The sequence below is a fragment of the Streptomyces sp. SolWspMP-5a-2 genome, assembly GCF_900091845.1.
GTDB lineage: Bacteria > Actinomycetota > Actinomycetes > Streptomycetales > Streptomycetaceae > Streptomyces > Streptomyces doudnae.
Genome location: NZ_FMCI01000150.1, coordinates 1 through 49,351 on the forward strand (window position 1 = coordinate 1; position 49,351 = coordinate 49,351).

General features: G+C 72.2%; 40 protein-coding genes and 2 tRNA genes. 34 read left to right on the forward strand and 8 right to left on the reverse strand.

Features of this window, described 5'->3' with window-relative positions; genetic code table 11:
- The 9 genes from GA0115242_RS40740 to GA0115242_RS15230 all read left to right on the forward strand — a co-directional run.
- Positions 1 to 338 (forward strand): hypothetical protein (locus GA0115242_RS40740; RefSeq protein WP_176729815.1); only part of this gene is annotated, 338 nt, incomplete at its 5' end.
- A 253-nt stretch (positions 339 to 591) separates the two neighbouring features.
- Positions 592 to 912 carry a 50S ribosomal protein L21 gene (gene rplU, locus GA0115242_RS15195; protein WP_093828637.1) on the forward strand — a complete coding sequence of 107 codons (321 nt, stop codon included), beginning with the start codon at positions 592 to 594 and terminating at the stop codon, positions 910 to 912.
- A gap of 14 nt (positions 913 to 926) precedes the next feature.
- Positions 927 to 1,181 carry a 50S ribosomal protein L27 gene (gene rpmA, locus GA0115242_RS15200; protein ID WP_010041940.1) on the forward strand — a complete coding sequence of 85 codons (255 nt, stop codon included), beginning with the start codon at positions 927 to 929 and terminating at the stop codon, positions 1,179 to 1,181.
- 119 nt (positions 1,182 to 1,300) lie between these two features.
- Complete coding sequence (gene obgE, locus GA0115242_RS15205) at positions 1,301 to 2,737, forward strand: GTPase ObgE (protein WP_093828639.1); 1,437 nt, start codon at positions 1,301 to 1,303, stop codon at positions 2,735 to 2,737.
- Positions 2,738 to 3,053: 316 nt separating this feature from the next.
- Positions 3,054 to 4,604 carry an alkaline phosphatase D family protein gene (locus GA0115242_RS15210; protein ID WP_093828641.1) on the forward strand — a complete coding sequence of 517 codons (1,551 nt, stop codon included), beginning with the start codon at positions 3,054 to 3,056 and terminating at the stop codon, positions 4,602 to 4,604.
- Positions 4,605 to 4,687: 83 nt separating this feature from the next.
- The gene (locus GA0115242_RS15215; RefSeq protein WP_093828643.1) at positions 4,688 to 5,878 is read left to right on the forward strand and encodes a hypothetical protein; all 1,191 of its coding nucleotides are present in this window, start codon (positions 4,688 to 4,690) and stop codon (positions 5,876 to 5,878) included.
- 181 nt (positions 5,879 to 6,059) lie between these two features.
- On the forward strand, positions 6,060 to 7,556 hold the full coding sequence (locus tag GA0115242_RS15220) for a bifunctional cytidylyltransferase/SDR family oxidoreductase (RefSeq protein ID WP_093828645.1): 1,497 nt from the start codon (positions 6,060 to 6,062) through the stop codon (positions 7,554 to 7,556).
- A gap of 161 nt (positions 7,557 to 7,717) precedes the next feature.
- Entirely contained in the window at positions 7,718 to 9,835 is a 2,118-nt protein-coding gene (locus GA0115242_RS15225) for a hypothetical protein (protein WP_256089440.1), read from the forward strand.
- A 256-nt stretch (positions 9,836 to 10,091) separates the two neighbouring features.
- On the forward strand, positions 10,092 to 11,312 hold the full coding sequence (locus tag GA0115242_RS15230) for a glycosyltransferase family 2 protein (RefSeq protein ID WP_093828649.1): 1,221 nt from the start codon (positions 10,092 to 10,094) through the stop codon (positions 11,310 to 11,312).
- Between the two features lie 44 nt (positions 11,313 to 11,356).
- Here the strand turns inward: GA0115242_RS15230 and GA0115242_RS15235 are convergent, their stop codons facing one another.
- On the reverse strand, positions 11,357 to 12,763 hold the full coding sequence (locus GA0115242_RS15235; RefSeq protein WP_093828651.1) for a polysaccharide pyruvyl transferase family protein: 1,407 nt from the start codon (positions 12,761 to 12,763) through the stop codon (positions 11,357 to 11,359).
- A gap of 210 nt (positions 12,764 to 12,973) precedes the next feature.
- Here GA0115242_RS15235 and proB point away from each other — a divergent pair, with 210 nt between their 5' ends.
- From proB to GA0115242_RS15260, 5 genes are all read left to right on the forward strand, one after another.
- Positions 12,974 to 14,098, forward strand: a complete 1,125-nt coding sequence (gene proB, locus GA0115242_RS15240) for a glutamate 5-kinase (protein WP_093828654.1) — start codon at positions 12,974 to 12,976, stop codon at positions 14,096 to 14,098.
- Positions 14,099 to 14,270: 172 nt separating this feature from the next.
- The gene (locus GA0115242_RS15245) at positions 14,271 to 14,726 is read left to right on the forward strand and encodes a hypothetical protein (RefSeq protein WP_093828656.1); all 456 of its coding nucleotides are present in this window, start codon (positions 14,271 to 14,273) and stop codon (positions 14,724 to 14,726) included.
- Positions 14,727 to 14,788: 62 nt separating this feature from the next.
- The gene (locus tag GA0115242_RS15250; protein ID WP_093828658.1) at positions 14,789 to 16,075 is read left to right on the forward strand and encodes a glutamate-5-semialdehyde dehydrogenase; all 1,287 of its coding nucleotides are present in this window, start codon (positions 14,789 to 14,791) and stop codon (positions 16,073 to 16,075) included.
- Between the two features lie 112 nt (positions 16,076 to 16,187).
- Positions 16,188 to 16,817, forward strand: a complete 630-nt coding sequence (locus GA0115242_RS15255; RefSeq protein WP_093828660.1) for an SCO2584 family spore wall biosynthesis protein — start codon at positions 16,188 to 16,190, stop codon at positions 16,815 to 16,817.
- Positions 16,818 to 16,895: 78 nt separating this feature from the next.
- Complete coding sequence (locus GA0115242_RS15260; RefSeq protein WP_093828662.1) at positions 16,896 to 17,963, forward strand: SCO2583 family membrane protein; 1,068 nt, start codon at positions 16,896 to 16,898, stop codon at positions 17,961 to 17,963.
- Between the two features lie 109 nt (positions 17,964 to 18,072).
- Here GA0115242_RS15260 and GA0115242_RS15265 read toward each other — a convergent pair whose 3' ends face one another.
- A complete protein-coding gene (locus tag GA0115242_RS15265; protein WP_093828706.1) occupies positions 18,073 to 19,194 on the reverse strand; it encodes a M48 family metallopeptidase in 1,122 nt (373 codons plus the stop codon).
- A 100-nt stretch (positions 19,195 to 19,294) separates the two neighbouring features.
- Between GA0115242_RS15265 and GA0115242_RS40745 the strand changes: the two genes are divergently transcribed.
- The 9 genes from GA0115242_RS40745 to GA0115242_RS15305 all read left to right on the forward strand — a co-directional run bounded on the left by GA0115242_RS40745 (position 19,295) and on the right by GA0115242_RS15305 (position 24,301).
- The gene (locus GA0115242_RS40745) at positions 19,295 to 19,447 is read left to right on the forward strand and encodes a hypothetical protein (protein ID WP_093828664.1); all 153 of its coding nucleotides are present in this window, start codon (positions 19,295 to 19,297) and stop codon (positions 19,445 to 19,447) included.
- 110 nt (positions 19,448 to 19,557) lie between these two features.
- On the forward strand, positions 19,558 to 19,722 hold the full coding sequence (locus tag GA0115242_RS40750; RefSeq protein WP_093828666.1) for a hypothetical protein: 165 nt from the start codon (positions 19,558 to 19,560) through the stop codon (positions 19,720 to 19,722).
- A 58-nt stretch (positions 19,723 to 19,780) separates the two neighbouring features.
- A complete protein-coding gene (gene nadD, locus GA0115242_RS15280) occupies positions 19,781 to 20,476 on the forward strand; it encodes a nicotinate-nucleotide adenylyltransferase (RefSeq protein WP_093828668.1) in 696 nt (231 codons plus the stop codon).
- Between the two features lie 16 nt (positions 20,477 to 20,492).
- Entirely contained in the window at positions 20,493 to 22,283 is a 1,791-nt protein-coding gene (locus tag GA0115242_RS15285; RefSeq protein ID WP_093828670.1) for an LCP family protein, read from the forward strand.
- A gap of 100 nt (positions 22,284 to 22,383) precedes the next feature.
- Entirely contained in the window at positions 22,384 to 22,830 is a 447-nt protein-coding gene (gene rsfS, locus GA0115242_RS15290; RefSeq protein WP_093828672.1) for a ribosome silencing factor, read from the forward strand.
- Positions 22,827 to 23,498 (forward strand): histidine phosphatase family protein, encoded by a 672-nt coding sequence (locus tag GA0115242_RS15295; protein ID WP_093828674.1) that lies wholly within the window; start codon positions 22,827 to 22,829, stop codon positions 23,496 to 23,498. Before rsfS ends, GA0115242_RS15295 begins: the two co-directional genes overlap by 4 nt.
- Before the next feature lie 94 nt (positions 23,499 to 23,592).
- Positions 23,593 to 23,665: transfer RNA gene (locus GA0115242_RS15300), tRNA-Ala, on the forward strand.
- 228 nt (positions 23,666 to 23,893) lie between these two features.
- The gene (locus GA0115242_RS40755) at positions 23,894 to 24,064 is read left to right on the forward strand and encodes a hypothetical protein (protein ID WP_176729816.1); all 171 of its coding nucleotides are present in this window, start codon (positions 23,894 to 23,896) and stop codon (positions 24,062 to 24,064) included.
- A gap of 3 nt (positions 24,065 to 24,067) precedes the next feature.
- On the forward strand, positions 24,068 to 24,301 hold the full coding sequence (locus GA0115242_RS15305; RefSeq protein WP_003976229.1) for a hypothetical protein: 234 nt from the start codon (positions 24,068 to 24,070) through the stop codon (positions 24,299 to 24,301).
- Here the strand turns inward: GA0115242_RS15305 and GA0115242_RS15310 are convergent.
- Positions 24,270 to 25,475, reverse strand: a complete 1,206-nt coding sequence (locus GA0115242_RS15310; protein WP_256089441.1) for a glycosyltransferase 87 family protein — start codon at positions 25,473 to 25,475, stop codon at positions 24,270 to 24,272. The two genes, GA0115242_RS15305 and GA0115242_RS15310, sit on opposite strands and share 32 nt — an antisense overlap.
- A gap of 113 nt (positions 25,476 to 25,588) precedes the next feature.
- Here GA0115242_RS15310 and GA0115242_RS15315 point away from each other — a divergent pair.
- Positions 25,589 to 25,661 (forward strand) — tRNA-Ala (locus GA0115242_RS15315).
- A 243-nt stretch (positions 25,662 to 25,904) separates the two neighbouring features.
- Here GA0115242_RS15315 and GA0115242_RS15320 read toward each other — a convergent pair.
- Positions 25,905 to 27,512, reverse strand: a complete 1,608-nt coding sequence (locus GA0115242_RS15320) for an NADH-quinone oxidoreductase subunit NuoF family protein (protein ID WP_093828678.1) — start codon at positions 27,510 to 27,512, stop codon at positions 25,905 to 25,907.
- A complete protein-coding gene (locus GA0115242_RS15325; RefSeq protein ID WP_176729817.1) occupies positions 27,509 to 28,795 on the reverse strand; it encodes a cytochrome b/b6 domain-containing protein in 1,287 nt (428 codons plus the stop codon). The genes GA0115242_RS15320 and GA0115242_RS15325 overlap by 4 nt, the downstream gene beginning before the upstream one ends.
- Before the next feature lie 402 nt (positions 28,796 to 29,197).
- On the opposite strand from GA0115242_RS15325, the gene leuS reads away from it, so the two are divergent.
- From leuS to holA, 8 genes are all read left to right on the forward strand, one after another.
- Positions 29,198 to 32,068 (forward strand): leucine--tRNA ligase, encoded by a 2,871-nt coding sequence (gene leuS, locus GA0115242_RS15330; RefSeq protein ID WP_093828682.1) that lies wholly within the window; start codon positions 29,198 to 29,200, stop codon positions 32,066 to 32,068.
- 370 nt (positions 32,069 to 32,438) lie between these two features.
- Positions 32,439 to 33,164 (forward strand): hypothetical protein, encoded by a 726-nt coding sequence (locus GA0115242_RS15340; protein WP_176729818.1) that lies wholly within the window; start codon positions 32,439 to 32,441, stop codon positions 33,162 to 33,164.
- Between the two features lie 72 nt (positions 33,165 to 33,236).
- Positions 33,237 to 34,082, forward strand: coding sequence for a DegV family protein (locus tag GA0115242_RS15345; RefSeq protein WP_093828686.1), 846 nt, complete (start codon positions 33,237 to 33,239; stop codon positions 34,080 to 34,082).
- A gap of 581 nt (positions 34,083 to 34,663) precedes the next feature.
- Positions 34,664 to 35,554 (forward strand): helix-hairpin-helix domain-containing protein, encoded by an 891-nt coding sequence (locus GA0115242_RS41590; RefSeq protein ID WP_370672285.1) that lies wholly within the window; start codon positions 34,664 to 34,666, stop codon positions 35,552 to 35,554.
- 521 nt (positions 35,555 to 36,075) lie between these two features.
- Entirely contained in the window at positions 36,076 to 38,595 is a 2,520-nt protein-coding gene (locus GA0115242_RS15355; protein ID WP_093828688.1) for a ComEC/Rec2 family competence protein, read from the forward strand.
- 195 nt (positions 38,596 to 38,790) lie between these two features.
- On the forward strand, positions 38,791 to 39,672 hold the full coding sequence (locus GA0115242_RS15360; protein WP_093828690.1) for a YceI family protein: 882 nt from the start codon (positions 38,791 to 38,793) through the stop codon (positions 39,670 to 39,672).
- Between the two features lie 70 nt (positions 39,673 to 39,742).
- Positions 39,743 to 39,988: a hypothetical protein gene (locus tag GA0115242_RS15365; RefSeq protein ID WP_093828692.1), complete on the forward strand. Its 246-nt coding sequence runs from the start codon at positions 39,743 to 39,745 to the stop codon at positions 39,986 to 39,988.
- 127 nt (positions 39,989 to 40,115) lie between these two features.
- Positions 40,116 to 41,105 (forward strand): DNA polymerase III subunit delta, encoded by a 990-nt coding sequence (gene holA / locus GA0115242_RS15370; protein WP_202555354.1) that lies wholly within the window; start codon positions 40,116 to 40,118, stop codon positions 41,103 to 41,105.
- 314 nt (positions 41,106 to 41,419) lie between these two features.
- Here holA and rpsT read toward each other — a convergent pair whose 3' ends face one another.
- The gene (rpsT, locus tag GA0115242_RS15375; RefSeq protein ID WP_093828696.1) at positions 41,420 to 41,686 is read right to left on the reverse strand and encodes a 30S ribosomal protein S20; all 267 of its coding nucleotides are present in this window, start codon (positions 41,684 to 41,686) and stop codon (positions 41,420 to 41,422) included.
- A gap of 223 nt (positions 41,687 to 41,909) precedes the next feature.
- On the opposite strand from rpsT, the gene lepA reads away from it, so the two are divergent.
- On the forward strand, positions 41,910 to 43,778 hold the full coding sequence (gene lepA / locus GA0115242_RS15385) for a translation elongation factor 4 (protein WP_093828700.1): 1,869 nt from the start codon (positions 41,910 to 41,912) through the stop codon (positions 43,776 to 43,778).
- Between the two features lie 597 nt (positions 43,779 to 44,375).
- A complete protein-coding gene (locus GA0115242_RS15390) occupies positions 44,376 to 46,250 on the forward strand; it encodes an AMP-dependent synthetase/ligase (protein ID WP_093828702.1) in 1,875 nt (624 codons plus the stop codon).
- Between the two features lie 6 nt (positions 46,251 to 46,256).
- On the opposite strand, the gene GA0115242_RS15395 is transcribed toward GA0115242_RS15390, so the two are convergent.
- Positions 46,257 to 46,829 carry a response regulator gene (locus GA0115242_RS15395; protein ID WP_093828704.1) on the reverse strand — a complete coding sequence of 191 codons (573 nt, stop codon included), beginning with the start codon at positions 46,827 to 46,829 and terminating at the stop codon, positions 46,257 to 46,259.
- 12 nt (positions 46,830 to 46,841) lie between these two features.
- Positions 46,842 to 49,351, reverse strand: a 2,510-nt coding sequence (locus tag GA0115242_RS15400; RefSeq protein ID WP_141721602.1) for an ATP-binding protein, incomplete at its 5' end; no start/stop codon positions are given.

Sequence of the window (49,351 nt, forward strand, 5' to 3'; positions counted from 1 at the left end):
CGGCCCGTCCGCGGCGCCGCGCCGTGCGCAAGGCCACCGCGCCGACCGCGTCCGAGGAGGCGGCCGTCGTGGTCGTCCCGTCGGCCGCGCCCGAGGCGGCGGAGACCGACGGCGCACCGGCCGAGGCTCCCGAGGCCGCGCCGGTGAAGAAGACGGCCGCGCGCAAGACGGCGGCCAAGAAGGCGCCCGCCAAGAAGGCCGCCCCGGCCAAGAAGGCGGCGGCGAAGAAGACGGTCGCGAAGAAGGCCACCACCAAGAAGGCGGCGGCCAAGAAGACGACCACGGCCAAGACGGCGGCGAAGAAGACCGCGGTCTCCAGCGCCGGCGACGACGCCTGATCCGAGCGGTCCGCGGCCGGTCACCCCACCATGGGGTGACCGGCCGCACAGCTCGGGGCACCGACCCGGTTTGACCCCTTCGGCCGAGTCCCCGTACCCTTGACCTTCGGCGTGTCCGCGGATATGGGCACGTCACATCCCCGTAAACCTTCTTCCTCCCGGGTGCCTCGGTGGCCGGGAGAGGTCGTCCGTGTTTCGTGCCGGTTCGGCTGGCCTGCGGGGGTGCCGTATCTCCGAGTGAAAGAGAGTCCGCGTGTACGCCATCGTGCGCAGCGGTGGTCGCCAGCACAAGGTTGCTGTCGGCGACATCGTCGAGGTTGACAAGATTTCCACCGCCAAGGTCGGCGACACGGTCGAGCTCTCGACCCTGCTCGTTGTGGACGGCGACGCCGTGACCAGCGACCCGTGGGTCCTGGACGGCATCAAGGTCACGGCTGAGATCGTGGACCACCACAAGGGCCAGAAGATCGACATTCTGCGCTACAAGAACAAGACCGGCTACCGCCGTCGTCAGGGCCACCGCCAGCAGTACACGGCGATCAAGGTCACGGCGATCCCCACGGCTGCGAAGTAAGGGACTGAGGAGACATGGCACACAAGAAGGGCGCATCGTCCACCCGGAACGGTCGCGACTCCAACGCCCAGCGGCTCGGTGTGAAGCGCTTCGGCGGTCAGGTCGTCAACGCGGGTGAGATCCTGGTCCGTCAGCGTGGCACGCACTTCCACCCGGGCGCCGGTGTGGGCCGTGGCGGCGACGACACGCTGTTCGCGCTGCAGGCCGGTTCGGTGCAGTTCGGCACCCACCGCGGCCGCAAGGTCGTGAACATCGTTCCGGTCGCCTGACCCGAGCGAGTCGATCGAACGCTTTCGCGAGGCGGACCTCACTTCCCGGGTGGGAAGGCGGGTCCGCCTTTCGCGTGTTGATCCGAGTAACACCCCTGATTTCCTGGAGGCACTGAACCATGACCACCTTCGTGGACCGCGTCGAACTCCATGTCGCCGCGGGTAACGGAGGCCACGGCTGTGCCTCCGTCCACCGAGAGAAGTTCAAGCCGCTCGGCGGGCCCGACGGCGGGAACGGCGGCCGGGGCGGCGATGTCGTCCTCACCGTCGACCAGTCGGTGACCACCCTGCTCGACTACCACCACTCGCCGCACCGCAAGGCGACCGCGGGCAAGCCGGGCGAGGGCGGCAACCGCTCGGGCAAGGACGGCCAGGACCTGGTCCTGCCGGTGCCCGACGGCACCGTCATCATGGACAAGGCGGGCAACGTGCTCGCCGACCTGGTCGGCCACGGCACCTCGTACGTCGCCGCGCAGGGCGGCCGGGGCGGCCTCGGCAACGCGGCGCTGGCCTCGGCCCGCCGCAAGGCGCCCGGCTTCGCGCTGCTCGGCGAGCCCGGGGACCTGCAGGACATCGTCCTGGAGCTGAAGACCGTCGCCGACGTGGCGCTGGTCGGCTACCCGAGCGCCGGGAAGTCGTCGCTGATCTCGGTGCTCAGCGCGGCCAAGCCGAAGATCGCCGACTACCCGTTCACCACCCTGGTGCCCAACCTCGGCGTGGTCACCGCGGGCGGCACCGTCTACACCATCGCGGACGTGCCCGGTCTGATCCCGGGCGCCAGCCAGGGCAAGGGCCTGGGCCTCGAGTTCCTGCGGCACGTGGAGCGGTGCAGCGTGCTGGTGCACGTGCTGGACACGGCGACGCTGGAGTCCGAGCGCGACCCGGTCTCCGACCTCGACATCATCGAGGAGGAGCTGAGCCAGTACGGCGGCCTGGGCGACCGGCCCCGGATCGTCGTCCTGAACAAGATCGACGTCACCGACGGCAAGGACCTCGCCGAGATGGTGCGGCCCGAGCTGGAGGAGCGCGGCTACCGGGTCTTCGAGGTGTCGGCGGTCGCCCATCTCGGGCTGCGGGAGCTGTCGTTCGCCCTCGCCGAGCTGGTCGGCAAGGCGCGCGCGGCCAAGCCGCGGGAGGAGGCGACCCGGATCGTCATCCGGCCCAAGGCGGTCGACGACGCCGGTTTCACCGTCTCCCGCGAGGAGGAGGGTCTCTTCCGGGTCCGCGGCGAGAAGCCCGAACGCTGGGTGCGGCAGACCGACTTCAGCAACGACGAGGCGGTCGGCTACCTCGCCGACCGGCTCAACCGCCTCGGTGTCGAGGACGCGTTGATGAAGGCCGGTGCCCGCTCGGGCGACGGCGTGGCCATCGGTCCCGAGGACAACGCCGTGGTCTTCGACTGGGAGCCGTCGATGATGTCGGGGGCCGAGATGCTCGGCCGCCGCGGTGAGGACCACCGCTTCGAGGCGCCGCGTCCGGCGGCCGTCAGGCGCCGCGACCGGCAGGCCGAACGGGACGAGTCCGAGGCGGAGTTCGACGGCTTCGAGCCGTTCTGACGCCACCCGCGCACGACGACGGCGCGTCATCCGGGCCCGGCAGGGCCGGGGTGGCGCGCCGTCGTCGTGCGCGGCCACCTGCCCGCGCGGGCGGCCGGCGGTGTCCCGCCGCCGGGGGCCGTGCCGGTGTCGCCGCCCGGGGGGACCGGCACGTTCCGGCAAGATCACGTATGTCGTGATGGTGCCCGGGGCGCGACGGGTCTTCTGTTGTCTTCCTATTTGTCATGCACGCGCAGGGTTGGGTTCAGTGCGCCGACCGCCCTGCTGCGTGAGCCTTCACATGTCCACGAGGCCAGCGAGGCAAGGGAGTTCACCGATGACCGGCACCAGCTCGCCCGACCGACGCCGCTTTCTGACCGCCGGGGCCGCCGTCCTCGGCGCCACCGCCGCCGCGCAGCTCTGGCTTCCGGCCGCCGCCCGCGCGGCCGGCACCCCGCTCCCGGAGAACGTGTTCTCCCTCGGCATCGCCTCCGGCGACCCGCTGCCCGACGGCATCGTCCTGTGGACCCGGCTCGCCCCCGACCCGCTGCACGGCGGCGGCATGCCCGACGAGACCGTCCCCGTCGAGTGGGAGATCGCCGAGGACGAGCGGTTCCGCAGAGTCGCCCGCCGGGGGGTCGCCCCGGCCCGCCCCGAGTCCGGGCACAGCGTCCACGCCGACGTCCGCGGTCTGCGCCCCGGCCGCCCCTACTGGTACCGCTTCCGGGCGGGCGGCCACCTCTCGCCCGTCGGCCGCACCCGCACCGCCCCGCACCGCGCCGCCACCGGAGGCTCCCTGCGGATCGCCCTCGCCTCCTGCCAGAACTGGCAGCACGGCTACTTCACCCCGTACGCCGACATGCTCGCCCAGGACCCCGACGTCGTGCTGTTCGTCGGCGACTACATCTACGAGTCGACGCCGTCCTCCGCCGGGCCGCGCCGCCACGAGGGCACCGGCGAGCCGGTCACCCTGGAGCAGTACCGCAACCGGTACGCGCAGTACCGCTCCGACCCCGACCTCGCCGCGATGCACGCCAACGCCCCCTGGGTGGTCACCTTCGACGACCACGAGGTCGACAACGACTGGGCGGGCGAGATCCCGCAGGACCCCGACAAGCAGTCCCACGACGCGTTCGTGGCCCGGCTGGCGGCCGCCTTCCAGGCGTACTACGAGCACATGCCGGTCCGCGCCACCGCCGTGCCCGACGGACCGCACATCCAGATGTACCGGCGCCTGGAGTTCGGCCGCCTCGCCCGCCTCAACGTGCTGGACACCCGGCAGTTCCGCACCGACCAGGCCACCGGCCAGGAGGGCGCCCAGGACCCCGCGATGACCATGCTCGGCGCCCGGCAGAAGCGGTGGCTGCTGGACGGGCTGCACCACTCGCCCGCCCGCTGGAACCTCGTCGCCTCCCAGATCATGATGGCCGAGACGGACCTGCTGCCCGGCGACGGCAAGCTCTGGTACTACGACGCCTGGGACGGCTACCAGGTCGAACGCAACGCCCTCCTGCGGGAGTTCGCGGACATCCGCAACCCCGTGGTGCTCAGCGGCGACCGGCACCTGACGATGATCAGCGACCTCAAGGAGGACTTCGCCGACCCGGACTCCGACGTCGTCGGCGCCGAGTTCGTCGGCACCTCGATCTCCAGCAACGGCGACCAGGACCAGGCCGCCTTCCACGCCCAGTGGGACCCGCTGAAGGCCGACAACCCGCACTGGAAGGTCATCGACGCCCACCGCGGCTACCACCTCTTCGACATCCGCCGCGAGGCCGTCGACGCGCAGGTGCGGGTGGTCGACACCGTGGTGCGCCCGCAGGCCGCCGCGAGCACCCTGACCCGGCTGCGGGTGGAGAACGGCACACCGGGCGTGCGCGAGGTCTGACCCGGTGCCGGGGCCTGGGACTCATACGGGTCCCAGGCCGTTCTCAGGGTCGTCTCAGGACGTCCCCTTACCGTCCCTTGACCATGGAGACGGACTGTACGAGAGACGACGCCCGGGTGAACGGGCCCGCCCCGCTGCCCGCGGGCACCCGGCTGCTGCACATCGGCCCGCACAAGACCGGCACCACCTCGGTCCAGGGCGCCCTGTTCGCCGCGAAGGAGCTGCTCCCCGCCCACGGGGTGGAGTTCCCGGCGCACACGCGGCACCCGATGGAGGCCGCGCTGGCCGCCTGCGCCCGGCCCGCCATGATGGGCGACGCGGTCCCCACCGACCGGCACTGGACCCGGCTGCAACGCCAGGTCGAGGCCGCGGGCGCGCGCACCTCGGTGGTCAGCAGCGAGTTCTTCGCCGACGCCGGGGACGACGCGACCGTCGCCCGGATCGTCGAGCGGCTCGGCGGTGAGCGCGTCCACGTGCTGGTCACGCTGCGGCCGCTGGCGAAGATCATGCCCTCGCAGTGGCAGCAGTACGTGCAGAACGGGCTGCGGATGGGCTACCCGGAGTGGCTCGACCACATGCTCCGCAAGGCCCCCTACGACCAGCCCAACCCCAGCTTCTGGCGACGGCACCGGCACGACCGGCTGATCGAGCGCTGGGCCCGCGCGGTCGGCCCCGGGCGGGTCACCGTCGTCGTGGTCGACGACCGGGACCGGGGCGGCCTGCTGCGCACCTTCGAGGCGCTCCTCGGACTCCCCGACGGCCTCCTGCGGCCTGTTCCGGACACCGCGAATCGCTCTCTCACCCTGGCCGAGACCGAAATGCTGCGGAATCTCAACAAGGAATTCCGCGGCAATGGACTGCCCGACGAACTGTATTCCGCACTCGTCCGCAACGGCGCCGTCATGCATATGAAGAACACGTGCAGCCCGGCTCCCGGGGACGCGCGCATCGGCACGCCCGGCTGGGCCCTGGAGGCCGCCGCCGAGGTCGGCGCCCGGACGGCCGAACGCGTCACCGGTCTGGGCGTGCGGGTGCTCGGAGATCTCTCACTGCTGTCCGCCGTGCCCGCCGGACCCCCCTGGGAGGCGCCGGCCGAGCCCCGGGTGGCCCCCGAGGTCGCCGCCCAGGCGCTCTACGGGGTCCTCGCGGCGGTCGCGGCCGTCCCGGTCGGGCACACCGCCGGGGCCAGGGCGCGCACGGTGCACCAGACGACGTCGAAGGAGCTGGTGAGGGTGCTCGGGCAGCGCTGCCTGCGGCGGTTGCGGCGGCGCTGACCCTGTGCGGTTACTCACAGCGAGGGCGACGGTGTTCCCCCGACCGTCTCCCCGGCCACCAGCAGGGCGAGGTGAATGCCAGATGGCGCGCACATATGCGTCGGACGGCGCTCACCTTGCACTGCGGTAACCGCAAGTGGGACCATTTCCCCGTTCCCTGTCGCCCCAAGGTAGGTCGTCTGTGTCCGAGCACATAGCCAAGCCCCGTACCACCGCAGTGATCCTGGCCGGCGGCACCGGCCAGCGGGTGGGTCTGTCGATCCCCAAGCAGCTGCTGAAGATCGCCGGCAAGGCAGTCATCGAGCACACGCTCACCACCTTCGAGCGTGCCGACTCGATCGACGACATCATCGTGCTGATGGCACCGGGGTATGTGCCGGACGTCGAGAAGATCGTCGCCAAGGCCGGGTTCACCAAGGTCAGGAAGGTCATCGAGGGCGGGTCCACCCGCAACGAGACCACCGAGCGCGCCATCGAGGCCCTGCGCGAGGGCCTGGCCGAGGGCGAGGACCGCAACGTCCTCTTCCACGACGCCGTGCGCCCCCTGCTCTCCCAGCGCGTCATCGACGACTGCGTGGCCGCCCTGGAGCGCTACGAGGCGGTGGACGTCGCCATCCCGTCCGCGGACACCATCATCGTGACCCGCACCCACGGCCAGGACGGCGAGTTCATCACCGAGATCCCGGACCGCTCCCGGCTGCGCCGCGGCCAGACCCCGCAGGCGTTCAAGCTCTCCACCATCCGCCGCGCCTACGACGTCGCCGCCGGTGACCCGAACTTCCAGGCCACGGACGACTGCTCGGTCGTGCTCAAGTACCTGCCGGACGTGCCGATCCACGTCGTCGCGGGCGACGAGTACAACATGAAGGTCACCCAGCCGGTCGACGTCTTCATCGCCGACAAGCTGTTCCAGCTCGCCTCCACCGCCGCCCCCGAGCAGGTCGACGAGGCCGCCTACCGCGAGCTGCTCGGCGGCAAGACGGTCGTGATCTTCGGCGGGTCCTACGGCATCGGCAAGGACATCGCCGAGCTGGCCGCGTCCTTCGGCGCCTCGGTGTACGCGCTGGGCCGCTCCACCACCGGCACCCACGTGGAGAACCCGGAGGAGGTCGACGACGCCCTGTCGAAGGCGTACGGCGAGACCGGGCGCATCGACTACGTCGTCAACACCGCCGGTGTGCTGCGCATCGGCAAGCTCGCCGAGACCGACAACGCGACGATCGAGGAGGCGCTGAAGGTCAACTACCTCGCGCCGGTCCAGATCGCCCGTTCGTCCTACAAGTACCTCGTCGAGACCAAGGGCCAGCTGCTGCTCTACACCTCCAGCAGCTACACCCGCGGCCGCGCCGAGTACAGCCTCTACTCCTCGACCAAGGCCGCCATGGTCAACCTGACCCAGGCGCTCTCCGACGAGTGGGCGGGCGAGGGCATCCGGGTCAACTGCATCAACCCCGAGCGCACCGCCACCCCCATGCGCACCAAGGCGTTCGGGCAGGAGCCCAGCGGCAGCCTCCTCTCCTCCGAGGCGGTCGCCCGCACCTCGCTCGACGTCCTGCTCTCCGAGCTCACCGGCCACGTCATCGACGTCCGTCAGCAGGACCCGACGGCGGGCGCCGCCAAGGCCAACGGCTTCGAGCAGGCGCTGGCCTCCGTGCTCGACCGTCAGGACGGCGTGTAATAATTGACCTAATTAGTCTTCATCGGTAATTCAGGCCTCTGAGATTGCTCGTACACCGGGCGTTCGCAGGGGCCTGAATCCGTACACCTGGCGAATTGACACACACCCCGCGCAATTCAGTACAGAACCGGCACACCTCCCCTCCCAGAGCAGGTTTCTCCGTGATATCCACCGCTATTCGCGTCGCCCGGGTGGGCAGCGCGGCCGAGCTGGCCGCGGCGGCGCTCATGATGCTGGGCTACCCGGCCCTCATGCTGGCCGCGCTCGTCCCGAGCGTGTACGCCTTCGCGGCCGCGGCCGCCGTGACATACCTGGCGGACCACTATCTGCACCGCAAGGGCAGCTACCTGGTCAACCGGCTCAGCAAGGTCAGGGCCGGTCTGTCGATCCGCTTCCTGATCCGGCAGCTCCTGCTGATCCTGCTGCTCGCCCGGCTGTCCCTCGCGGACAACCTGATCTACTACGGCGCCGTCGCCTGCTTCATCGCCTTCTACGGGCTCCAGGCCCCCCAGGGCGCCCTGGTCGCGCTGATCCGCAACCGCCGCCGGATGCCGGTCGCCACCCGCAACGTCGACCTGAAGTCCCGCATCCGCATCCCGGACGCCCCGCCGCGCGCCCTGCTGAACCGATCCGCCGAGAAGATGCTCCACCTCGACCTCGCCGCCGTCGCGGGCATCCTGGTCTCCGGGGTCGTCGACTCGTCCGTGCCCGGCTTCGTCGGCATCGCCGTCACGCTCGTCCTCGGCCTGCTCTACGTCCTCGCCCTGACCCGGTACCTGCGCGGCCGGAAGATACCGCCGAACGCCGAGACCGTCCTGGCCGCCGTCGACGACTGGCTGCGCGAGTACCGCCCCGAGACGGTCCTGTACTTCTCCGGCTCCAAGGACTCCGCCTACCAGGTCAACATGTGGCTGGAGACGATGGAGCAGCTCGGCTCCCGGCCGCTGGTCGTCCTGCGCGAGCGGGTCATCCTCGCCAACATGGCCCCGACCACCGTCCCGGTGATCTGCGTCCCCGGCGGCGTCCACCTGATGAACCTTGACCTGTCGACCGTGCGGGTCGCGCTCTACGCGGCCAACGTCGGCAAGAACATCCACCTGCTGCGCGTGCCCACCATGAAGCACGTCTTCATCGGCCACGGCGACAGCGACAAGCTCGCCAGCGTCAACCCGTTCAGCAAGGCCTACGACGAGGTGTGGACCGCGGGCCGGGCCGGACGCGACCGGTACGCCATAGCGGACGTCGGCGTCCGCGACGACGACATCGTGGAGGTCGGCCGCCCGCAGCTCGCGCCGATCCAGGGCCGCGCGGCCGCCCCCGGCGACCGCGTCCCGACCGTGCTGTACGCGCCCACCTGGGAGGGCTGGGACGGCAACCCGGGCAACACCTCGCTGGTGCTGGCCGGTGAGAACATCGTCAGGAAGCTGATCACGGCCGACCCGCCGGTCCGTGTGCTGTACAAGCCGCACCCCTTCACCGGCACCGTCAGCGCCGAGGCGGGCGCCGCCCACCGCCGGGTGACCGCCCTCGTCGAGAAGGCCGCCGCCGAGCGCGCCACCGGCACCCGGTTCACCGCCGACGCCGCCGGCCAGGCCCGCGCCAAGGCCGACCTGGCCCGGATCGAGAGCCGCCTCGCGGACCTGTCCGGCGCGGTCGGCGACAAGCGCGACGAGGCCGAGGCCAGCCGTGACGGCGTCGTCGACCTCGCCCGCCACGCGGAGGTCGCCCGGCTGCGCGCCGAGTGGAACGACGCCTACTGGCGCTCCTTCGGCAGCTTCGAGCACCGCGTCATCTCGGGCGCCGAACCGCGCCTGTACGACTGCTTCAACGTCGCCGACGCGATGGTCTCCGACATCTCCAGCGTCGTCTCCGACTTCATCGCCAGCGGCAAGCCGTACGCCGTCACCGACTCGGCGGAGCTGGGCGTCGAGGAGTTCAAGCGGCAGAACACCGCGGTGCGCGCCGCGGTGATCCTCTCCAACAGCGCCGCCGAGCTGGGGGAGTTCCTGGCCGCGGTGCGCGACCCGGCCGCCGACCCGCTGGCCGCGGGCCGCACGGAGCTGAAGCAGTACCTGCTCGGGCCCGACGAGCCCACCTCCATCGAGCAGTTCAACACCGCGGTGGCCGACCTCGCGCTGAAGGCCGAGTCCCGCAACCTGGGCCAGGAGTCGCGGGCCGCCGCGGCCGGGACGCCCGGCGCGGACGAGCTGTCGGACGCCCTGTCGCCCGCGCAGCCGGTGACGGCGACCGGCGAGACGGACGGCCCCGGCCCCCGCTGACCGCCCGCACCCGCGCACCGGAAGGGCGCGGTCCCCGAGGACAACTCCTCGGGGACCGCGCCCTTTTGGCGTTCCCTCACCCTCGTTCTTACCCGGGAGCCCTAACGTTCGCGCCTACCGGCGAAAGACCTCGGCCAATCCTGTGACCTGAGTCACGGTTTCCTGTTAACGAAGCAACCGGCTTCCATGCCCACCCGTCTACCAGGTTGCCGAATCTGACCATTCGGGGGAAATGTTCCATGAACAAGGGGGAAACGTGACCGTCACGCAGCCTGATGTGAGCGTCGTCATCGGGGCGTACGAGGCCATGCCCTACCTGGTGGAGTGCCTGGCGTCGGTGGAGGCGCAGACCCTCGACCCGGCGCGCGTCGAGGTCGTCGCCGTGGACGACGGCTCCACCGACGGCACGGGGGAGTGCCTGGAGCGGTTCGCGGCCCGCGCGCCGTTCCCGGTCACCGTGATCAGACAGCCCAACTCCGGTGGCCCCAGCGGCCCGCGCAACACCGGCCTGGCCAAGGCCACCGGGCGGTACGTCTTCTTCCTCGACGCCGACGACCGGCTCGGCCCCGAGGCGCTGGAGCGGATGGTCGCGATGGGCGACCGCAACGGCACCGACGTGGTTCTCGGCCGCATCGAGGGCATCAACCGCAACCCGCCCAAGTCGATGTGGCACCGGACCCTGGAGCGCACCGACGTCCACTCCTCCAACATCAAGTTCACGCTCAGCGCCCAGAAGCTCTTCCGGCACTCCTTCCTGACCCGCCACGGCATCCGCTTCGACGAGTCGCTGTGGACCGGCGAGGACGCCCTGTTCACCATGGAGGCGTACCTGCGGGCCGACGGCGTCTCGGTGCTCGCCGACTACACCTGCTACTACCTGGTGGGCCGCGAGGACGGCAAACACGTGACGAAGACGGGGAGTTACACCCTGCGCTTCGACTCCGCGCGGGCCCTGATGGAGCTGATCGCCGACCTCGTCCCGGCGGGGGAGCGGCGCGACGCCCTGATGATCCGGCCCTTCCTGATCACCCTGCTCCCGCAGTTCGGCCCCCGCTTCCTCAAGGACGGCGAGGAGGTCCGCGCCCGCAAGCTCGAACTGGCGAAGCCGCTGATGGAGCGGTACTGGAGCGCGGGCGTCGCCACCCGGCTCAAGGTCGAGGAGCGGCTGCGGCTGCACCTGGTGGCCGAGCAGCGCCCCGAACTCCTCGTGGACGTCCTGCGGTTCGGCAAGGAGAAGAAGCAGGCGGCGGCCCTCCTGGAGAAGCGCGGCACCCGCGTCTACCTGGTCTACCCGCACTTCAGGGACCGGGCTGCGGGCGTCCCCGACACCGTCTACCTGGCCGGGCCGCGCGAGGCCCGGGGCTTCCACGGCTACCGCGAGAACTCCCCCCGCTCCCTCGCCCGCCGGGTGCTGCGCAAGGTCCGCCGTATCCTCACCTCCCGGGCCACGCCCGGAGGGACGGCCGCGGCCCTGTGAGGGCGCGGCGGGGCGTCAGGCCCCGCCGCCGCCACGGGCACGTGTCACTGACGGCCGCTCTGGAACGCCCGGCGGATCGGGCGGCCGACCACCCGGCGGGCCCTGCGGTACACCGAGACCGGCGGACCCGCCGCGGCCGCCGGGCTCTTCCCGGCCCACGCCTTCGCGCCGCCGCGCTCCAGCTCCCGCTGCAACCGGGCGTTCTCCAGGGACAGTTCGGAGACCCGGCTCTGGAGCCAGCCGAACCGGGAGGAGAGCGAGGCGATGTCCGTCTCGTTCCAGGGGGCCACGCCCGCCGGGAAGCGGAGCGAGCGCAGCCGGGCCTCGAAGGCGGCGCCCGAGTCGCCGTGGCTGAAGGTGTTGGCCAGGCCGTTGCGGTCGAGGAACGCCGTGAACCGCGCGAAGCGCTCCGCGTGACCGCCCGTCAGACCGCCGAAGTCCGCCTCCTCGTAGAGCGCGGCCGGGTCGAGGTCGCCGGGCAGCTTGTCGATCCTGCGGTGCGGTATCTCGAAGTACCGGCACAGCTCCAGGGTGCGCGAGTCGCCGCACAGCACGGTGGCCGGGGTGCCCGCGAGCAGCGCGGCGATGTTGCCGTGGATGCGCGAGCCGTAGGAGAAGTCGAAGGCGCGCAGGTCGTCGATCCAGGTGACCGGGTCGATGTAGACGCGGACCTTGTCCTCGCGGTACATCGGGTGGTCGGGGTGGGTGGGCATCGCGGTCACGGCGGCGTTCGGGTGGGACAGGTCCCGCCAGTGCAACTGCCGCGCGTCGCTGAGGTTCTGGCCGATGAAGCGCAGCCGCGGGTAGCGGGCGTGGGCCCAGCGGACCACCTGGTCGAGGCCCTGCTTCTCCATCGCGCCGTGCGAGCCGTTGACCGCGATCCGGGAGTCCGCGGTCAGCGCGGGCCGCCCCTTGGCGACCGCGAGGTCCTTGCCGTGCATGAACAGCGAGGGGCAGCCGATGACGTCGACGTCCTGGAACCCGAGCCCCCGGAGGTAGCTCTCGGTGAACTCGCCCCGCACGCCGATGGACGCGCTGCGGTCGAGCACCGCGGAGACGAACTCGCGCACCGACGCCTCCATCGGCTTCAGCCGCGCCGGGTTGTAGTTCAGCCCGGCCTGCGCGCCGACGCCGACCACCACGACCGGGATGCGCAGTCGGGAGATCAGCCGGGTCAGCCGCCTCAGCTGCGGTTCGAAGGACGGCCGGAAGGCGTTCGCGAGCGGGACGACGAAGGCGTCGTACTCCTCGTTGATGCGTCCCGCCGCGGCCACGTCGGTGCGGATGCCGTTCGAGACGACCTCGGTGCCCGGGGTCTGGAGGATCTTGTGGGTGGCGTCGCTGAAGATCAGGTTGCCGGAGTTGGTGGCGATCACGTCCTGGTGGAGTGCCTCCTCCAACGGCACGACGTCGAACGGGCTCTTGCCGGAACGGAGAAGGATGCGCTGCACGCGGGGAACTGTAGATGGCACGGAGTTCAGAATAAATTTGTTTCGTCTTTAATTTCTATGAGCAACCAACGCAACCTTTCGGTCGTATCCGGACCGTAAGGTTTCCGTCACCCGGCGCGTGTCCGGGGAGTGGACCGACGCGCGCGACGCGGCCCCGTTCGCGTAGATTGCCGCACGGCCGTGGGACCGACGCGAGGGGCGGCAGGCAAGGTGGCAGGGGCAAGGCAGGCCGTGAACGAGGCCCGCAGGATCGTCGTCAAAGTGGGCTCCTCCTCACTGACCACCGCGGCCGGGGGACTGGACGCGGACCGGGTCGACGCGCTCGTCGACGTCCTCGCCACCGGACGCGGCGCCGACAAGGAGATCGTCCTGGTCTCCTCGGGCGCCATCGCCGCCGGACTCGCCCCGCTCGGGCTGCCCCGCCGACCCCGCGACCTGGCCCGCCAGCAGGCCGCCGCCTCCGTCGGCCAGGGCCTGCTCGTCGCCCGCTACACCGCCTCCTTCGCCCGCTACGGGGTACGGGTCGGCCAGGTCCTGCTGACCAGCGACGACATGAGCCGCCGCACCCACCACCGCAACGCCTCCCGCACCCTGGACAAGCTCCTGGCGATGGGCGCCCTGCCGATCGTCAACGAGAACGACACCGTCGCCACCGACGAGATCCGCTTCGGCGACAACGACCGCCTCGCCGCCCTCGTCGCCCACCTCGTCCACGCCGACCTGCTGGTCCTCCTCTCCGACGTGGACGGCGTCTACGACGGCGACCCCGCCCGGCCCGGCACCGCGCGGATCGCCGAGGTCCGCGGCCCCGGGGACCTCGAACACGTGGAGATCGGCAGCGCGGGCAGGGCGGGCGTCGGCACCGGCGGCATGGTCACCAAGGTCGAGGCGGCCAGGATCGCCGCCGCGGCCGGCATCCCGGTCGTGCTGACCAGCGCCGTCCACGCGGCCGACGCGCTCACCGGCCGCGACACCGGCACCTACTTCCACCCCGCGGACAAGCGCTCCGCCGACCGGCTGCTCTGGCTCCAGCACGCCTCCACCCCGCAGGGCTCCCTCACCCTGGACGACGGCGCCGTCCTCGCCGTCGTCGAGCGCCGCTCCTCGCTGCTGCCCGCCGGGATCGCCGGGGTCGAGGGCGACTTCGCCGCCGGGGACCCGGTGGAGCTGCGGGACACCGAGGGGCGCGCGGTCGCCCGCGGGCTGGTCAACTTCGACGCGAAGGAGATCCCCCGGCTGATCGGCCGCTCGACCCGGGAACTGGCGCGCGAACTGGGCCCCGCCTACGAGCGCGAGGTGGTCCACCGGGACGACCTCGCCGTCCTGCGCCCCTGACGGCCCGGGGGCCGGGCCGAAAACGGGGGGAACGCCCCGCAAAACGGGCCGCTGTGAGGTGGACGTTCCGCAAAACCACCCCACGAGCCCGTGCGGCCTGCTCAACTTTGTCTCAGGGACAGGAAAGGTCCGCCGTGCGGACCACCGCGAGAAGGAGGCCGTCGTGAGACGAGTGCGCCCAGGGGCGGTGTCCCGCAGCGGCGCCGAAGGCGCCTCCCGGGCGGCCGGCGAGGAGCGCGCCCTGACCAGCGTCGCGGCCGGTGACCGGTACGAGGAGCCGGAGGAACTGCCCCGGCTCTGGCACGTCACCCTCAGCGTCTCCGGCCGGGAGGCCCCGCTGAAGGAGGTCAGGCGCGGTCTCGAACAGCTCGCCCACGACCACCCCTTCCTGCTGACCAGCCGCTACGCCAACGACCACGCGGAGATCCGCTACTGGGAGGAGGCCCGCGACCTGCACGACGCCGCCGCGGTCGCGCTGCGCCTGTGGGGCGAGCACCGCCAGACGTCCCGGCTGCCGCCCTGGGAGATCGTCGGCCTCGAGGTCATCGACCGCGAGACCTACCACCAGCGGATCGCCGAGGGATACGGCCCGCCGCCCGCCAGTTCGGTCGGCGTCCACCCCTTCTGACACCCGTCTCGGGGTGTGGGACGTGCGGGGGACGCATCCGCCCGGAGCACTACCCTTCGGACATGACCACGCTCTCGCCGTACGACTCCATGACCCCGGTCACCCGGGCCGCCTACCGCGCCAGGGCCGCCGCCGCCGACCTCGCCCCGCTGCCCCGCGCGGCCAAGGACGACGCGCTGCTGGCCGTCGCGGACGCCCTGGAGGTCAGGACCGGCGAGATCGTCGAGGCCAACGCGCGGGACGTCGCCGCGGCGCGGGCCGCGGGGACCAGCGACTCCGTCGTCGACCGGCTCACCCTCACCCCGGAGCGGGTCAGGGCCATCGCCTCCGACGTCCGCGACGTCGTCGCCCTGCCCGACCCGGTCGGCGAGGTCGTCCGCGGCTCCACCCTCCCCAACGGCATCGACCTGCGCCAGGTCCGCGTCCCGCTCGGCGTCGTCGGCATCATCTACGAGGCCCGCCCCAACGTCACCGTGGACGCCGCCGCGCTCTGCCTGAAGTCGGGCAACGCGGTCCTGCTGCGCGGCTCCGCCTCCGCCTACGCCTCCAACACCGCCCTCGTCCGGGTGATCCGGGACGCCGTCGGCGGGGCCGGGCTGCCCGCCGACGCCGTCCAGCTCGTGCCGGGGGAGAGCCGCGAGAGCGTCCGCGAGCTGATGCGCGCCCGCGGCCTCGTCGACGTCCTCATCCCGCGCGGCGGCGCCGACCTCATCAGGACCGTGGTCGCCGAGTCCACCGTCCCCGTCATCGAGACCGGCACCGGCAACTGCCACGTCTACGTCGACGCGGACGCCGACCTCGACATGGCCGTCGAGATCCTCGTCAACTCCAAGGCCCACCGGGTCAGCGTCTGCAACGCCGCCGAGACCCTCCTGGTCCACCAGGACATCGCCGCCGCGTTCCTGCCGCGCGCGCTCGACGCGCTCGCCGACGCCGGGGTGACGGTGCACGCCGACGAGCGGGTCGCCGCCCTCGCCGAGGGCTCCAGGGCCACCGTCGTCGAGGCGACCCCGGAGGACTGGGAGACCGAGTACCTCTCGCACGACATCGCCGCCGCCGTCGTCGACTCCCTCGACAAGGCCGTCGAGCACATCCGGCTGTGGACCTCCGGGCACACCGAGGCGATCGTCACCACCTCGCAGCAGGCCGCCCGCCGCTTCACCCAGCTCGTCGACTCCACCACCGTCGCGGTCAACGCCTCCACCCGCTTCACCGACGGCGGCCAGTTCGGCTTCGGCGCGGAGATCGGCATCTCCACCCAGAAGCTGCACGCCCGCGGCCCGATGGGCCTGCCCGAGCTGACCAGCACCAAGTACATCGTCACCGGTGACGGGCACATCCGGCACTGACCGGGGCGGGACCCGCGTCCGGCACGCGCGCCGGCGGGCGCGGGGGCGGCGGGCGCGGCCCGGGTGAGAGTCGTCTCAGCCCGCGGTCGAATTTCCTTACCGCCTGCCCAAATTGACCCCCCAGGTCTACTCTGGAACCGTGCCGGAGGACGTGGGGGGCACGCCGTTCCCTGACGGCTGGGACCCCGACGACGACCACGACCGCGGGGTGTCGGACGAAGAGTTCGCCTCCGTGGTCTTCGACGAGGCCTTCGTCCGGGCGGCCGTCGTGCACGAGCCGACCGCCGTCGAACGCCTCCTCGCCGCCGCCCGTGCCCGCGCCGAGGCGTCCGAGGCCGAAGCCCGCCGCGCCGCCCGCGGCCGGGGCGAGCCCCACCAGGACGGCGCCCGCGGACCCGGCCCGGGACACTCCCGATTCCGCCATGATCACGACCCCGACGACCCGGACGACTTCGACGCCGACGACGACCACGACGAACTCGGAGGCCGCTACGGCGCCGCCGGGATCTTCGGCAAGAAGGTCCGCTGGCACCGCCCCGTCGCCTGGCTGCTCGCGCTCGTGATGGGGATCGGCATGGTCGCGCTGGCCTTCGCCGCCGTCTACCGGGGCGGCGCCCCCGGCAGCCAGGACCAGATCCCCGCGCCCGCCTCGACCGGCCTCGAACAGGGCGGCGCGCTGGTGCCGTCCGCCTCCGCCGACCACTCCGGGCCCGCCGTGGCGGTGATCCCGCGCGACCCCTGACGGTCCTGGTGAGAACCTGTCAGAAGTTGTCCGGTGGCCGCGCGTTTACCCGAGGGCCGCGAGACCTACTCTGAAGATATGGGCGGGCCCGCAAACCCCCCGGAGGGGACACCCGAGGGCATCCCCGGGGGAGAGGACGAATACCGATCCGTCGTCTTCGACGAGTCGTTCGTCCGCGCTGCCCGGCTCCAGGAGTTCTCCGCCCGGGAACGCGTCGGCGACCACGCGCCCGCCGTCCGCCGCCGCCCCCCGCTGCACCGCGGGCTCTCCCGGCAGGTCCTGGTCCTCGTCACGCTCGTCGCGGTGGCCTTCGGGACCGCGATCTACATGGGCATCCGCCACCCCTACCAGTCGTCCACCGCGTCCCTGCCCGTGGAGTCCCCGCGGCTGACGGTCATCCCGCTCGCCCCGACCGGCAAGGTCCCCGGCGCGGTCGACCCCGAGGACCTGTACGCGCACAGCCCGGCCGCCCGGTTCGCGATCGGCGCCGAGGGCGTCCCGCTGCCAGCCGTGCGGCGCACCGCGCACTTCTCGGACAGCCAGGTGGTGGCCGCCCTGACCACCGCCAAGGACTACATCGTGCGCTCCTCCCTCGACCCGGAGGTCATCGACGGCGAGAACGTGCGGCCGGTGCGGGTCCTGCTCGACTCCCGGCAGCTCGACCAGTTCGACGAGAGCTTCGACCACCCGGCCGCCGACGGACGGCACACCCCGACCGGCTGGCTGGTGCGCCTCGACGCCACCGAGGCCCAGCTCGCCGACCGCCGCGTGAGGGTCCGGGGCACCCTGCGGGCCGACGAGTCCGACGCGGCGACCCTGGAGGTCGTCGCCGACCACACCTTCGTCTACGCCCTGCGCCCGGCCGGGGCCGCCGCGGGGGCCGCCGCCTCGCTCCTCACCGTCCGGCGCGAGCTGCGTTTCCGGTTCGACCGCGACGACCTGCGGCTGCACCAGGCCCAGCTGGTGGCCTCCTCGGTGCAGGCCGGTCCGCTCTCCTGCGGGGCCGACAGCGCCAACCGGCTCCGCCCGCTGCTGGCGGGACAGACGGCCCGCGCGGGCGGCCCGGCCGGGACGGACCCGTACGCCGCGGGCAGTCCGACGGCGCTCTGCGGCACGCTGGCTGCCGACGCCCAGCCGAAGGTGTAGGGCCCGGCGGACGCCGCCCTGCCGAAGGTCCGGCGCGGGTCTCTCCGGGCCCGCCGGAGCGTGTCCCGGCGCCTCTCCCGCGCGGGCGGGCCCCCCGCACGGTGACGGGTCAGTCGCGCGGCGGGGTGTCCTTCGACGGGCCGTCCGACGGCGGGCCGTCCTCCGGTGAGCGGCCGTCCGCCGGGGCCGAGCCCGTGAAGCCGCCGAAGCCGCGGCGCACCCGGCCGCCGAGGTCTCCCGCGCCGCCCGCCAGGTCCGAGACGAGCTTCATCAGCGGGTCCTTGGAGTTCTTCACGTTGCTCGCGTAGCTCGCCGCCGACTCGCGGAAGGAGTCGGTGACCGAGGTGTTCCTGTCCTCGTCGCGGCGGGGGTAGTGGCCGTCCATGATCCGCTGGTGGTCGCGGCTCTCCGCCCACTTCTTCAGCTCGGCCGCGCGGACCGTGGTGAAGGGGTGCGACCTCGGCATCACGTTCAGGATCTTCAGGACGGAGTCGCGCAGGTCGCCGCCCGCCTCGTACTCCTCGGCCTGTCGGAGGAACGCGTCCACGTTCATCTCGTGCAGGTGGTTGCCGCCCGCGATCTTCATCAGGCCGCGCATCGACGCCTTGAGGTCCTGCCCGACCAGCAGCCCGGCCCGGTCCGCGGACAGCTCCGACTTGCGGAACCACTCGCGCAGCGCGGTCACGATGGCCATGATCGCCAGGTTGCCCAGCGGGATCCAGGCGACCCGGAGCGCCAGGCTGGTCAGGAACAGCAGGATCGTGCGGTACACGGAGTGGCCGGAGAGGGCGTGGCCCACCTCGTGCCCGACGACCGCCCGCATCTCCTCCTCGTCGAGCAGCTCGACCAGGCCGGTGGTGACGACGATGATCGGCTCGTCCAGGCCGATGCACATCGCGTTCGGGCGCGGGTCCTGGGTCACGTACATCGGCGGGACCTTCTCCAGGTCCAGGATGTAGCAGGCGTCCCGCAGCATGTCGTTCAGGTGGGCGAACTGCTGGTCGGAGACCCGGACCGAGTCCGACAGGAACAGCAGACGCAGACTGCGCTCGGGCAGCAGGCCGCTGAGGGCCTTGAAGACGGTGTCGAAGCCGGTGAGCTTGCGCAGCGCCACCAGCGCGCTGCGGTCGGCCGGGTGTTCGTACGCGCGCGAGGAGATCCCCGGGAACCGCCTGCGCTGCCTGCTCGGTACGTGCTCGTGCGCCTCGTGCTCGTGGCCGTCGTCGGACATGTGGTCCCCCATGTGCGTCTGTGTCCCAATGTGCCCCCGGAGCGGGGTCCAGCCTAGGTGGAGATACCGTGGACGGGCAGTACAGCGAAGGAGTCACGCCATGGCGCACAATTCCCGGGCCGTCTGGCTCGCCCAGGCCGCCCAGCACCAGGGGTCGGGCAACCTGTTGCGGATCATCCTGATCGTGATGGTCGTGGGGTGCGCGCTCACCGGGTGGTTCCTGCTGCGCGGGTACAAACGGAACGACGACTGAGCGCGCCGGAAGGTTCCCGATGGCGGAGTCGGCGTGATCGCCGGGGAGGCGCCCGCTTACCATGGGCCCCACGTCTTTATCCCGCCCACACCGGATAGGTCCTGCCGAAGATGAGCATCCACAGCGCCGCTGCCCAGCTGGTCACCCTCGCCGCCGAGGGCGAGGAGCACGGAGGCAACCACGAGAGCCTCAACCCCTTGGTCACCGGTGGCAGCGCCTTCATCATCCTGCTGCTCCTGCTCTGGGTCACCACCCTCTTCAACCGCGACCGCTGACCGTCCCCGGGCGGCTGGCAGGCGAGGCCCCCGCACCGGGCCGGTAGGGTCTGCACGCATGGGAGAGCAGGACATGCCTACCGGTCCGGCGAAGGACACGGCGAACGGCCAGGCCGACGGCGCGCGGCGACCGGCGAGCGGCCCCGCGGGCGGCCCCTCGAACCCGGGCAGGCGCCGCCTGGGTGTCATGGGCGGGACGTTCGACCCGATCCACCACGGCCACCTGGTGGCGGCCAGCGAGGTCGCCGCCCAGTTCGGCCTGGACGAGGTGGTGTTCGTGCCGACGGGCCAGCCCTGGCAGAAGAGCCACCGCCATGTCTCCCCGGCCGAGGACCGCTACCTGATGACGGTCATCGCGACCGCCGAGAACCCGCAGTTCTCGGTGAGCCGGATCGACATCGACCGCGGCGGAGCCACCTACACCGTCGACACCCTGCGCGATCTGCGCGCGCTCAACCCGGACGCCGACCTGTTCTTCATCACCGGCGCCGACGCCCTCGGACAGATCCTCAGCTGGCGGGACTCGGAGGAGCTGTTCTCCCTGGCGCACTTCATCGGCTGCACCCGGCCCGGCCACCAACTGACCGACCGCGGACTGCCGGAGGGCGGCGTCTCGCTGGTCGAGGTTCCCGCGCTGGCCATCTCCTCCACAGACTGCCGTGCGAGAGTCGCCAAGGGCGACCCCGTCTGGTACCTGGTGCCCGACGGAGTCGTGCGCTATATCGACAAGCGCGAGCTGTACCGCGGCGAGTGAGCCGAGAGGGGCACCGGTGAACGACCGATACGACGCGGGCTACGGGAACGACCAGTACGAGCTGGTGGGTTACGACGAGTACGGGCAGCCGGTCTACCGGCAGGCGCAGCCCCCGCAGCATCCCCAGCAGTACGACCCGTACGCACAGCAGCAACAACAGCAACAACAGCAGCAGCACCCTCAGCAGGGGTACCAGCAGCAGGGACAGCAACAGCAACAGGCCCAGCAGCAGGGGCAGCAGGGGTACGGGTACGACCCGTACGCCACCGGCGGGCAGCAAGGCTACGACCCTTACGGCACCGGCCGGCAGCCCGCCGCCACCGGCTACGACCCCTACGGGCAGCAGACGTCGTCCTACGACCCGTACGGGCGGTCCGCCACCGGGCCGCAGCCGCGCGTCACCGAGCAGACCGCGTACATCCCGCAGCAGTCGGGACCGTCCGTGCCCCCGCAACAGCCGTCCGCCGACGGGCGGGAGACGGACCGTCAGGAGACGACGGACCGTCAGGAGGGCGGCCAGGAGCCCGAGCAGTTCGCGTTCGTGGAGGAGCCCGACGGCGACTCCGAGGACGTCATCGACTGGCTGAACTTCACCGAGAACCGCACCGAGCGCCGCGAGGAGGCCAAGCGCCGGGCGCGCACCCGTGTCGTCGCGCTGGTGGTCGCCCTCGCCGTGGCCGCGGTCGGCGGCGTCGGCTACCTCTGGTACGCGGGGAAGCTCCCCGGGCTGTCGTCGTCGGACTCCGCCCGGTCCACCGCGACCTCCGCGTCGGCCCAGAACCGGGACGTGGTCGTCGTGCACCTGCACGACACGAAGTCGGACGCCACCTCCACCGCGCTCCTCGTCGACAACACCACCGCCAAGCAGGGCACCACCGTGCTGCTGCCCAACTCCCTCGCCCTGACCGACGACGACGGCGGCGGCAGCACCACCCTCGCCAAGTCCGTCGACGACGACGGCTCCTCCGGCACCCGCGAGGCCCTCGACACCGTCCTCGGCACCGACATCGAGGGCACCTGGCGGCTGGACACGCCCTACCTGCAGAACCTCGTCGACCTGGTCGGCAACATCGAGGTCGACACCAACGCCGACGTGCCCGACCCGGAGGCGAAGAAGAAGGGCACCGCCCCCCTCGTCCACCAGGGCAAGAACCAGACCCTCAGCGGCAAGGCGGCCGTCGCCTACGCCACCCACCGCGCCTCGGGCGAGGCCCAGAACGCCCAGCTCGAACGGTTCGGGCAGGTCGTGCAGGCCGTGCTCCGCAAGATCTCCTCGGACGCGCAGGCCGCGACGGTCACCGTGCAGACGCTCGCCCAGATCCTCGACCCGTCCCTGACCGACAAGGACCTCGGCGGCTTCCTCGCCAAACTCTCCGAGCTGGCCAAGGGCGGCGACTACAAGACCGCCATGCTGCCCGTCCAGAGTGACGGCACCCTCAGTACGGAGGCCAGCGCCAGCGTCGTCAAGGACGTCCTCGGCGGCACCGCCAAGAGCCCCGACCAGGGCTCGGCCGTGCGGGTCTCCGTGCAGAACGCCAGCGGCACCAAGGACGACACCGAGAAGGCCCGCGTCGTCCTCCTCAACGGCGGCTTCACCTTCCTGGACGGCGGCACCTCGGCCACCCCCCGGGCCGCCTCCCAGGTCGTCTACACGGACGCCGACGACAAGGAGAACGCCTCCGAGGTCGCCAAGACCCTGGGCCTGCCGACCGGCTCCGTGACCAAGGGGAAGACGGCGTCGAACGCGGACGTCACGGTCGTCCTCGGCCAGGACTACCGGCCCTCCTCGGGCACCCCGGCGTCCTAGCCTTCCCCGCCCACCCCGGGTGAACCTCCGTTCACGTGGGGTGGGCCCGGCGGTCCGTGAGACCCTTGGGGGTCATCGCCCGCCGACGGAAAGCCTTGTAGTGACCGCCACCGACCGCTCCATCGAGCTGATCAACACCGCCGCGCAGGCGGCCGCCGACAAGCTCGCGCACGACATCATCGCCTACGACGTCAGCGACGTGCTGTCGATCACGGACGCCTTCCTGCTGGCCTCCGCACCCAACGACCGCCAGGTCAAGTCCATCGTCGACGAGATCGAGGAGCGCCTCCAGAAGGAGCTCGGGGCCAAGCCGGTGCGCCGCGAGGGCGACCGCGAGGCCCGCTGGGTCCTGCTCGACTACGTCGACATCGTCGTCCACGTCCAGCACAGCGAGGAGCGGGTCTTCTACGCGCTGGAGCGCCTCTGGAAGGACTGCCCCGAGCTGGAGCTGCCCGCCGAGGCCAAGGCCACCCGCGGCAAGGCCGCCGAGCACGCCAGGCTCCGGGACGCCGAGGAGGCGGACCGGCCCGGTGGTGAGTGGTCATGAGTGCCACCGGTGAGGTGACCTCCGGCCGTCCCGGCCGGGGCCGCCGGCTCATCCTGTGGCGCCACGGGCAGACCTCCTGGAACGTCGAGCGCCGCTTCCAGGGCACCACGGACGTCGAGCTGACCGAAACCGGTGTCGCCCAGGCCCGCCGGGCGGCCAAGCTGCTCGCCTCCCTCGGTCCGGACACCATCGTCGCCTCCGACCTCCAGCGGGCCGCCCGCACGGCCGCCGAGCTGGCCGCGCTCACCGGCCTGCCGGTCACCCACGACGAGGGCCTGCGGGAGACCTACGCGGGCGTCTGGCAGGGGCTGACCCACGACGAGATCATCGAGCGCCACGGCGACGAGTACGCGGCGTGGAAGCGCGGCGAACCGGTCCGCCGGGGCGGCGGCGAGCTGGAGACCGAGGTCGCCGACCGGGCCGCCCCGGTCGTGCTCGCCCACGCCGACAAGCTCCCGGACGGCGGCACCCTCGTCGTCGTCAGCCACGGCGGCACGATCCGCACCACCATCGGGCGGCTGCTCGGTCTCGAGTCCCGGCACTGGGAGAGCCTGGGCGGCCTCTCCAACTGCTGCTGGTCGGTCCTCGGCGAGGGCGGCCGCGGCTGGCGGCTCCTGGAGCACAACGCCGGCACCCTGCCCGAACCGGTCCTCGGCGACGACGACTGAAGCGCCGGTGACCTGCCCCGCACCGGATTTCACTTTCCGGCAGGTCGCAGGCTAAAGTTCTTCTTGTTCGCCCCGCCGAGCGGGAAGAACACAAGGGGCTATAGCTCAGTTGGTAGAGCGCCTGCATGGCATGCAGGAGGTCAGGAGTTCAATTCTCCTTAGCTCCACAGGACACGATCACAAAGGATCCCGTTCCCCACGAGGGGGACGGGATTTTTGTTACCCGTCCGCCTGACCTTGAGTGCTTCGGGGTCCACAGGCGTATACCTCTCCGAGGGGACGCCCGGGGTCGTGCCGTGTCCGGACTGGTACTGAGGCGTCGCTGACCGTATTGGTCCGGCCGTGGCAGAATCAAACGGCCGGAAGGGGGCGCGGCCCGACGGGAGGGAGTAGCGATGCCTGCGAGCATCCTCGGGGAGGTCGGCTTCCTCGACGCGGCGTTGACATCAGGCACGGTGACCCGCCTGAGCTGCCCTTCCTGCGGTTCCGGCCATGTCGCCCAGATGCTCGGCGACAACGGCGGGATCTCCTACGTGTGCACGGCCTGCGGCCACAGCTGGAGCTGATCGATGGGTGCACACAGGCGAAAGTGCGACTGGTGCGGCAGCGGGACGCCGATCGTGCGGGACATGGAGCCGGTCAACCCCGACTACCAGTACTGGTGCGAGGAATGCGCGCGGGCGCTGATCATAAAAGGCGACCCGATCGAGACGTACCGCGAGCTGGAGGGCGAACCGATCTACGGCCGCCTCCTGGAGGAGCACTGCACCCTCAAGCGGTTCTACTCGTTCGTGACGGCGTGACGGGCCGCCCCGCGCGCCGGGCGAGCACCAGGAACAGGCACCCGGCCACCCCGTAGAGCGCGGACAGCGTCAACTCGACGCCGTTCTGCCGCAGTTCGGGGCGGCCCTGGCCGTGCGGCACCCACCACAGGGCGTACGAGCAGCAGACCAGCGCTGCGGCGCCCGCCGCCCGCCGCCGACCCCGCGTCCACAGCAGCAGCGCGACGGGCACGCACCAGACCCAGTGGTGCGACCAGGACACCGGGCTGACGAGCAGCGCCGTCACCGCGCACGCGGTCACCGCCCAGGCGCGCCGCCCCGCCAACTCCGCCCGCACGGCGACCGCGAGGCCGCAGACGGCCGTCAGAGCGGCCAGCGCGATCCATCCGGCCCCCGGGTCGGGATCGTGCAGCAGACGCGCGAGAACGCCGCGCAGGGCCTGGTTCGCGGTGTCCTCGGTGTGCCCGACCCGGCCGGTCTGGAACACCGCGCGGGTCCAGAACCGGCGCGAGTCGCCGGGCAGGAGGACCGCCGCGAGCGCCGTCGCCCCCGCGAACACGGCGACCGCACCGCGCGCGTGCCGCAGATACCGGGCGCCCGCTCCCCGGCCGCCTCCGGAGCGGGCGGTGATCCCGGCGGCGAGCAGGAACACCGCGAACAGCGCGGGCGTCAGCTTCACGGCCGCCGCCAGACCGATGCCGACGCCCGCCCAGCGGTCCGCCCCGCGCCGCGTCAGGTCCCACAGCACCAGCGCCGCGAGCGCCAGGTTGACCTGCCCGTAGCGCAGCGTCGTCCACACCGGCTCGCACCAGACGGCCGCCGCGGAGACCCACCAGACGCTCTGCGGGCGCTCCTCCCCGACGAGCCGCAGCGAAAGCCGTACGAACAGCACCAGCAGCGCGAGGTTCCCCGCGGTGCCCAGCAGTCGCAGTCCCGCCGTGTCCAGCAGCGTCAGCGGGGTGAACAGCAGGGCGGCGAACGGCGGGTAGGTGGTGGGCAGCCGCGCGTGGGTGGTGCGCAGCGCGTAGAGGTCGCCGCCCGCGCGCACGGTGGCGCCCTCGGCCCGGTAGACCAGCAGGTCGATCATCGACACGTGCGCGGCCCGCTGGGCGGCCCAGAACGCGGCGAAGGACAGCAGGCAGACGCCCACAGCGGTCGGCATCCGCCGGGTTCCGGGGAACGCGATCACGGTCACGAAAGGCGACATTAGCCCGCGTACCCGCACGGAACGGAAACGATTTGGTGGTGGGCCCCGCCGACCGTGTAATGTTGGCGTCGCCGCCGGGGAGACCGGGCGGACCACAGCACGGGGCTATAGCTCAGTTGGTAGAGCGCCTGCATGGCATGCAGGAGGTCAGGAGTTCAATTCTCCTTAGCTCCACAGTAATCGAGAGCGGATCATCCACCCGGATGGTCCGCTCTCGCGCGTTCCCCGTCCGTTGCCGCGCGCCGGGAGGGGCGTTGTCCGGGCGACGGGCGCCACGCGTGCGTGCGGGGCCGGGACGACGTCTTTCTCCGGGTGGGGGTGCGACGAGGCCCCCTCTGTTTTCGCCCGTCCACGCGTGCGTGGGGGCCACCCTGATCAGGGTGGCCCCCACGCACGCGTGGACGGGTTCGCGGGCGGCTAGCGCCCCAGGGCGCGTCGGCCGCGGCCCTGGGAGACCACCGGCAGGTTCTTGGCCGGTGCCTGCGAGCGGGTGTCCTCCTCCAGGCGCAGCGCGAGCGCCGGGCAGCGGCGCACCGCGCGCAGCGCCTTCGCCTCCGCGTACTGCGGGACCTTCGCCTGCGCGACGGTGGGGAAGCCGTCCGCACCGAGCTGGAACACCTCCGGGAGGATGTCGGCGCAGAGCCCGTGGCCCCGGCACAGCGTCCAGTCGACGTAGATCTTCTGGCGGCTCGATCCGTCGTCGGCGCCGCCGCCACCACCGGTGAGCGCCGGGGCCCTGCCGCCCTCGAACAGCGGCAGGACGCCCTCCACGGGCCGTCCGCAGCCGTTGCCGAGGACGTGCGCGGCGAGGTCGTCGGTGAACGCCTTGATGGTCGACTCCAGGAACATCGCGGAGCCGTCGGGGTGCGAGCAGGCACCGCGCCGCTTCACGTTCTTGGCGACCTGCTTGAGCGCCTCCAGGGCGGCGGGGCCGCCCCCGTTGAGGATGTCCTCCATGCCGCGCGCGGCGGCCGGCAGACCGAGGTAGCAGGGGCCGCACTGCCCCGCGCTCTCCTCCGCCAGCCACTGGGCGACCCGCAGCGACTCGCCCAGCGGGCAGGTCTCCTGGGTGATCGGCAGGATGGCGCCCGCGCCGAGCGCGCCGCCCACCGCGTCCAGCGAATTGCGGGAGACGATCGCCTCGTTGACGGTCGCCGCGTCGATCCACTTGCCGTGGTAGCCGCCGGTCAGCACGCCCTGCGGCACCGGCGGGGCGCCGGCGAGCTGGAGCACGTAGCGCAGCGGCACCCCGGTGGGCACCTCGATCACCATCGGGCGGGCGACCGCACCGGAGACCGTGAGCATGACGGTGCCCGGCTCGTCGTACAGACCCGTGTTGCCGTACCGCTCCGGGCCGATCCGGGCGGCGATCGCGAGCTGCGCGTACGTCTCGGCGTTGGAGAGCAGCGTGGGCGCGCCGCCGACGCCGTTCTGCGAGGCGCTGACCTTGCGGCCGGGCGGCACCGCTGGGCCGCCGTCGATCGAGCGGATCAGCGACGCGGCGGCACCGGTGACCATGCGGACCGGGTTGCGCTGCACGGACGCCTTCAGGGCCGAGCGGCGGCTGTTGCTGAGGCCGCGTTCGGCGAGCGCCGCCTCCATGGAGCGCTGGGTGGACTCCCGGGTGACGCCGATCACCAACTGGCGGGCGCCCATGGCCTCGGCGCACAGCAGCGCGCCGTCCAGGATGAGGTGCGGCGCCCGGTTGATCAGCACCGTGTCCTTGCGGCAGGCCGGTTCGTCCTCGCTGCCGTTGACGACGACGACCGGGCGCACCCCGCGTTTGATGGCGGCCTCGGCGACCGAGCGCAGCTTCTTGTGGAAGGGGAAGCCCGCGCCGCCGCGGCCCTTCAGGTTGATGTTCTCCGAGAGCTGCGCGAGCTGTTCGCCGCCCAGGGGTTCGAGCGGCCCGTGCACCTTCAGGTGCATGGGCAGGTCGAGTCGTTCGACAAGGTCGAAGCCCGACGTCAGCTGGGGAAGGCCGACCACGCGGACTTCGGGGACGTCGGGCAGGGCCTCGTTCACCTATAGCCTCCGGAAGGCGTGTTCCAAGGTTCGCCCGAACCCGGCGTGTCGTAGGACGTGCCGGGACCTTGTGGGGTGGCGGGACCGTTGTTGTACGTGTCCTGAGGGTTGTACGTGCCGTAGCCCGGGTTCGTCTCACCCGTGTCGCGCACATCACGTGCCGGCTGTCCGCCGGTGCCCCCGCTGCCGTAGGCCGGGATGGTGAACCCGGTGTCCTGGAGCGGGTCGTACGCGGACGGCGGGGCCTCGCCGAGCGGCGGCGGCGAGGGGACGGGCCAACTTCCGGAGGTGCTGCCTCCGTTGTCGGCGCGGGGCATCGCCTGGGTGGGCTGCGCGTCCATGCGGCTGCTCTGGCCGGTGCCGTACGGAGGCTGCCCCTGCGGGGGCGTGGCGGCCCGGTAGGCGGCCGCGAAGCCGTCGGCGGACTCCGGGGTCATGGTGCGGGCCGGGGCGTCGTAGAACGGCGACTGGAAGGATCCCGTGGACTCGGCGGGCTTGGGCTTGCGCTCGCGCGGCTTGTCGTAGCCGGGCAGTCCGGAGGAGGACTCGGCCATGCGGGCGCGGCTGGCCTCCAGTTCGTCGCGGCCGGGGCGGTCGTCGGTGCCCAGCAGGCCCATGATCCGGTCGGCGACCTTCCGCTTGACCGGGCGGGGCGAGGCGCGCAGCGCGAGGGCGGCCATCACGCCGAGCAGGGAGAGGCTGTAGAGGATCGTGAAGATCGGCTTGGCCGCGCGACCCGCGTAGAGCCCGTGCACCAGGGCGAGGCCCCAGGCCGGGTAGGCCAGCATGTGCATGGCGCGCCAGCGGGCGGCGACCGGCGCGGGGGAGGCGAAGTTGCTGCGCAGGGCGCCGGTGACGCCGACGAAGACCATCAGCAGGCCCGCGAGGGAGCCCATGCCGATCAGGCCCGCGCTCCCGGTGACGCCGAGCGAGAAGGGGACGAGCGCGGCGATCAGCACCGTGTGGTCGAGGGCGATCTTGGTGGTGATGTGCAGGAGCAGGAACGCGATCGAGGCGACCGCGGTCGTGCGGTGCACCGCCTGCCCCACGATGCGCTGGCGGGTGTTGAGGAAGATCCGGTCCTGGGCCATCAGGCCCCAGATCACCGAACAGCTGAGCGAGACGAGGGACAGGACGCCCGCGCCGAAGTTGAGGAAGTCGCGGAACCGGTCACCTCCGACCAGCACCACCACGGGTATGAGGACCAGGACGACAGCGCTCGCCACCCCGTAGGCCGACCGGCCGGGCTTGGGGAGCGTGCTGTTACTACGACGAGGATTCATGGGGGCAACTCCGAGCAGTTCGGGAAGGCGGTCCCGCTGCCGCACTCTAAGTGGCGCCATACCGACGGGTACGAGGTTTCAGTTATTGCGTTGTTATCAAAGGACAATGCGACTGGCGCCGTGTCCCTTAGTGACTGTTACGCGAAGTAATCCTTGACCGGAGGTTCGGTTCCTGCTGTGCGACGGTGGTGTCTCCCGTGCATACGCAAGCGCGTGGCCACTTGCTCAAGGGCTGCGGTACCCTAACGCCATGCGTGCCGTACGCCTTCTGCTTAGCGGGCCGCGCTGATCAGTCCCCACAGCCGGGTGGACCGGCAGGTCGGTATCGGCGCGGCGTCCCCTCCTGTGCGAGGGGCTTTTTCATTTCCGCGGGCAGAGACGATCGATGGAGCTTAGAGGATCATGAGCGAGACGAACCCCGCCACCACCGCCGAGGTGGCGGCGCCGCACCGCTACACGGCGGCCATGGCCGCCGACATCGAGGCGCGCTGGCAGGACCACTGGGACGCCGAGGGCACGTACTCCGCTCCGAACCCCACCGGCGACCTGGCCGGGGACCCGCGGATCGTCGGCCGCCCCAAGAAGTTCATCATGGACATGTTCCCGTACCCGTCGGGCGCGGGCCTGCACGTCGGCCACCCCCTCGGGTACATCGCCACCGACGTCCACGCCCGCTTCCAGCGGATGAACGGCCACAACGTCCTGCACACTCTCGGCTTCGACGCCTTCGGCCTGCCCGCCGAGCAGTACGCGGTGCAGACCGGCACGCACCCGCGCGTGTCCACCGAGGCCAACATCGAGAACATGAAGGTCCAGCTCCGCCGCCTGGGCCTGGGCCACGACCGGCGCAGGTCGTTCGCCACGATCGACCCCGAGTACTACAAGTGGACCCAGTGGATCTTCCTCCAGATCTTCAACTCCTGGTACGACACGGAGGCCGGCCGGGCCCGCCCGATCGACGAGCTGGTCGCCCGCTTCGCGTCCGGTGAGCGCCCGGTCCCCGGCCACACGCGCGCGTGGGGTGAACTGACCGCCACCGAGCGCGCCGACGTCCTCGGCGGGTTCCGCCTGGCCTACGCCTCCGACGCGCCCGTCAACTGGTGTCCCGGCCTCGGCACCGTCCTGGCCAACGAGGAGGTCACCGCCGACGGCCGCTCCGAGCGCGGCAACTTCCCCGTCTTCAAGGCCAAGCTGCGCCAGTGGAACATGCGCATCACCGCCTACGCCGACCGCCTCCTGGACGACCTGGACGCGCTGGACTGGCCCGAGGCCATCAAGCTCCAGCAGCGCAACTGGATCGGCCGCTCCGAGGGCGCCCGCGTCGACTTCGCCGTCGGCGACGAGCGCATCACCGTCTTCACCACCCGGCCCGACACCCTCTTCGGCGCGACGTACATGGTGCTGGCGCCCGAGCACGAGCTGGTCGAGAAGATCACCCCGGCCGCCTGGCCCGAGGGCACCCACGACGTGTGGACCGGCGGCCACGCCACCCCCGTCGACGCCGTCTCCGCCTACCGCGCGCAGGCCGCCTCCAAGTCCGACGTCGAGCGGCAGGCCGAGGCCAAGGACAAGACCGGCGTCTTCACCGGCGCGTTCGCCGTCAACCCGGCCAACGGCGAGCGGGTCCCCGTCTTCATCGCCGACTACGTCCTCATGGGCTACGGCACCGGCGCGATCATGGCCGTCCCCGCGGGCGACCAGCGCGACTTCGAGTTCGCGCGCGCCTTCGAACTGCCGATCACCTGCATCGTCGAGCCCACCGACGGCCGCGGCACCGACACCGCCGACTGGGAGAGCGCCTTCGCCTCCTACGAGGCGAAGATCATCAACTCCGCCAACGACGAGATCTCCCTCGACGGCCTGCCCGTCGCCGAGGCCAAGGCCCGCGTCACCGACTGGCTGACCGCCCGCGGCATCGGCGAGGGCACCGTCAACTTCCGGCTGCGCGACTGGCTGTTCAGCCGCCAGCGCTACTGGGGCGAGCCCTTCCCGATCGTCTACGACGAGGACGGCGTCGCCCACCCGCTCCCCGAGTCGATGCTCCCGCTGGAGCTGCCCGAGGTCGAGGACTACTCGCCGCGCACCTTCGACGCGGACGACGCCGACACCCGGCCCGAGACCCCGCTGTCCCGCAACGAGGACTGGGTGAACGTCACCCTGGACCTCGGCGACGGCCCCAGGAAGTACCGCCGCGAGACCAACACCATGCCCAACTGGGCCGGTTCCTGCTGGTACGAGCTGCGCTACCTGGACCCGCACAACGACCGGCGGCTGGTCGACCCCGAGATCGAGCGCTACTGGATGGGCCCCCGCGAGGGTCAGCCGCACGGCGGCGTCGACCTGTACGTCGGCGGCGCCGAGCACGCCGTGCTGCACCTCCTGTACGCCCGCTTCTGGTCCAAGGTCCTGCACGACCTCGGCCACATCTCGTCGGTCGAGCCGTTCCACAAGCTGTTCAACCAGGGCATGATCCAGGCCTACGTCTACCGGGACAGCCGCGGCATCGCGGTCCCGGCCGCCGAGGTGGAGGAGCGCGACGGCGCCTACTACCACCAGGGCGAGAAGGTCAGCCGGCTGCTCGGCAAGATGGGCAAGTCCCTGAAGAACGCCGTCACCCCGGACGAGATCTGCGCCGAGTACGGCGCCGACACCCTGCGCCTCTACGAGATGGCGATGGGCCCCCTGGACGTCTCCCGGCCGTGGGACACGCGCGCGGTGGTGGGCCAGTTCCGGCTGCTCCAGCGGCTGTGGCGCAACATCGTGGACGAGGACAGCGGCGCCCTCACCGTCGTCGACACCGAGCCCGACGAGGCCACGCTGCGGGCCCTGCACAAGGCGATCGACGGCGTCCGCCAGGACCTGGACGGCCTGCGCTTCAACACCGCCATCGCCAAGATCACCGAGCTGAACAACCACCTCACCAAGGCGGGCGGGCCGCTGCCGCGCACGGTCGCCGAGCCGCTGGTGCTGCTGATCGCCGCGCTGGCCCCGCACATCGCCGAGGAGCTGTGGCGGCGGCTCGGCCACGAGGACTCGGTCGTCCACCAGGACTTCCCGGTCGCCGACCCGCGCTACGTCGTCGACGAGTCCGTGACGTGCGTCGTCCAGATCAAGGGCAAGGTCAAGGCCCGCCTTGAGGTGTCCCCGTCGATCTCCGACGAGGAGCTGGAGAAGGCCGCGCTCTCCGACGAGAAGGTCGTCGCCGCGCTGGACGGCGCGGGCATCCGCAAGGTGATCGTGCGCGCGCCGAAGCTGGTCAATATCGTCACGTGAGCGGTGGGTCCGGTGGGGCCGGTGGGTCCGGTGGGGCTGATTGGCTCGGTGGGCCCGGTGGGGCTGATGGGGCCTGTCGGTTCGGTGCGGCTGTCGTGATCGCTGTGACCGGTGGGCGGGGCCCGTCCCTCAGGTGTCGTCGACGGCGGCCACGGGGGCTCGCCGGGTAGCCGCCGGGGCTCGCCGCGCGGCCGCCGGACGGGGTCGGCGGCGGGGCGGGGTCACCGCCGGTTCCCGGTGGTGCCGGAGCGTGTCGGGGTAGTCCCCTACGGGCAGGTTCGGGGTTCCGTCGGAACTCAGGGCCTGCCCGTTGCGTTTACCGTTGGAGGAGCGGCGCGGGACGTGTCGCGACGTCCGGAGGAGGACCGCAGTGGAAGCAGTGATCGCGGTGCTCGGGCTGCTGTTCGTGGCCTTCGTGGTGCTCGGCGCGTTCGCCGCGGTGCGCGCCGTCGGCGCGGCCAAGCGCGGCGTGGACCGCACCATCGACCAGGCCCGCCGCACCGTCGAGGACCACACCCTGCGCGCCAAGTCCTTCGCCCAGCCCGGCGCCGCGGGCGAACTGGCCCAACTCCGGCTCAGACTGCGGACGTCCATGCGGGCCACCCAGGACGCGCTGCACGCGGGCGTGGCGCAGGACGAGTCCCTCCGCGAGTCCCTCGGCCTCTTCCAGCGCCTCAGCGCACACGGCCACGAGCTGGACGGCGAACTCCGCGCCCTGGAGTCCGAGCCCGATCGCGCCAGGGTCGGCGAGCGGCTGCCCGGCCTGCGCGAGCGCACCCAGCGCGTGATCGCCTCCGCCGACTCGCTGCGCTGGGCCGCCCGCGACCGCGCCGTCCGCTTCGCCGCCGACGACCTCGACACCCTGAGCGAGCAGATCGACATGGAGGCGGGCGCCCTGCGGCACTGGACGACCGCCGAGGGCCCCGGCGCCCCGCGGACCGCATCCACCGCGCCCCGCCCCGACGACCCCGACCGGCGGCACACCCGGGACGACTCCCGCCCCGCCGAGGAGCGGACCAGGCCCGCCATCACCCCGCCCGGCCGCCGCCCTTCCTACCCCTGGCAGAAGAAGCCCCGTCCCGAGAGCACCACTTGATCCGGTCAAGCCCTGGCCGGCTGCCTGGGGCCGGGCTGCCGCCCGAACGCTACGGCAGGTAACCTCCAGCTCATGTCCGCCCATGTCGCGATCGTCACCGATTCAACGGCCTACCTGCCGCCGCGGACGATGGAGCACCACGGCATCACCGCGGTGCCGCTGACGGTGGTCCTCGGCGACCAGGCGCTGGACGAGGGCACCGAGATCTCCACCCGCTCGCTGGCCCAGGCGCTCCAGAAGCGCCGCCCGGTCACCACCTCGCGCCCCAGCCCCAGCCTCTTCGCGGACACCTACCGCGAGGCCGCCGAGGCGGGCGCCACCGGGATCGTCTCCCTGCACCTCTCCGCCGAACTCTCCGGCACCTACGACGCGGCCGTCCTCGCGGCCCGGGAGGCACCGGTCCCGGTGCGGGTCGTGGACACCGGGATGGTCGCCATGGCCCTCGGCTTCTGCGCGCTCACCGCCGCGGAGACGGCGGAGGCGGGCGGCACGGTGGACGACGCGGTCGCGGCGGCCGAGAAACGGGCGGCGCGGACGACCGCGTACTTCTACGTCGACACCCTCGACTTCCTGCGCCGGGGCGGCCGGATCGGCGCCGCGCAGGCCCTGTTCGGCTCGGCGCTCGCGGTGAAGCCGCTGCTCCAGCTGGAGGGGGGCCGCATCGAGCCGCTGGAGAAGGTCAGGACGGCGTCCAGAGCCATCGCGCGCCTGGAGGAACTCGTCGCGGACCGGGCCGGGGAGGCGCCGGTCGACATCGCCGTCCACCATCTCGCCGCCCCCGACCGGGCGTCGGCCCTGGCGGACCGCCTGCGCGAACGGCTGCCCGGCCTGGTCGACCTGCACGTGAGCGAGGTGGGCGCGGTGATCGGCGCGCACACCGGGCCGGGGCTGCTGGGGGCCGTCGTCTCGGGACGGTAGGGCGAATCACCCGTGTGAGTGGCCGAGTTGTCCACAGGCGGGGTGTTCTCCACCGGAATCGAGCAAGATCATCGCGAGACGGCGAGGTGCGCGACCCTCGGCGCATGGCACTGCGATCGAGCACACGCACAGGCACGGCCACCAGCGGTCCGGGACGAGGTCCCGCCTCCGACGGACGGCTCCGGCACCGGCGCCCACCCGGCCGACGCCCACCGGGCCGGCTCCGGGACCGGCAGGGGCGCGCGCCGCGGTACGGCGGTGGGGAGCGGAAGGCGGCGGGGGAGGATCTGCGGCGGCGCGCGGAGGTGCTGTTCGGGCACCGCACGGCACCGGGTGGAGGGGGAGGAGGACGGTCCGGTGATCGCTCCTCGGCGGGCTCCAGCTTCGACTCGACGGTTTCCGCCTCCGCTCCGGCGGTCTCGGTGGGGATTCCGGTCGCGGTGGGGATTCCGGTCGCGGTCGTGCCGGTGACGGCAGCGCCGAGCGGGGCGGTCGGTGCGGTCGGGTCGGGCGGGGTCGTCGGAGCGGCGGCGCCGGGTGCGGCGGGTGCGGTGGCCGCGCGGGCGGGGGTGGTCGCGCCGGTGGTGAAGAACCCGGTGGCGCACGATCGTCCGGCGGGTGAGGCCGCGGGTGGCTCGGGTGGGGCCGCGGGTGGCTTAGGTCGGACCGCGGGTGGCTCAGGTGGGAATGCGGCGGGCGGGATCGCCCCGTACCCGGCGAGCGCGTCGGGCGTGGTGCGGCGTGACGTGGGGGTCGGCGGGCGGTTCCGGGCCGCGGTGCGGGAGCGGATGCCGCTCTGGGTGCAGGCCAGGTGCGGGCTCGAAAGGCGGAGCGTGATCGCCCTCGGGGCGCTGCTCCTGGTGGCCGTGGTCCTCGCCGCCCAGCACTTCTGGACCGGGCGGCCCCAGCCGGTGCGGGCGCCCGAGGTGGTGCGGGCGGCGGCGGGACCGGAGAAGGGCGGGGGCGGCTCGTCCCCCGGTGCGGGCGGGCCCCCGGGAGCCGTGCCCACCCCCGGTGGCGAGATCGTCGTGGACGTCGGCGGCAAGGTCGTGGAACCCGGGGTGCGGCGGCTCCCCGCCGGTTCGCGGGTCGCCGACGCGCTGCGCGCGGCCGGTGGGGTGCGGCCCGGCACGAGCACGGACGGGCTCAACCGGGCCCGGTTCCTGGTGGACGGCGAGCAGGTGGTCGTGGGTGCCGCGGCGGCAGCTCCCGGTGCGGTTGCGGGGTCCGGTGTCGTCCCGGAGGCGGTCGGCGGGACCGATACGGGTACCGGTCCCGGGACGATCGTCTCGCTGAACACCGCCACCGCCGACCAACTCGACACCCTGCCCGGGGTGGGGCCCGTGCTGGCCCAGCACATCGTCGACTACCGCACCCGGCACGGCGGATTCCGGTCGGTGGACGAACTGCGTCAGGTCAACGGCATCGGCGACCGCCGCTTCGCCGACCTCAAGAACCTCGTGCGGCCATGAGCGACGGGGTGGGGCCCGCGCCGGAACAGGCGTCCGTGCACACGGTCTCCGGGCACCGGCTGGGCGCGGCGCACCCCAGGCAGGAGGGTGCGACGGATCTGCGCCTGGTGCCCCCGGCGCTGGCCGCCTGGGCGACGACGGCGCTGCTGCTCGACGCGTCGCCGGGCCGGGTCGCCGGGGTGGCGGGGGTGAGCGTTCTCGCGGCGGGCGTGGTGGCGCTGGTGGGGTGGGGGCGGAGGGGTGTGGGTGGGGTTGGTGGGGCCAGTGGTGCTAGCAGTGTTGGTGGGGCCTGTGGTGTCGACGGGGGTGATGTGGCGAGCGCCGGTGAGCTGGCGGCTGGTGCTGGTGCTGGTGCTGGTGCTGGTGCTGGTGCTGGTGCTGGTGGTGCTGGTGGTGCTGGTGAATTGGCTGGTGCGGGTGGCGCCAGAGGCGTTGGGGCGGTCGAGGGCAGCGGGGCTTGGCGGGCTGATGAGGTGGGCGGGATCTCGGCGGCCTCCCCTTCCGGCCGGGGTCGGCGGCGGATGTCGTTCCTCGCTCTGCTGCTCTGCGTGGCCGGTGCCGCCGTGTCCGCGGGGCTGCACGGGGCGGAGGTGCGGGCTGGGCCGGTGCCCGACGCGGCGCGGGAGTTCGCGACGGTGACCGCGGAGGTCGAGGTGACGTCCGATCCCCGGGTCAGTCGGCCGCGCGTCAGCGGGGACCACATGGCGCCCGCCTCCATCCTGGTCAAGGGCGACGTGCGGAGGCTGACCGCGGCGGACGGTACGGCCGTGCTGACGCGCGCGCCGGTGCTGTTGATCGTGGACGCCGCGCGCGGTGCGGGAGTCCTCTCCGGGGAGGGGAGACCGTCAGCGGGGAGCGGCTCAACCTGGCCGGGCGCGGCGCTGGCGCCGACAGCGGGCCAGGCCCCGTCGGACTCCGAGGGCTCACCCACACCAGTCCGCGCCCCATCCGGTGCGCAGGGCTCACCGACACAAGGCCGAGTCCCATCCAGCGCGCAGGGCTCGCCGACACCAGGGCAAGCCCCACCGGATGCGCAGGGCTCGTCGACACCGGGCCGGCCTCCGCCGGACTTCCCGCGCTCGGCGACCTCGGGACGGGGGCCGTCCGGATCTCCGTGGCTCGCTCTGCTGCCCTCCACGCGGTTGCGGGTCACCGGGCGGCTGGTGCCCTCGATGGCCGGGGGCGACCGGATCGCCGGGGTGATCCGGGTGCGGGGGCAGGACGTCCCGGAGGTGGTGGCGGGGCCGTCGGCGGTGCAGCGGTTCGCCGGGCGGCTGCGGGCCGGGCTGCGGGAGGCGACCGACGGGCTGCCCGGGGACGCGCGGGCGCTGCTGCCCGGACTGGTGGTCGGGGACACCGCGCGGGTCGCCCCGGATCTGGAGGAGGCGTTCAGGGAGACCGACCTCGCGCACACGCTGGCCGTGTCGGGCAGCAACCTCACGATCATCCTGGCCCTGCTGGTCGGGCCGCCGGGGCTGGCCAGGCTCGCGGAGCGCAGAGGGCTCGCGCCCCGGCTCGGCCTCTCGCTGCGGGCCACCGCGCTGGGCGGGGGAGTGCTCACCCTCGCGTTCGTCGTCGTGTGCCGTCCCGACCCGAGCGTGCTGCGGGCGGCGGCCTGCGGGGCGGTGGCCCTGCTCGCGCTGGCGACCGGGCGGCGCAGATCGCTTCTTCCGGCGCTGGCCGCGGCGGTGCTCGTTCTGGTGCTGTACGACCCCTGGCTGTCGCGGAGTTACGGGTTCCTGCTCTCGGTGCTGGCCACCGGCGCGCTGCTCACGCTGGCGCCACGCTGGAGCGGGGCGCTGCGTCGGCGCCGGGTGCCGGGGCGGCTCGCGGAGGCGCTGGCGGCGGCCGGTGCGGCGCAGGCGCTGTGCGCTCCGGTGGTCGCGGTGCTGTCGGCGCGGGTGAGTCTGGTGGCGGTGCCGTGCAACCTGCTCGCGGAGTTCGTGGTGGCCCCGGCGACGGTGCTGGGGTTCGCGGCGCTGGCGACCGCGCCGTTGCTGATGCCGGTGGCCAAGGCACTGGCGTGGTGCGCGAGTTGGCCTGCCGGGTGGCTCGCGGGGATCGCCCGCGCGGGGGCCGCGCTGCCCGGCGCCGGGGTGGACTGGCCGGGGAGCTGGACGGGCGCGCTGCTGCTGGCGGTCGTCATCGTGGCGCTCTGGGCGGTGGGCCGGCGACTGGTCCGGCATCCGTGGTGGTGCGGGGTCTGCGCGGTGCTGCTCGTGCTGGTGGTGACCCGGCCGACGCCGCTGACGCGGGTGATCACCGGGTGGCCGCCGCCGGGTTGGCGGTACGCGATGTGCGACGTGGGGCAGGGCGACGCGACGGTGCTCGCGGCGGGGCCGGGCAGCGGGGTGGTGGTGGACGCGGGGCCCGACCCGGCGGCGGTCGACCGGTGTCTGCGGGCGCTGGGTGTCACCGAGGTCCCGCTGGTGGTGCTGACCCACTTCCACGCCGACCATGTGGCCGGGCTGCCGGGCGTGCTGCGGGGGCGTGCGGTCGGCGCGATCGAGACGACGGCGCTGCAACAGCCGGTGGAGCAGGCGGAGTTCGTGCGGCGGGAGGCGGCTGCGCGGCATGTCCCGCTGCTCCGGGCGGTGGCCGGTGAGGAGCGGCGGGCCGGTCCCTCGTCCTGGCGGGTGCTGTGGCCGCCGGGCGGGGCGGAGCCGGTCGCGGAGAGCCCCAACGACGCGAGCGTCACCCTGCTGGTGCGGGTCGCCGGGGTGCGGCTGCTGCTCCTCGGCGACCTCGAACCCCGCTCCCAGCAGGCCCTGTCGAGTTCCCCGGAGGGGGCGATGCTGGAGGGGGTCGATGTCCTCAAAGTCGCCCACCACGGCTCCGCCCACCAGGACCCCGAGCTGATCAGGCGGGCGGCGCCGAGGCTGGCCCTGGTGTCGGTCGGCGCGGGCAACTCGTACGGGCACCCCGCCCCGGGGACGCTCGCGGCGCTGCGGGCGACCGGCGCGCGGGTCCTGCGGACGGACCGGGACGGGCCGCTGGCGATCACCGTACGGGGAGGTGAGGTGGCGGTGGCGCGCGGGTGAGACCCGGCTCGGAGGCCCACGGGTTCCGGGAAGGAGCGGGGTGCCCGGTGGGTGCGTGGGCTGTGTTCCCGCTGTGCGAAAGCGGCACATGGGATGCATTCCAGCGATGTGGACCCGTGTTGCCTCGAAAGCCGCATCAGTGATCGAATGTATCTTCGGTAACGGACGAGGTCGAGGCGTACAGGGGTGGCGAGGATGTTCGGCCGCAGGCTGGGGAACCGGACGAGCAGGGCACAACGGACGAGTCCGCTGGCGGCGCTGCGGACGCCACCGCACGCGGGGGTGCTGAGCTGCCGGGTGCTCGATCCGGTCAACGAGCCGGTGCCGCATGCCGAGTTCGCGGTCAGCGACGCCATGGGCCGCAGGGTGGTGAGCGGGGAGACCGACCCGTACGGGGCGTTCATGACGGCGGTACCGGCGGGGGAGTACCGGCTGGCGGTCTCCGCGGAGGGGTACGCGCCCTACCGCGCCGACGCCACGGTCGCGGAGAACACGCTGGCCTCCCTCGGGGACGTCACGCTGCAGGTGGCCAGGCCGCCCGCGCTGCCCGAGCCGGGGGAGTGGCAGGTGGAGCCGACGCACTCCTCGATCGCGTTCACCGCGAGGCACATCGGGCTGGCGCGGATCCACGGGCGGTTCAACTCGTTCGCGGGGGCGGTGCGGATCGGCGACCGGATGGAGTCGTCGGCGATGCACGTGGTGATCGACGCGGGGTCCATCGACACCAACGTGCGGATGCGGGACGACCATCTGCGGTCGGCCGACTTCCTGGACGTCGAGCGCTTCCCCACGCTGGAGTTCTACAGCGAGCGGTTCACGCACCGGGGCGGCAACCGGTGGGCGGTCACCGGGGCGCTCTCGCTGCACGGGGTGACCCGCACGGTCACCCTCGACACCGAGTACCTCGGGCTCGGCAACGGCATGGAGGGCGAGGTGCGGGCCGCCTGCCGGGCCACTACCGAACTGCACCGCGACGACTTCACGGTGAGCTGGCAGACGATGCTGGCGCGCGGGATCGCCGTGGTCGGACCGAGCATCAGCATCGAGCTGGACGTGCAGATCGTCCGGCAGGCGTGACGGCCGAGGCAGGAACGCGAAGCCCCGGCGGTGGCCGCGGGGCGGTGCGCGGGTGGCGGAGAATGGCGCGGTGAGCGATGTGAGACACGTGCTGGTGCTGCCCGACCGCGACGCGGCGGAGGAGGCGGCCGAGGCGTTGCGCGAACGGTTCGGCACCCGGGAGGAACCGCAGCTCGTGCGGGACGCCCTCGCCGGTGAGGACGACGCCGAGGACGCCCAGTGGCTGCTCGTCCTGCGGGACGAGGACGGGCGGCTCGACCCCGGTGAGCTGGACGAGTTCGCCGGGAAGTGGGAGGGCTGGCGCGAGGAGCCGTAGCCGGGGACGCTGGCCTGCCCAGGGGCGGTGATCTCCCGGATCGGCGGCAGCCGTCGAGCGCGGGGCACTCATCGGCCCCGTCCGCCGTCGGGCCGCGTTGTCAGTGGCGCGTGGCATGCTTGTCGCGATGGCCAGGAAGACTGCGAATGACGACCCTCTCGCCCCCGTGACGCTCGCCGTGGGCCAGGAGGACCTCCTGCTCGACCGCGCCGTGCAGGAGGTGGTGGCCGCCGCACGGGCCGCCGACGCCGACACGGACGTGCGCGACCTCACTCCGGACCAGTTGCAGCCCGGCACGCTCGCCGAGCTGACCAGCCCGTCGCTGTTCTCCGAGCGCAAGGTCGTGGTCGTGCGCAACGCGCAGGATCTGTCGGCCGACACGGTCAAGGACGTGAAGGCGTACCTCGGCTCGCCCGCCGAGGAGATCACCCTCGTGCTGCTGCACGCGGGCGGCGCCAAGGGCAAGGGGCTGCTCGACGCCGCCCGCAAGGCCGGGGCGCGCGAGGTGGCCTGCCCGAAGATGACCAAGCCGGCCGACCGGCTGGCCTTCGTGCGGCAGGAGTTCAGGGCGACGGGCAGGTCGGCGACGCCCGAGGCGTGCCAGGCCCTCGTCGACGCGATCGGGAGCGATCTGCGGGAGCTGGCGTCGGCGGTGTCCCAGTTGGTCGCCGACGTCGAGGGGACGATCGACGAGGCCGTCGTCGGGCGGTACTACACCGGGCGGGCGGAGGCGTCGAGCTTCACCGTCGCGGACCGTGCCGTCGAGGGGCGTGCCGCGGAGGCCCTGGAGGCGCTGCGGTGGGCCCTGTCGACCGGGGTGGCGCCGGTCCTGATCACCAGCGCGCTGGCCCAGGGCGTGCGGGCGATCGGGAAGCTGTCGTCGGCCCGGGGCGGCCGTCCCGCCGACCTCGCGCGCGAGCTGGGCATGCCGCCGTGGAAGATCGACCGGGTCCGTCAGCAGATGCGGGGCTGGACACCGGACGGCGTCTCGGTCGCGCTCCGCGCGGTGGCCGCGGCGGACGCGGGCGTCAAGGGCGGCGGCGACGACCCGGAGTACGCCCTGGAGAAGGCGGTGGTCACCATCGCCCGAGCGGCCAGAAGCCGAGGCCAGGGATAGCCCGCGCGAACGGGAGCGGGAAGGTGAGCACGAACGGGAGCGGGAGTGCGAATCGGGGCGGGAGCGGGAGCGCGCACGGGGGGCGCGAGCGGGAGCAGGGGCGCGCGTGAGGTGATCCCCACGCCGGTACCCGCTGCTGCCCCCCCGACGCCAAGAACCCCGGTGCCGCCCTGGGGAAGGGAGGCGCCGGGGTTCCGGTTCGAGAAGGTGAGCCCGTACCCGCGTGGCGAACGCAGGCCGCGTACAGGCTCGGGGTGCCGGGACGGGAGCGGAGAGAGAGGGCCCGCTCGGTTCCGTCCGGCTCACATCAGGTGTCAGCCCTTGAGGGACGCGACCTTCGAAGCGAGCGCCGACTTCTTGTTGGCGGCCTGGTTCTTGTGGATGACGCCCTTCGAGACGGCCTTGTCGAGCGCACGCGCGGCGACGCGCTGCAGCTCGGTGGCCTTCTCGACGTCACCCGCGGCAGCGGCCTCACGGGCCTTGCGGACCGCGGTCTTGAACGAGGACTTCACGGCCTTGTTGCGCAGCCGGGCCTTCTCGTTGGTCTTGATCCGCTTGATCTGGGACTTGATGTTCGCCACGAATGAGCCTTTTCAGGTTCTGGCACGGGCCCGCGAAGGTCCCGCAGCCGATGATTTCACTGGGTGTGTGTCTCGCGCTGAGAGGGCATGAGACACAGCCGCCCACACTACCAGCGGCCCACCGAACGGCCCAAACCGGTCCCCGGTCGCCGCCCGTGGGACCATGGAGGCTACGTATCGATCCGACCCGAGGCACAAGGCGCCTCAAGAGACAGGACCCTGCGTGCCCGCGACCCCTAACAACGTGCCGGAGCCGAGCCGTACCGACCCGGCTCTGATCCGCAATTTCTGCATCATCGCGCACATCGACCACGGCAAGTCCACGCTCGCCGACCGGATGCTCCAGCTGACGGGCGTGGTCGAGCAGCGGCAGATGCGCGCTCAGTACCTGGACCGCATGGACATCGAGCGTGAGCGTGGCATCACGATCAAGTCCCAGGCGGTGCGTCTGCCGTGGGCTCCCACGGACGAGCCCGGCAAGACGCACATCCTGAACATGATCGACACCCCCGGGCACGTCGACTTCACCTACGAGGTCTCGCGGTCGCTCGCCGCCTGCGAGGGCACCGTCCTCCTCGTCGACGCCGCCCAGGGCATCGAGGCCCAGACTCTCGCCAACCTGTACCTGGCGATGGAGAACGACCTCACGATCATCCCCGTCCTGAACAAGATCGACCTGCCGGCCGCGCAGCCGGAGAAGTTCGCCGAGGAGCTGGCGAACCTGGTCGGCTGCGACCCGGACGACGTGCTGCGGGTCTCCGCGAAGACCGGCGTCGGCGTCGACGCGCTCCTGGACCGCGCGGTCCGGGACATCCCGCCGCCGGTCGGTGTCGCGGACGCGCCCGCCCGCGCGATGATCTTCGACTCGGTGTACGACTCGTACCGGGGCGTGGTCACCTACGTGCGCGTCATCGACGGCCAGCTCAACAAGCGTGAGCGGATCCGGATGATGTCCACCGGCGCCACCCACGAGCTGCTGGAGATCGGCACCAACTCGCCGGAGATGCTCGCGGCCGACGGGCTCGGGGTCGGCGAGGTCGGTTACCTGATCACCGGCGTGAAAGACGTCCGCCAGTCGAAGGTCGGTGACACCGTCACCAGCCAGAACAAGGGCGCCACCGAGGCGCTCGGCGGCTACAAGGACCCGAAGCCGATGGTCTTCTCGGGCCTGTACCCGCTGGACGGTTCCGACTACCCGGAGCTGCGCGAGGCGCTGGACAAGCTCCAGCTCAACGACGCCGCCCTGGTGTACGAGCCGGAGACGTCCGCCGCGCTCGGCTTCGGCTTCCGCGTCGGCTTCCTCGGCCTGCTCCACCTCGACGTGATCCGGGAGCGGCTGGAGCGCGAGTTCGGCCTCGACCTCATCGCCACCGCGCCCAACGTGGTCTACCGGGTGCTCATGGAGGACGGCAGCGAGCACACCGTCACCAACCCGAGCGAGTTCCCCGAGGGCAAGATCAACGACGTGTACGAGCCCGTCGTACGCGCCACGATCCTCGCCCCGTCCGAGTTCATCGGCTCGATCATGGAGCTGTGCCAGACCCGGCGCGGCACCCTGCTCGGCATGGACTACCTCTCCGAGGACCGGGTCGAGATCCGCTACACGCTGCCGCTCGCGGAGATCGTCTTCGACTTCTTCGACCAGCTGAAGTCCAAGACCCGCGGCTACGCCTCGCTCGACTACGAGCCCACGGGCGAGCAGACGTCCAGCCTGGTCAAGGTGGACATCCTGCTGCACGGCGACAAGGTGGACGCCTTCTCCGCGATCACCCACAAGGACCAGGCGTACGCCTACGGGGTCCGGCTGGTCGCCAAGCTGCGCGAGCTGATCCCGCGGCAGGCCTTCGAGGTGCCCATCCAGGCGGCCATCGGCTCCCGGGTGATCGCCCGCGAGACCATCCGCGCCATCCGCAAGGACGTCCTCGCCAAGTGCTACGGCGGTGACATCTCCCGGAAGCGGAAGCTGCTGGAGAAGCAGAAGGAGGGCAAGAAGCGGATGAAGATGGTGGGCTCCGTGGAGGTCCCGCAGGAGGCCTTCATCGCCGTCCTGAGCAGCGACGACAGCGGTGGCTCAGGCAAGGGCAAGAAGTAGCCGCCGGTCGTCGGCGGGCGCCCCGCGGTCTCCGCGGGGTGCCCGCCGGGCGGTGGCCGGCCGGACGGTCGTACAGGGGCCCGCAGCGCGGAAGCGCGGCGGGCCCCCGCGCGTCCCGGGCCTGCCCCCGTCCGGCCACCCCGGTGCCCAGCCCTCCCGCCCCCGGCCCGCTCACGTTCAGCCCCCTGCGCCTCCCACCCCTTCACGGCCAGCCACCCGCCCCGCGCCCCGGCCCGCTCACGTTCAGCCCCCTGCGCCTCCCACTCCCCTCGCGGCCAGCCACCCGCCCCCGTCCCCGCCGCTCCGGCTCACGCCGCTCCGGCTCACGCCGCTCCGGCTCACGCCGCTCCGGCTCACGCCGCTCCGGCTCACGCCGCTCCGGCTCCCGCCGCTCCGGCTCCCGCCGGTCCGGTGCCGCGGTCTCCGCTTCCCCCGGTGTCCGTTTCCCGTGGAAAGTGACAGGCCGCCGCCTCTTACGTACCGGGCGGTCGGGCTTTACGCTGATCTCTGCTCCATAGTTACTCGCGAGTTAAACAGCGCGCGAGTGGAAAACAGCCGCACTGAGCCAGCCGCACCGACGCGGGCCCGGAGGACGTCGTGAGCGACACACTGACCCTGATCGAGAACCGACCGGCGAGCGTCGCGGCCCTCTTCCTGGACCGGGTCGCCGCCACCCCGGACGCCGAGGCCTACCGCTACCCGGTGGCCCCCGCCTCGGGGGAGGGGCCGGACGACTGGAAGTCGCTCAGCTGGGCCGAGGCGGCCGACCGGGTCCACGCCATCGCCGCCGGTCTGATCGCGCTCGGTGTCGAGCCCGAGCAGCGGGTCGCGCTCGCCTCCGCCACCCGGATCGAGTGGATCCTCGCCGACCTCGGCATCATGTGCGCGGGCGCCGCCACCACCACCGTCTACCCGCAGACCAACGAGGAGGAGTCGGCCTTCATCCTCGCCGACTCCGACAGCCGGGTGCTGATCGCGGAGGACGCCGTCCAGCTCGCGAAGGCCCAGGCCAGGCGGGGTGAGCTGCCCGACCTCACGCACATCGTGGTGATCGACGCGGACGGCGTCGAGGCGGGCGACGACGTGCTCACGCTGGCCGAGCTGGAGCGGCGCGGCGCCGCCCACCTGGAGAAGCACCCGGAGCTGATCAAGGAGCGGGTCGGCGCGATCACCCGGGACCAGCTCGCCACCCTCATCTACACCTCCGGCACCACCGGCCGCCCCAAGGGGGTGCGGCTGCCGCACGACAACTGGGCGTACATGGCGCGCGCCATCGCCGCGACCGGCCTGGTCGGGCCGGACGACGTGCAGTACCTGTGGCTGCCGCTGGCGCACGTCTTCGGCAAGGTGCTCACCTCCGGCCAGGTCGGGGTCGGGCACGTCACCGCCGTCGACGGCCGGGTCGACAAGATCATCGAGAATCTGCCGGTGGTGCGGCCCACCTACATGGCGGCCGTGCCGCGCATCTTCGAGAAGGTCTACAACGGGGTCGCCGCCAAGGCCCGCGCGGGCGGCGCCGCCAAGTACAAGATCTTCCAGTGGGCCGCCGAGGTCGCCCGCGAGTACGCCAAGGCCGCCCAGGACAACTTCCGGCGCACCGGTACCGCCTCCGTGCCGTTCGCGCTCGGCGCCAAGCACAAGGCCGCCGACGCGCTCGTCTACGCCAAGATCCGCGAGGCGTTCGGCGGCAACCTGCGCGCCTGCGTCTCCGGATCGGCCGCCCTCGCCCCCGACATCGGCTACTTCTTCGCGGGCGCCGGCATCCACGTCCTGGAGGGGTACGGCCTCACCGAGTCCTCCGCCGCCTCCTTCGTGAACCCCGGCGAGGCGTACCGCACCGGCACCGTCGGCAAGCCGCTGCCCGGCACCGAGGTGCGGATCGCGGACGACGGCGAGATCCTGCTGCGCGGCCCCGGCATCATGGAGGGCTACCACGGGCTGCCGGAGAAGACCGCCGAGGTCCTGGAGGCGGACGGCTGGTTCCACACCGGCGACATCGGCGAGCTGTCCGCGGACGGCTATCTGCGCATCACCGACCGCAAGAAGGACCTCATCAAGACCTCCGGCGGCAAGTACATCGCGCCCGCCGAGGTCGAGGGCCAGTTCAAGGCGGTCTGCCCGTACGTCTCCAACATCCTGGTGCACGGCGCCGACCGGAACTTCTGCACCGCCCTGATCGCCCTCGACGAACCGTCCCTGATGGAGTGGGCGAAGGAGAACGGCCTGGCGAACAAGACGTACGCGGAGGTCGTCGCCGCGCCGATGACGGTCGCCATGGTCGAGGACTACGTCGGGCAGCTCAACTCCGGTCTCCAGCGCTGGCAGACCATCAAGAAGTTCCGGCTGCTGCCGCGCGACCTCGACGTCGAGCACGGGGAGATCACCCCGAGCCTGAAGCTGAAGCGCCCGGTCGTCGAGCGCGAGTACCGGCACCTCATCGACGAGATGTACGCGGGCACCCGCGAGGCGTGAGCGGCGCTACAGGCGGCCCCTGCGCACCAGTCTGCGCAGTTCCCGGACCTCGGTGCGCAGGGTCATCAGGTCCGGGGGCCGCTCCTCGGTGAGCTTCAGCTCCAGCTCGGCCAAGCGCGCGCCCACCTCGCCGTACTCCGCCCGCTCGCGCTCCCGCAGCCGCTCCAACTGCCGGTTCTTGCGGTCCAGTTCGAGGAAGACGCTGACCTTCGCCCGCAGCACCCACGGGTCGAACGGCTTGGTCAGGTAGTCGGCGGCGCCGGTGGCGTAGCCGCGGAAGGCGTACCCGGAGTCGTCGGCCGCGCCGGTCAGGAAGATGATCGGGACGTCCTTGGTCTGGTCGAGCCGCTTGATGTGCGCGGCCGTCTCGAAGCCGTCCATGCCGGGCATCCGGACGTCGAGCAGGACCAGCGCGAACCGCTGCCGCAGCAGCGCCTTCATCGCCTCCTCGCCCGAACGGGCCCGTATCAGAGGTTCGTTGAGGGAGCCCAGGACGGCCTCCAGGGCGATCAGGTTGTCCTCCATGTCGTCCACGAGGAGGATGCTGGCGCGCGCGTCGGTCGATGCCTCAGCGATCATGGTGTCTCTGCCTCATTCGGTCGGTGTCCCGTCGGCCGGTGCCCCGGCTCCCGCGCCCTGCGGATCGAGGAGCGCGCAGACGACGGTGAGCAGCCGGTCGACGTCCACCGGCTTGGGTACGTAGTCGTTGGCGCCCCGCGCGATGGACTTCTCACGGTCGCCCGGCATCGCCTTCGCGGTCAGCGCGACGATCGGCAGGCCGGTCCAGCGGGGGGCGCGCCGGATGGCGGCGATGGTCTCGTAGCCGTCCATCTCCGGCATCATGATGTCCATCAGGACGAGTTCGACGTCCGGGTTGCGCTCCAGGGTCTCGATGCCCTCGCGCCCGTTCTCCGCGTACAGCACCGGCATCCCGACCCGGCCCAGCACATGGGTGAGCGCGAAGACGTTGCGGATGTCGTCGTCGACGATCAGCACCCGGCGGCCGGGCAGCACCTGTCCGGCCCGGCCGCGCTGCCACGCCTCCAGCTTGGTCGGCGCGGGCCACCCCTCGTCCGCGTCGTGCGGTCCGTCCGGCACCTCGGCGGGCAGTTGCTGCGGCAGCAGCGGCCTGCGCTCCCCGGCGGCCGGTTCCGCGACCGGGTGGCCGGGGCCGGTGACCGGGACGTACAGCGTGAAGGTGGAGCCCTCGCCCGGCCTGCTCTCGGCGACGATCCTGCCGCCCAGCAGCCCGGCGATCTCCCGGCTGATGGAGAGCCCGAGGCCGGTCCCGCCGTACTTGCGGTTGGTGGTGCCGTCGGCCTGCTGGAACGCCTCGAAGATCACCGGGAGTTTCTCGGCCGCGATGCCGATGCCGGTGTCGCTGACCCGGAAGGCGATCACCGGGTCGGCCGCGCCGCCCTCGCCCGGGTACCGGTGCTCGCCGTCGGTACCGCTCGGGTCGGGCTCCCTGACCAGGGTGACGCGCAGTTCGACCCGCCCGGAGGCGGTGAACTTGATGGCGTTGGAGAGCAGGTTGCGCAGGATCTGCTGGAGCCGCTGCTCGTCCGAGTACATCTCGCGCGGCACCCCCTCGCCGACCGCCACCTCGAAGGCGAGGCCCCGGTCGAGGGTGAGCGGGCGGAAGGTGGCGTGCACGTAGTCGAGCAGCTTGATCAGCGGCAGCCGCTTGGGGCGGACGTCCATCCGGCCCGCCTCGATCTTCGACAGGTCCAGGATGTCGTTGATCAGCTGGAGCAGGTCCGATCCCGAGCGGTGGATCGTCGTCGCGAACTGCACCTCCTGGTCGGTGAGACGGCCGTCCGGGTTGTCGGACAGCAGCCGGGCCAGGATCAGCAGCGAGTTGAGCGGGGTGCGCAGCTCGTGCGACATGTTCGCCAGGAACTCCGACTTGTACTGGGAGCTGGTCGCCAGCAGGGCCGCCTTCTCCTCCAGTTCGGCGTTGGAGCGGCGCAACTCGGCCTGCTGCTCTTGGAGTTCGTCCGAGCGCTCCTGGAGCTGCATCGCCAGCCGCTGCGACTCGCCGAGCAGCGACTCGGTGCGGGAGTTGGCGATGATGGTGTTGATGGCGACCCCGATGGTGTTCACGAACTGGTCGAAGAAGGCCAGGTGGACATCGGAGAAGCGGGAGAAGGAGGCCAGTTCGATCACGCCGAGGAGCTTGTCCTCGAAGGGGATCGGGATGATCACCACGCTGGCCGGGGCCGCCTCGCCGAGACCGCTGTTGATCTTGATGTAGTCCGGCGGGGCCTCCTCGACCAGGATGCGCTTGCGCTCCCGCGCCGCCTGCCGCACCAGACCGTGCACCGGCAGGCCCCCGGTCTCCATGGTCGCCCCCTGCGCCGAGCCGTACCCGGCGATGAACGCCAGCCCCTTCGCGGGCGCCGCGGTGCGCAGCGCCTGGCCGTCCTCGTCCGGGTCGGCCAGGAAGAACGCCCCGTACTGCGCGTTCACCAGCGGGGTCAGCTCGCGCAGGATCAGGTCGGCGACCTCCATCAGGTCCCGGTGGCCCTGCATCAGGGCGGCCAGCCGGGCGAGGTTGGACTCCAGCCAGTCCTTCGCGCGGGTCGTCTCGCGCAGGTTGGCCACCATCAGGTTGATGTTGTCCTTCAGCTCGGCGACCTCGCCCCGCGTCTCCACCGTGATCGAGCGGGACATGTCGCCCTGCGCCACCGCGGAGGCCACCTCGGCGATCGCGCGGACCTGAGTGGTCAGGTTCGACGCGAGTTCGTTCACGTTCGTCGTCAGCCGCTTCCAGGTGCCGTACACGCCCTCCACCCGTGCCTGGCCGCCGAGTTGCCCCTCGGAGCCGACCTCGCGGGCCACCCGGGTGACCTCCGACGAGAACGACGACAGGGTGTCGACCATGGTGTTGATGGCCGTCTTCAGCTCCAGGATCTCGCCGCGCGCGTCCACGTCGATCTTCTTCGACAGGTCGCCGTTGGCGACCGCCGTGGTCACCTGCGCGATGTTGCGGACCTGAGAAGTGAGGTTGTCGGCCATGTAGTTGACGTTGTCGGTGAGATCCCGCCACACCCCGGACACGCCGAGCACCTGGGCCCGGCCGCCCAGCCTGCCGTCCG

Coding starts and splice junctions, on each gene's coding strand:
- rpmA (WP_010041940.1), top strand. CDS start 927: ATGGCACACAAGAAGGGCGCATCGTCCACCCGGAACGGTCGCGACTCC.
- obgE (WP_093828639.1), top strand. CDS start 1,301: ATGACCACCTTCGTGGACCGCGTCGAACTCCATGTCGCCGCGGGTAAC.
- GA0115242_RS15210 (WP_093828641.1), top strand. CDS start 3,054: ATGACCGGCACCAGCTCGCCCGACCGACGCCGCTTTCTGACCGCCGGG.
- GA0115242_RS15215 (WP_093828643.1), top strand. CDS start 4,688: ATGGAGACGGACTGTACGAGAGACGACGCCCGGGTGAACGGGCCCGCC.
- GA0115242_RS15250 (WP_093828658.1), top strand. CDS start 14,789: ATGACCACGCTCTCGCCGTACGACTCCATGACCCCGGTCACCCGGGCC.
- GA0115242_RS15260 (WP_093828662.1), top strand. CDS start 16,896: ATGGGCGGGCCCGCAAACCCCCCGGAGGGGACACCCGAGGGCATCCCC.
- GA0115242_RS15265 (WP_093828706.1), bottom strand. CDS start 19,194: ATGTCCGACGACGGCCACGAGCACGAGGCGCACGAGCACGTACCGAGC.
- GA0115242_RS40745 (WP_093828664.1), top strand. CDS start 19,295: ATGGCGCACAATTCCCGGGCCGTCTGGCTCGCCCAGGCCGCCCAGCAC.
- GA0115242_RS40750 (WP_093828666.1), top strand. CDS start 19,558: ATGAGCATCCACAGCGCCGCTGCCCAGCTGGTCACCCTCGCCGCCGAG.
- nadD (WP_093828668.1), top strand. CDS start 19,781: ATGGGAGAGCAGGACATGCCTACCGGTCCGGCGAAGGACACGGCGAAC.
- GA0115242_RS15295 (WP_093828674.1), top strand. CDS start 22,827: ATGAGTGCCACCGGTGAGGTGACCTCCGGCCGTCCCGGCCGGGGCCGC.
- GA0115242_RS40755 (WP_176729816.1), top strand. CDS start 23,894: ATGCCTGCGAGCATCCTCGGGGAGGTCGGCTTCCTCGACGCGGCGTTG.
- GA0115242_RS15305 (WP_003976229.1), top strand. CDS start 24,068: ATGGGTGCACACAGGCGAAAGTGCGACTGGTGCGGCAGCGGGACGCCG.
- GA0115242_RS15325 (WP_176729817.1), bottom strand. CDS start 28,795: ATGAATCCTCGTCGTAGTAACAGCACGCTCCCCAAGCCCGGCCGGTCG.
- leuS (WP_093828682.1), top strand. CDS start 29,198: ATGAGCGAGACGAACCCCGCCACCACCGCCGAGGTGGCGGCGCCGCAC.
- GA0115242_RS15345 (WP_093828686.1), top strand. CDS start 33,237: ATGTCCGCCCATGTCGCGATCGTCACCGATTCAACGGCCTACCTGCCG.
- GA0115242_RS15355 (WP_093828688.1), top strand. CDS start 36,076: ATGTCGTTCCTCGCTCTGCTGCTCTGCGTGGCCGGTGCCGCCGTGTCC.
- GA0115242_RS15360 (WP_093828690.1), top strand. CDS start 38,791: ATGTTCGGCCGCAGGCTGGGGAACCGGACGAGCAGGGCACAACGGACG.
- holA (WP_202555354.1), top strand. CDS start 40,116: ATGGCCAGGAAGACTGCGAATGACGACCCTCTCGCCCCCGTGACGCTC.
- GA0115242_RS15395 (WP_093828704.1), bottom strand. CDS start 46,829: ATGATCGCTGAGGCATCGACCGACGCGCGCGCCAGCATCCTCCTCGTG.